Below are 43,580 nucleotides of genomic sequence, written 5' to 3'. Positions count from 1 at the left end.
GGGGTGGGAGATGGGGATAAGGGACAGGGGCGGGGGGGGGCGGGGCGGGTTGCCACAGGGCGGTGGGGCACCGGGGCTGGGGAAGGCTGGGGCGGGTGGGGGTGGGCTGGGTGCGCGGCTCCAGCGGTGCCGCCAGCGAGTCGCTGCGGGGGGCGGTTTCGGCGGCGCTGCGCGGCCGCTACCCGTGGCGGTTGGGCGTCAGTGGATGATCGCGCCGCGGAGGATTATGTGGCGTGGGTTGCGTAGGGCCGACAGGTTCTCGCGCGGGTCGGTGTCCAGGACCAGGAAGTCGGCGGGTGCGCCCTCGCTCAAGGCCGGGTGGCCGAGCCACTCCCGCGCGGCCCACGAACCCGCGGCCAGCGCCTGCTCCGCCGTCATCCCGGCGCGGTGCAGCGCCTCCAGCTCGTCCACCAGCCGGCCGTGCGCGATCATGCCGCCCGCGTCGCTGCCGGCGTAGACCGCCACGCCGGCGTCCAGCGCGTTGCCGACCAGCTCGCCGACCCGCGCGTACAGGGCCCGCATGTGGTCGGCGTACACCGGGTACTTGCCCGCCGAATCGGCGATGCCCGGGAAGTTCTCGATGTTGATCAGCGTCGGCACCAGGGCCGTGCCGCGGCGGGCCATCTCGGCCAGCAGCGACGGGTCCAAACCCGTGCCGTGCTCCAGGCAGTCGATGCCGGCGTTGATCAACCCGGGCAGGGCGGCCTCGCCGAAGACGTGCGCGGTCACCCTGGCCCCGGCCTCGTGGGCGACCTTGATCGCCTCCGCCAGCACGTGGTCCGGCCACAGCGGCGCGAGATCGCCCACCGAACGGTCGATCCAGTCGCCGACCAGCTTGACCCAGCCGTCGCCGTCGGCCGCCTGCTCGGCGACCGCGGCGGGCAGCTCGTCGGGGTGCGACAGGTCGATGCCCAGGCCCGGGATGTACCGCTTGGGCAGCGCGAGGTGCCGTCCGGACCGGATGATCCGCGGCAGGTCGGCGCGCTCCTGCAGCGGCCGGGTGTCGATCGGCTGGCCGCAGTCGCGGATCAGCAGCGTGCCCGCGTCCCGGTCGGCCAGCGCGTTGACCACCGCGCCGTCGAGGTCGGTCGGCCCGTCCGGCCCGATCGCCGGGTGGCAGTGGGCGTCGACCAGCCCGGGCACCAGGAAACCGTCCGTCACCAGGGTCCGCGCGCCCTCGACGGGCGTGTACGTGACCTTGCCGTCGCTGATCCAGACGTCGCGCTGCTCACCGTCGGGCAGCACCACTGCGCGCAGGTGCATCTACTTGTTCTTCGGCAGCTTGAACTTGGACGGGTCGAAACCGGGCACGTCGTTCAGGCCGCCGCCCAGCTGGGACAGGTCGGGCATCCCGCCGCCGGCGCCGCCGGGCGGGAGCATCGGCATGCCGCCGGGGAACCCGCCGCGCACCTTGGGCTGCGTCGGGCCCTTGCCCTTCTTCCCCTTCTTGCCCTTCTTGCGCTTGGTCGCGCTGCCGCCGCCGAACCCGAAGCGGCCGGCCATCTGCTGCATCATCTTGCGGGCTTCGAAGAACCGGTTGACCAGGTCGTTGACCTCGCGCACGGTCACGCCCGACCCCTGCGCGATGCGCTGGCGGCGCGACCCGTTGATCATCTTCGGGTCGGCCCGCTCGGCCGGGGTCATGCCGCGGATGATCGCCTGCAGGCGGTCCAGGTGCTTGTCGTCGACCTGCGCGAGCTGGTCCTTCATCTGCCCGGCGCCGGGCAGCATGCCGAGCAGGTTGCCGATCGGGCCCATCTTGCGGACCGCGAGCATCTGCTCCAGGAAGTCCTCCAGCGTGAGCTGGCCGGTGCCCAGCTTCGCCGCGGCCTTCTCGGCCTGCTCCTGGTCGAAGGCCTGCTCGGCCTGCTCGATCAGGGTGAGCAGGTCGCCCATGCCGAGGATCCGGCTGGCCATCCGGTCCGGGTGGAAGGTGTCGAAGTCCTCGAGCTTCTCACCGTTGGAGGCGAACAGGATCGGCTGGCCGGTGACCTGCCGGACGGACAGCGCCGCACCACCGCGGGCGTCACCGTCGAGCTTGGTCAGCACCACACCGGTGAAGCCGACGCCGTCGCGGAACGCCTCGGCCGTGGTGACCGCGTCCTGACCGATCATCGCGTCGACGACGAACAGGATCTCGTCGGGCTGGACCGCGTCGCGGATGTCCGCGGCCTGCTTCATCAGCTCCTCGTCGACACCCAGCCGCCCGGCGGTGTCGACGATCACGATGTCGTGCTGCGCGTGCTTGGCCTCGTCGATACCGCGCCGGGCCACGTCGACCGGGTCGCCGACGCCGTTGCCCGGCTCCGGCGCGAAGGTCTGGACCCCGGCGCGCTCACCGACGACCTGCAGCTGCGTGACCGCGTTGGGGCGCTGCAGGTCACACGCGACCAGCAGCGGCGCGTGCCCCTGCTTCTTGAGGAACAGCGCGAGCTTGCCGGCCAGCGTCGTCTTACCGGAACCCTGGAGACCGGCGAGCATGATCACGGTCGGCGGGTTCTTGGCCAGGCTCAGGCGGCGGGTCTCGCCACCGAGGATGCCGATGAGCTCCTCGTTGACGATCTTGATGACCTGCTGCGCCGGGTTGAGGGCCTCGGAGACCTCGGCGCCCTTCGCGCGTTCCTTGACGTGCGCGATGAACTCCCGGACGACGGGCAGCGCGACGTCGGCCTCCAGCAGCGCGATGCGGATCTCGCGCGCGGTGGCGTCGATGTCGGCGTCGGTCAGCTTCCCCTTGCCCCGCAGGTTCTGCAGGACCGAAGTGAGCCGGTCGGAGAGGGTGTCGAACACGGGTGTGCACGCTCCAGCTGGTCGTGGTTGTGCCGCCTGCGGCGTCCCACCAGGGTAGCCGCTGCGGACGGGTGGCCTGTCAGGCCTGTCGTTCGGCCAGCAGCCGCATCCCGCCGGGCTCCAGCAGCACCACGCACGGCACCAGCTCGGTCGTGTCGTACTCCGAGCCCAGCACCTGCTCGTGGATCGCCTCGGCCCAGCCCGAATCCGCACCGGCCACGAACAGCTCGTCGGGGCAGGGCAGGCCGACCACCAGCCGCTCCTCGCCCAGGTTGCGGGCCATCTGCGCGCCGAAGTCGTCCAGCGCCAGCGCCGATCCGGCGAGCCAGTCCTCCCGGGTCAGGTGCAGCAGGTCGCCGCGCTCGCCGCGGTGACCGGTGACACGCAGGCCGCGCTTGAGGTTCGCGCCCGCCTCGGCCAGCAACTCCGCGAACGGCGGTGAGCCCAGCTCCTGGTAGCCGTGCGTGGTGACGTGGTGCATGCCGAGCGTGCCGCGCGGGGTGGGGCCGACGTGGGCCAGCGCAACCGACAGGCGGCCGGGCACCAGCGGGTGGTGCGGGATCGAGCCGAGCACCTCGGCGCGCGGCGACGACGCGCTCCACAGCACCGGCAGCAGCTCCGGCGCGGGCGCGGCCTGCTCCGCCAGCACGCGCTCGGCCTCGGCGAACGCGGCGGCCCAGCCGTCCGGGCCGGGCCGGTCGAAGCTGTAGGTGTGCTGGGCGCCGGGGAACATCAGGGCGACGAACCCGAGGTCTTCGGCGGAGAGCTCCCACTCGCTGTAGACGGCGGTGACGTCCGCGGGCTGGACCTGCCGTTCGGCGCGCACCTGCGCCCACGCCTGCCGCAGCGCGTCGTCGGCCACGGTGGGGGCGCTCGCGACGACCGGTTCGTCCAGGCCGTGCACCCGGAAGGCGACGAGGTTCTGCGTCACGTCGGTGTTCACGCCGCGCTCACCAGTCCCGCCAGCGCCGGGTGGGCGCGGCCGACGTCGATCGTGGTGATGGAGTACTCGGCGACCCCGGCCCGCACGAACGGGTCCTCGGCGGTGATGGCCAGTGCCGCGGCCCGGTCGACGCCGCGGGCGAGGATCGCGCCGCCCTCGCCGGCCGGCACCGTCTGGCCGGAGGCGATGAACGTGCCGGCGGCGTGGTGCCGCTCGAGGTAGTCGACGTGGCCGGCGATGTGCGGCGCCACGTCCGCCTCGCCCCTCAGGTAGCGCAGGATCAGCAGATGCAGCATGGGCGACATCCAACCGCGCAAGGGAAAGTGCGGGTGGCCCGCCCCCTCGCCGGGCCACCCGCACACGCACGCCGCGGGCGCCGGTCCCCCGGTGCTCGCCGTACCCCCAGTACCAGCGAGTTCCTCCGGACATCCGTGGCGTGATGTCGGTAAGACTGCCGGTTCCGCGCGGGCCGGGGCAGCGTGAAGACCCCCAAGTAGCCCTAGGTAGATCTACTCAGGATGCGGGTGCGCGCAGGGGTGTGACCCGCTTCGCCCGGGGGCGTGACGCGGGTTTCGACGAATTGTTCAGCGCGGTGATTTGGGCGCGGACTTCGCCTTCGACGTGGCCTTGCGCGCGCGGGTCTTCGCGTCGGCGGCCTTCTTCGCGGCGGCCTTGGCCTTCGCCACGCCCTGGTCGGCGTCGGCGCGGTCCTGCGCGCTGCTCTGCAGGGCCTGCAGCAGCTCGGTCACGCCCTCGTCCTGGATCGCGGCCGTCGGGCGGACCACCTGGCGGCCCTCGACCTTCGCGTCGACCAGGTCCTGCAGCGCGGCCGCGTAGCCGTCGGTGTAGGCGGACGGTTCGAAGTCGCCGGAGAGGTTCTCGATCAGGTTCGCCGCGGCCCGCAGCTCGGGCATGCGCAGGTCGATGTCCTCGTGCAGGAAGGGGAAGTCGGGGCGGCGGACCTCGCTGGGCCAGTGCATCGTGTCGAGCACGATCAGCTGGTCGCGCACCCGCAGCGCGCCCAGGGTCTCCCGCTGCCGGATCGCCACCTTCACCAGCGCGACGCGGCCCGCGGTGAGCAGTGCCTCGGCCAGCAGCACGTACGGCTTGGTGGCGGGGACCTCGGGCTCCAGGTAGTAGCTCTTCATGAAGTACACCGGGTCGATCTGCGACGGCGGGACGAACCCGCACACCTGGATCGAGTGAGCGCTTTCCGGCGCGAGCGACGCCAGCTCCGCCTCCGACAGGACCACCACGTCCCCGCCCGGCAGCGCGTAGCCGCGGCCGACCTCCTCCGCCGGGATCTCCGCGCCGTCGACCTCGCAGACCCGCTTGAACCGCAGCCGCCCGCCGTCGGTCAGGTGGAGCTGGTGCAGGCCACTGCCGGGCTCCTCGGTGGCGCTGTACGCCTTCACCGGGATGGCGAAGCTGCCGACCCCGATCGTGCCCTTCCAGACTGTCCGCATCCCACCGACGTTAGTGACGCGGAAACGACGTTCAACAGCTACAAACGGGTGTTCTCACCGGCGTTCGCGGCGATGAACGCGGCCAGCGGCGCGCTTTCGCCGAGCGCGTCGGCCGAATAGCCGAACGCGGCGCCCGCCGCTTGGAGGATCTCCACGAGGGCGGCCATTTCCGCCGACGGCATCGCGGCCAGCGCACCGAACCGCGCTTCGCCGAGCCGCTCGGCGAGCCCGGTGAGCGCGCCGGACAGGTGGCGCTGCCCGGCGACGAGGTGCTTGAGGACGGCGACGATCTCCCCGAGATCGGTTTCCGGGGCCCGGTCCAGCTCCGCGGCGCAGGCCTCCAGGTGCGCGGCGGCGACCGTGAGCGGCAGGATCGTCGACTCTGGCACGAGCGACATCCTGCCACCCCCGATCAAGGAAACCGTGGCGACACCCCGGAGCGGATCAGCTCGCCGCGGTGAGCACCGCCTGCTCGACCCGCTGCCGCCACGCCGGGTCCAGCTTCCCGCCGCGCGGGGAGACGGCGAAGGAGTCCACGACCGCGGCGCCGAGCGTGGCGACCTTGGCCCACTTCACCTCCGCGCCGCACGACCGCAGCGCCCCGGCGACCCGGTACAGCAGGCCGATCCGGTCGGTGGCCCGCAGCTCCAGCACGACCGTGTTCGAGCCGCTGGTCTCGTCGTCGAACCACAGCACCTTGGGCTTGGCGGCCACCCGGGTCGGCTGGTAGTCGCGTTCCTTCGCCGCGATCTTCGCCTCCAGCGCGAGCCCGCCCGCGACGGCTCGCGCGAACTGCTCGCGCAGCAGCGCCGGGTCCGGCAGCGACCCGAACTTCGGGGACGCGGTGAAGATGCCGGCGCGCCCGCCGTCGTGGCCGCGCAGGACCGCGGTGTGCACCTCCAGCGAGTGCAGCGCGAGCACCCCGGCCGCCGGGGCCAGCAGGTCCGTGTGCGCGGGCGCGGCGACCACGACGGTCGCCATCCTGCCGTCGTGCGTGATCAGCACCTCGCTGCGGCCGGACGCCACCGCCGCCGAGACCAGCTCGCGGCGGCGCGCGTCGAGCGGCTCCGGCGGGCTGAACCCGTTGCCCTGCACGGCCTGGCGGCACCGGTTGACCAGGCTGGCGACCAGCCCGGCCTTCCAGTCGGTCCACATGCCGGGCCCGGTGGCCAGCGAATCGGCCTGGGTCAGCGCGTGCAGCAGCTCCAGCAGGACCACGTCGTTGCCGACGGTCTTGGTGACCCGCGCGATCGTGGCCGGTTCCTCGATGTCGCGGCGGGTCGCGGTGTGCGCGAGCAGCAGGTGGTGCCGCACCGCGGCCGAGACGAGCGCGGCGTCGGCGGCGGGCAGCCCGATGCGCTGAGCGACCTGCAGCGAGATCGCGGCGCCCAGCTCGGAGTGGTCGGCCTCGCGGCCCTTGCCGATGTCGTGCAGCAGCGCGGCCAGCAGCAGCAGGTCCGGCCGGGACACCGTGGTGGTGAGCTTGGCGGCCTCGACCGCGGTCTGCACGAGGTGCCGGTCGACGGTCCACGAGTGCACCGGTTCGCGTGGCGGCAGATCCCGCACCGCGCCCCACTCCGGGAACAGCCGCGCCCACAGCCCGGTCCGGTCCAGGGCTTCGACCGCGTCGATCAGGCCCTCGCCCGCGCCGAGGAGTTCGGTGAGCGAGTCCCGCGCGTCGGCCGGCCACGGCGTGCGCAGTTCCGGCGCCGAATCGGCGAGCGTGCGCAGGGTGCCGTGCGAGATGGGGGTGCGGGTGCGGGCAGACGCGGCCGCGACGCGCAGCAGCAGCGCCGGATCCTTGGCCGGGACGGCGTCCCGCGCCAGCGCGACCTCGTTGCCGTGCAACACCACGCCGTCGTCCAGCGGGGTCCGGCTGGGCCGCCGCGAAAACCGCCCGCGCGGCACCTCGGCGGTGGCGCGCAACGCGACGTCGACCGCGTAGCCGACCGCGCGCCCGGCGCCGGACAGCTTGCGCGCCAACGTGAACCGGTCGCCGAACCCGAGTTCGGCTGCCACCAGCTCGGCGTCCACACCGGACAGCACGTCCCGGTCGCGGCGCAGTTCGCGGCGCATCTCGGTGCGCACGTCCAGCAGCAGCTCCCGGGCCTGGCGCAGTTCCTCGCCGGGCCGGTCGGTGAGCTGGGCGGCGGCCAGCGCCTCCAGCACCCCGAGGTCCCGCAGCCCGCCCCGGCCGTACTTCAGATCGGGCTCGGCCGACTGGGCGATCTCCCCGCTGCGCTGCCAGCGCTTGCGGGTCGATTCGGCGAGTTCCGGCAAGCGCTTTCGCGCGGTGCGGCGCCACTGGTCGCGCGCCGCCGTGGCGAGCCTGCCGGTCAGCTCGGCGTCCCCGGCGATGTGCCGGGCGTCGAGCAGTCCCATCGCGGTCCGCAGGTCCTCCGAGGCGACCTGGAGGGCCTCCCCGGGGGTGCGGACCGAGTGGTCGAGGCCGATGCGCGCGTCCCACAGCGGGTACCACAGCGCATCGGCGATCTCGGCGATCCCCGGGTGCTGGTTGTGGACCAGGACCAGGTCCAGGTCCGAGAACGGCACGAGCTCACGGCGGCCGAGGCCGCCGACGGCGACCAGCGCGACACCGGGTTCGGCGGTGTCCACGCCGGCCGCCGCGGCGGCCTTGCTGAGCCAGAACTCGTACAGGTCCACCAGCGCGGCGCGCAGTGCCGAGGCACCGAGCCTGCCGTGCCGGCCTTCCAGCAACCGGTTCGCCGCCTTGGCGAGTTCCCCCCCGACGACCATCCGGTGCTTCCCTAGAGCGCGTCCGTACCGCGCTCGCCGGTACGGACGCGGACCACGGTCTCCACCGGGGTCACCCAGACCTTGCCGTCACCGATCTTGCCGGTGTGCGCGGCGTTCACGATGGCTTCGATGACCTTCTCGACGTTCGCGTCGTCGGTGAGGACCTCGACCCGCAGCTTGGCCACGAAGTCCACGGCGTACTCGGCGCCGCGGTAGACCTCGGTGTGGCCCTTCTGGCGGCCGTAGCCCTGCACCTCGCTGACGGTCATGCCGAGCGTGCCCAGCTGCTCCAGCGCGGCGCGGATGTCGTCCAGCGTGAACGGCTTGACGATCGCGGTGATCAGCTTCATGCCTTGCTTCCTTCCAGGGCCGCCCCGTCCTTCGACGGCAGCGAAGCGGGGGTCGATCCACTGTGGCCGCCGATGCTGCCACCCACGAAGTCGTACGCGCTCTCCGCGTGCTGCGCCTCGTCGATGCCGCCGACCTCGTCCTCCTTGCTGACCCGGAAACCGCCGGCGACCTTGATGATCCCGCCGAGGATGAGGGTGACGACGAACGAGTAGCCCAGGACCACGAAGGCCGCCGCGGCCTGCTTGCCGAGCTGGCTCCAGTCACCGCCGTAGAAGATGCCGTCCACGCCGAGGGAGTTGACGCTGGTGGTGCCGAAGAAGCCGATCAGCAGCGTGCCGACCAGGCCACCGACCAGGTGGACGCCGACCACGTCGAGCGAGTCGTCGAAGCCGAGCTTGTACTTCAGGCTCACCGCCAGCGCGCACACGGCGCCGGCGATGACACCGATCGCGATCGAGCCGAGCGGTGACACGAAGCCCGCGGCCGGGGTGATGGCGACCAGACCGGCGATCGCGCCGGAGGCCGCGCCCAGCGTGGTCGGCTTGCCGAAGCGCAGCTGCTCCACGATCAGCCAGCCGAGCACGGCGGCGCCGGTGGCGACGGTGGTGTTGGTGAAGGCGACACCGGCGAGGTCACCGGCGCTCAGCGCGGACCCGGCGTTGAAGCCGTACCAGCCGAACCACAGCAGGCCGGCGCCGAGCAGGACGAACGGCACGTTGTGCGGGCGGCCGGTGTCCCGCGGCCAGCCGCGGCGCTTGCCCAGGACCAGCGCCAGGGCCAGGCCCGCCGCACCGGCGTTGATGTGGACCGCGGTGCCACCGGCGAAGTCGAGCGCCTTGAGCTGGTTGGCGATCCAGCCGCCGGTCGCGTCGGCGCCCATGAAGCCGTCGAAGGCGAACACCCAGTGCGCCACCGGGAAGTAGACGATCGTCGACCACAGGACGACGAACAGGGCCCAGCCCCAGAACTTCGCGCGGTCGGCGATCGCACCGGAGATCAGCGCGGGCGTGATGATCGCGAACATCAGCTGGAACATGGCGAACACGAGCATCGGGATCGCGTTGCCGCCCGGCCACGGGATCTCCGGCGCGGTGTCGGTGGCGGCGGTGGCGTACCCCACCAGCTGCCCCCAGGTGTCCGACATACCCGCGAAGTCGAAGCCGCCCAGCAGACCGCCGAACGCGTCGTCACCGAAGGCCATGGTGAACCCGTAGAGGGTCCACAGCACGGCGACGATCGCCAGGCAGATGAAGTTCATCATGAGCATGTTCAGGACGCTCTTCACGCGGACCATGCCGCCGTAGAAGAACGCCAACCCTGGTGTCATGAGCATGACCAGCGCGGCGCTGGCCAACACCCACGCGGTGTCTCCTGCGTTCAGCACATCGTCCTCCCGTACCCGAGATATTGACGGGCAGTTTTCGATTCCCGTGTTTCACGACGGCACTTCGCGCGTTTCCCCCGGGTGAACTGTGGCGCCGCTCTTGTTACGAGCACGTTTCGCGCGACCAGGGCGGATATGTCCGGTCACGAAACGTCGGCGTCGAATACCGGCCGTCACCGGTGACCGTGGGTGAGCCCGGCGGTGTGATGAGATGAGGGCATGACCAGGCCCGCCACGCTGCCCAGCGCCGTCGTCGCGGCGTTGCGGTGCCCGCTGTGCGCGTCCCCGTTCACCCGCGACGGGCGATCGCTGCGCTGCCCGGCGCGGCACTCGTTCGACCTGGCGAAGCAGGGGTACGTGAACCTCCTGCACGCCGGTATCCCGGCGGGCACGGCGGACACCGCGGAGATGGTCGCGGCGCGGGTGGCGTTCCTGGGGGCCGGGCACTACGGCGGGCTGCGGGACCTGGTGGCCGAGGTCGCGGCGGGCACCGGCGGGGACGGGCTGGTCGTGGACGCCGGGGCCGGGACGGGCTACTACCTCGCCGGGGTGCTCGACCGGCTGCCGGAGGCGGCGGGGCTCGCGCTCGACGTTTCCGCGGTGGCGCTGCGCCGGGCCGCGAAGGCGCACGACCGGCTGGGGGCGGCGGTGTGGAACCTGTGGGAGCCGTGGCCGGTCGCGGCGGAGGCGGCCGCGGTGGTGCTGAACGTGTTCGCGCCACGCAACGCCGCGGAGTTCCGGCGGGTGCTGCGTCCGGGTGGCACGCTGCTCGTCGTGTCGCCCGAACGGGGGCACCTCGGCGAACTGGCGGCGGTGGCGCCGGTCCTGGAGGTCGACGCGCGGAAGGAAGAGCGTCTCGACGCGGCGTTGTCGGAGCATTTCGACCTGGTTTCCCGGCGGGCGCTGCGGGACCGGGTGACGCTGAAACCGGACGACGTCCGCGACGCCGTCCGGATGGGGCCGACCGGGCACCACCCGGACCGCCTGGCCGCGCTCGATGACGTGACCGAACCGGCCGAGGTGACGCTCGCGTTCTCGCTGTCGGAGTACCGGAGGACCCCATGACGGCCGTGCCCGCGACCGCGATCACCGACCGGGACTGGCTGTCCGGGCAGCTGCACCTGGCCGCCGGGCTGTACGGCGACGCGGGACCGGTCGTGCTGGGCACGATCTGGTGGTACTCGGTGTCGGCGGTGCTGGTGACCCCCGCGCTGGACCCGCTGGTCGCGACCGGGCGCGCGATGGACCCCGCGCTGGAGGCGGTGACGCTGGACGTGGTGCCCGACGGCCGGGTGCTGGACGCCCGCTCGTCCCGGCCGCTGGGCTCCGATGTGGACGAGATCGGCAAGGCGCTGGCCGGTTCGCTGGACGCGGGGATCGCCGCCGTGGCCGAGGTGAGCGGCGCCGGAACCCGCGCGTTGTGCGCGATCGCGACGGACTCGATCGCGAACGTCCTGCTGTGGGCCGGGAAGGCGGCCGGAGACGTGGCGCGAGGGGTGTCGCTGGCGGGTGCGGTGGTCGCGGCGGTGGGCGACCACCTGCCCCGGCCGCGGTTCGTGGAGGTCGGCGGCACCCCGGTGGTCCGGCGGGCGTCGTGCTGCCTGATCTACCGGACCGGCGGGGCGCCCAAGTGCGTCAGCTGCCCGCGCCAGACCCCGGCCGAGCGGGCCCAGCGGTTGCGGATGACGTTCGGCTGAGGCGGGTGCCGGCCGGGAGCAGCAGGCACACCGGCAGCAGCTGGAGGGCGAAGACCCCGAGCAGGGCGATTCCCGCCACCATCGCCCCGGCTGTCCACAGTGGCCAGCCCAGCTCGCGGCCCTGCACCAGCGGGTACAGCGCGGCGAGCAGCGCGGCGGCCAGGGCCACCACCACTGCGATCGGGACGTTGACGAGGAACACCGTCCGCCAGCCCCAGCCGAAGAGGCCGGCTTGGGTGAGGAGGCCGCCGAGGAGCGGTCCGGCCAGCCCGCCGATCGGGAACGTCATGCCGTAGAACCCCCTCGCCCGGCCCTGCTCGTCCGCGGGGAACGCGACCCGGATGAACGCCAGCACCTGCGGCACCATCAGCCCGGCGAACACACCCTGCGCGACGCGGGAGCCAGCAGCACCCCGGTTCCGGGTGCGCACCCGGCGAGCAGCGACGCGGCGCCGGCGACGAAGACCGGCCGGTGCCCGAACCGGTCGCCCAGCCTGCCGCCGGTGATCAGGGTGACCGCGAACGCCAGCGTGTAGGCGGTCGCGCTGGATGGCCGGCAGCGCGATCACGACGATCTGGTTGTCGGCCATGTCCATGAAGACGGCTGCCGGCAGCAGGGCGAGTGCCGCCCAGCGGGCGCCGGTAGCGGCGCTCGAGACCGCGCGGTTTCCCCCGGACGACGAGTTCGGCGAGCTGATCAAGAGCTACGTGCGACCAGCCTGGACCCGCAGCTGGGAACAACTCGCGCGGCTGTTCGGCAAGACGGACTGAGATCACCGGCCGTCCGCCGCGCGGGAACGCTCGCCCCACCCGCGTACGGGGAGGTAGCGTCGGCCGGGTGAGTGAGCGCAGCTGGGGCTTCCGCACCCGCGCCCTGCACGCCGGCGGGACTCCCGATCCGGTGACCGGGGCGCGGGCGGTGCCGATCTACCAGACCACGAGTTTCGTCTTCGAGGACGCGGCCGACGCGGCCAACCTGTTCGCGTTGCAGAAGTACGGCAACATCTACAGCCGGATCGGCAACCCGACCGTCGCGGCGTTCGAGGAGCGCCTCGCGAGCCTCGAAGGCGGCATCGGCGGCGTCGCGACCAGCAGCGGGCAGGCGGCGGAGTTCCTCACGTTCTCCGCGCTGGCCGAGGCGGGCGACCACATCGTCTCGGCGAGCGGGCTCTACGGCGGCACGGTCACGCAGCTGTCCGGGACGCTGGCCCGGTTCGGCGTGGAGACCAGCTTCGTGGCCGGGGACGACCTGGACGACTACGCGGCCGCGATCACCGACCGCACCCGGCTGATCTTCACCGAGGTCATCGGCAACCCGAGTGGCGGTATCGCGGACCTCGCCGCGCTCGCCGGCCTCGCGCACAGTCACGACATCCCGCTCGTGGTCGACGCGACGCTGGCGACGCCGTACCTGTGCCGCCCGATCGAGCACGGCGCGGACATCGTGCTGCACTCGGCGACGAAGTTCCTCGGCGGGCACGGCACCACGCTCGGCGGGATCGTCGTCGAATCGGGCCGGTTCGACTGGGGCAACGGGAAGTTCCCGCGGATGACCGAGGTCGTGCCCAGCTACGGCGGTCTCAAGTACTGGGAGAACTTCGGCGAGTACGCGTTCTGCACGCGGCTGCGCGCCGAGCAGCTGCGCGACATCGGCGCGGTGCTGTCGCCGCACTCGGCGTTCCTGCTGCTCCAGGGCGTGGAGACGCTGCCGCAGCGGATGGACGCGCACCTGGCGAACGCCCGCGCCGTCGCGGAGTTCCTGGACGCCGACGACCGCGTGGCGTGGGTCAGCTACGCCGGCCTGCCCGGGCACCGGCACCACGAGCTGGCGCGGAAGTACCTGCCGCTCGGGCCCGGCGCGGTGTTCTCGTTCGGGATCAAGGGCGGGCGCGCGGCCGGGGAGAAGTTCGTCGAGTCGGTCGAGCTGCTGTCGCACCTGGCCAACGTCGGCGACGCCCGCACGCTGGTCATCCACCCCGCCTCCACGACCCACCAGCAGCTCTCCGACGAGCAGCTGAAGGCCGGCGGCGTGGGCCCGGACCTGATCCGGCTGTCGGTCGGGCTGGAGGACGCCGAGGACATCCTGTGGGACATCGACCAGGCGCTGACCGCGGCGGTGAAGGCCGCATGAGCCTGGAGACGACCGTGCCGTCCGGGGCCGTCCGGTCGGAGTCGCCGCTGTCCTGGACCCCGCCGACCGCGCGGGAACGGCTCGCGCTGCTGTCGCGCACGAAGTCGGTGACGATCGTCGGCGCGTCGGACAACCCGGCGCGGCCGAGCTACTTCGTCGCGACCTACCTGCTGTCCGCCAGCCCCTACGAGGTGAACTTCGTCAACCCGCGGCTGTCGTCGCTGCTGGGGCGGCCGGTGTACCCGTCGCTGGCCGACGTGCCGGGTGAGCTGGACCTGGTCAGCGTGTTCCGCAAGCACTCCGACCTGCCGGAAGTGGCGGAAGAAGTGATCGAGGCGGGTGCGCGGACGCTGTGGCTGCAGCTGGGCCTGTGGCACGAGCCGGTGGCGCAGCGGGCGAGCGAAGCGGGCCTGGAAGTGGTGATGAACCGGTGCGTGAAGATCGAGCACGCGCGGTTCGCGGGCGGCTTGCACCTGGCCGGTTTCAACACCGGGGTGATCTCGTCGCGGCGGCGCCTGAAGCCCTGATCCCGCGGCGGGAAAAGCGATTCGCCGCGGCTCACCCTCCACTGAGGCTGGCCGATCGTGTCAGACTCGGTGGCGTGGCGGGAAGTTCCCCGGGTGGAGGTGGGTTGTGCTGGTCATGGCAGACGGTGTGAAGGTGACCTACGTCGGCGGTCCGACGGTGCTGCTGGAGCTGGGTGGCAAACGGTTCCTGACCGACCCGACGTTCAGCCCGGCCGGCGTGCACGAGACGACGCCGGGGCGGCCGCTGACCAAGACCGAGGACCCCGGCCTGTCCGCGGCGGAGGTCGGGCCGGTCGACGCGGTGCTGCTGTCGCACGACCAGCACGCCGACAACCTGGACCCGGACGGCCGGCGGTACGTCGGGGAGGCCCTGCTCACGCTGACCACGCCCAGCGGCGCGCGGCGGCTGGGCGGCACGGCGCAGGGGCTGGCGCCGTGGCACCAGCTGCACATCGGGCCGGTCGCGGTGACCGCCGTGCCGGCCCAGCACGGGCCGGCGGGCAGCGAGGAGCTGACCGGGGAGGTCATCGGGTTCGTGCTGACCGGGAAGGACCTGCCGACGGTGTACGTGAGCGGGGACAACGCCTCGCTCGACGTGGTGCGCGACATCTCCCGCCGGCTGCGGCGGCTGGACCTGGCGGTGCTCTTCGCCGGCGCGGCGCGCACGTCTCTGTTCGAGGGCGTCCCGCTGACCCTGACCAGCGAGGACGCCGCCGAGGCCGCCCACGCGCTGCGGGCGCGCAACATCGTGCCCGTGCACACCCGCGGGTGGGCCCACTTCAGCGAGGGCCCCGACGAGGTGCGGAAGGCGTTCGCCGGGGCGGGCCTGAGCGACCGGCTGCACGTCCTGGAACCGGGTGAAAGCACCGTGATCCGCTAACGTCGGGGGCGTGATCGAAACCGGATTGCGTGGCCGGACGGTGCTGGTGACCGGTGGCGCGGGTGGCATCGGCGCGGCGATCAGCCGGGCGTTCGCCGCCGAGGGGGCGCGCGTCGCGGTGCACCACCTGGCGGAGGACGCGCCGCCGCCGGAGGGTGGCGAGTGGGCGCACGTGACGCCCGCGGCCGAGGTGGCGGTTTCGCTGGCCCGGGAGCTGGGCGGGATCGCGGTCGCGGCGGACTTGGCCGACCCGGACGGTCCGCGGCGCCTGGTGGCCGAGGTGGCGGAGCGGCTCGGTCCGGTGCAGGTGCTGGTCAACAACGCGGCGCACTGCGAGACGCCGGACACGATCGACGCGTTGTCGGCGTCGTCGCTGGAGCGGCACTACCGGGTCAACGCGGTGGCGCCCGCGCTGCTGATCGCGGAGGTGGCCCGCCTGCGGGGCGCGGAACCGCCGTGCGTGGTGAACATCTCGACGGACAGCGCCCGGGCCTTCCCGGGGCAGATCGGATACGGCACGTCGAAGGCGGCGCTGGAGGCCCTGACGCGGGCGAGCGCGCTGGACCTGGGCGCGCAGGGGATCCGGGTGAACGCGGTCGCGCCGGGGCCGGTGCAGACGGGCTGGATGAGCGCCGCGCTCGAGGAGGAGGTGCGCGGCCTGGTGCCGCTCGGCCGGGTGGGTGAGCCGGAGGACATCGCCGACGCGGTGGTTTTCCTGGCGTCGCGGCAGGCGCGCTGGATCACGGGTCAGGTGCTCCAGGTGGCGGGCGGGCACGCGCTTTGAGGCTTGCCCACGCGGGCTGGTAGCCGGCAACCCAGCCCGCGGCGCCGCGCCGGCCGTGGGCGGGGCACCCGGACAACCGACCGGCGATCCTCAGCCCGCCGTATCCCGGAACCGTCGCTCGAACGTCTCGCGTCCCCGCTCCGTCAGTGCGCCCCACAGGCGCAGCCGGGCCATGCCGCCGTCCGGGTGGATGTCCAGGCGCACCTCGCTCAGTTCGCGCGGCTCCGGCACCAGGAAACGGTGCCTCGTGTCCGGTTGGAGGCGCGTGCGCGGCAACACCTCGAACCACGGGCCGTCCAGGCGGCCGCTCAGCGACGCCCACCCGGGCGCGTTGCCCTTGAAGTGCGTGGTGTCCAGCTCCGCCAGCCGCGGCACGCCCGCGCCCGCCAGCGCCACCGACACCCAGTCGTTGCCGTCGTCGCGGCGGCGGGCCGTTTCCCAGCCCTCCCCCATCACCGCGGCGAAACCGGGCGAGATCAGGTTCGACGGCGACGAGTAGAACATGTTCGAGCACCCCGTCACCCGCGCGCCGTTCTCCAGCGCGGCCAGGTCCAGCGCGGCCGGGTCGACCAGCCGCAGGTCGGCCACCGGCGCGCCGTGCACCCGGAACCGCGCGACTCCCCCGTCCGGGTGGATCGTCAGCCGCACGTGCGTCCAGCGCCGCCCCGAGGACACGGCGAAGAAGTTCTCCGAGTCACCCCGCACCTCCGATTTCGGCACCAGCGGCGTCCACTCCAGCTCCAGCAACTCGGCCGGGCTCGGATACCCGTCGACCGCCACCGCCTCCACCGACGCGAACGGCGGGTAGTTCCCGGTGAAGAACGCCGTGTCGACCACCACCCCGGCCACCACACCCGGCAACCCGAGACGCACGATCGCCTGGTCGACGCCCGGCTCCCGGCGCCGCCGCGTCTCCCACCCGTCGTAGATCTGCCCCTTGTGCCCGAAGTTCCACGGCCGGAACTCCGCCGGCCCCGGCTTGATCAGGTTCTCCCGCTCGGCGAAGGCCTCGTCGTTGGCCCACACCACGCTGCCACCGGCCCGGCGCGACGCCAGATCCGGCTCATGAGTCCACTCCGGACGCTCGGTCAACACTGCCCTCGATTCAGCAACTCGCCCCGGGGATCGTCCCCGGTGACTTCCTGGCCCCGCAACCACGTCTGCCGCACCACACCCCGCAACGGGCTGCCGTCGTAGGCGCTCACCGGGTTCCGGTGACGCAGCTTCGCGACGTCCACGACGAACTCCTCGTCCGGCGCGAACACGCAGAAGTCGGCGTCGTACCCGGGCGCGATCCGGCCCTTGCGCGTCATCCCGGCCAGCTCGGCCGGGCGCGTCGCCATCCAGCGCACCACGTCCGCCAGCCCGTGCCCACGCTGCGCGGCGCCGCTCCACACCGCGGGCAGCCCGACCTGCAACCCGGAAATCCCGCCCCAGGCCGCGCCGAAGTCGCCGCTGTCGAACCGCTTCAGCTCCGGCGTGCACGGCGAATGGTCGCTCACCACGCAGTCGATCACACCGTCGGCCAGCCCCTGCCACAGCAGCTCGCGGTTGCCCGCCTCGCGGATCGGCGGGCAGCACTTGAACTGCGTCGCGCCGTCGCGGATCTCCTCCGCCGCGAAACTCAGGTAGTGCGGGCACGTCTCGACCGTCAGCGCGACCCCCTCGGCCCGCGCCGCCGAGATCATCGGCAGCGCGTCCGACGAGGACAGGTGCAGGATGTGCGCCCGCGCCCCCGTGCGCCGCGCCAGCTCGATGACCCGCGCGATCGCCCGGTTCTCCGCCTCCCGCGGCCGCGACGCGAGAAATCCCGAGTACCGCGGGCCGTGCGGCCGGGGTGCGGCGTCGATCGTCGGGGCGTCCTCGGCGTGCACGATCATCAACGCGCCCAGTCCGGCGAGGATCCGCAGGTCCGCCTCCAGTTCGGCGTCGTCCAGCGGCGGGAACTCGTCGACGCCGGAGTGCAGCAGGAAGCACTTGAACCCGAACACCCCGGCCTCGTGCAGCGCCGCCAGGCGACCGCCGTTGCCGGGGATCGCGCCGCCCCAGAAGCCGACGTCCACGTGCACGCGTCCGGCCGCGGCCTTCCGCTTCACCTCCAGCGCGTCCGGGTCGACCGTCGGCGGCAGGCTGTTCAGCGGCATGTCCACGATCGTGGTCACCCCGCCCGCCGCGGCCGCCCGGGTGGCCGTCTCGAAGCCCTCCCACTCGCTGCGGCCGGGGTCGTTGACGTGCACGTGCGTGTCGACGAGCCCCGGCATCAGGACGACGTCGTCGCCCAGCTCGACCACCCGGTCGCCGGACAACGCCGCACCCGGTTCGACGGCCACGATCCGCCCACCCGAGACACCCACCGAGCACGGCCCGGTACCCGCGGCCGTGATCGCGCGCCGCGCCCGGAAGACCAGTTCCACCCGCACTCCTTTCGTCCGCTTCCAGTTTCCCCGCCCGGGCCGTTACCGTGCCGACGTGGAACTGGAAGCCGAGTTCACCACCGAACCGTTCCGCGGCGAAGGCGAGCCGCCCGAGCACGCCGTCCGGGCCCGGACCGCCGCCGAGCGGGCCGGGCTGTCCGTGGACTTCGGCCCGCTCGGCACCACCGCCCGCGGCGACGCGGACGCCCTGCTCGACGCGCTCCCGGCCATCGCCAGGGCCGCGCTGGCCGGCGGCGCGACCCGCCTGACCCTGCAGCTGTCCACGCCGGCCGCCGCCCGGGAACCGGCCGGCGCCCCGCCCACCACGCTGGAGCGGCTGATCACCGAGGTCGAGCGGGAGCTCGGCACCCGGCTGGCCGACCTGGACCGGCCCGGCAAGCAGCGTGCCGTGCGCCTGCTGGAGGAACGCGGCGCGTTCGCCCTGCGCAAGGCCGCGCCCACCGTCGCCGAAGCACTCGGCGTCACCCGGTTCACGGTCTACAACTATCTCAATCGCCAGCCCTGACTTCAACAAATTGTTGACGCTCGTCGAACACGACCGTAACGTCTTTTTCCCAGAATCGGCAGCACCGTGATCCGGAGGAACACTTGACTGTCACGCTCGCCGAGTTCAACACCGCACCCGCCGACGAAGCCAGGGACCTGCTCACCGCGTGCCTGGACGTCCCGCGCTGGGTCGACGCGGTGCTGGCCGGACGGCCCTACCCCGATCTCGCCGCGCTGACCGCCGCGGCCCGCCGCACCCTGACCGCGGACGAGACCAGGCGGGCCATCGCGGCGCATCCGCGGATCGGCGACCGATCCGCGGGCGGCTGGTCGCGCGCCGAACAGTCCGGTGTGGACGATGACGCGGCCGCGCAGTTCCGCGCCGCCAACGCCGAGTACGAGGAGCGGTTCGGGCACGTGTTCCTGGTCCGCGCGAGCGGGCGCAGCGGCGAGGAACTGCTGGCGAACCTGCGGGAGCGGATGCACCACGACCCGGACACCGAACTGGCGGTCGCCGGGCGGGAGCTGGTCGAGATCGCCGTGCTGCGGCTGGACAAGGCGGTGACCGCATGAGCCTGGTGACCACCCACGTCCTCGACACCGCCGCCGGCCGCCCGGCCGCGGGCGTCCCGGTCCGGCTGGAAACGGGCGACGGCACCCCCATCGCCCGGGGCCGCACCGACGACGACGGCCGCATCCGCGACCTCGGCCCGGACGAACTGGACCCCGGCGTCTACCGGCTGGTCTTCGACACCGGCGCCCACCTCGGCCCGGACGCGTTCTTCCCCGAGGTCACGGTGTCCTTCCGGATCTCCGACGGCACGCAGCACCACCACGTGCCGGTGCTGCTGAGCCCGTTCTCCTACTCCACCTACCGCGGGAGCTGACCATGGGGATCACGCTGGGCCCGAACCAGTACGGCAAGGCCGAGGTCCGCCTGGTCACGGTGACCCGCGCCGGGGACGTGCACCACCTCAAGGACCTCACCGTGTCCACCGCGCTGCGCGGTGACCTCGCGAAAACCCACCTGACCGGCGACAACTCCGACGTGGTCGCCACCGACACGCAGAAGAACACGATCTACGCCTTCGCCAAGGAGAGCCGGGTCGGCGAGATCGAGGACTTCGGGCTGCGGCTGGGACGGCACTTCGTCGGCGAGTTCGGCCAGATCACCGGCGCGCGCATCACGATCGACGAGCACGGCTGGGACCGCATCCCGGTCGGTGGCCGCCCGCACGACCACGCCTTCTCCCGCTCGGGCGAGGAAAAACGCACCACCGTGGTGACGATCGAGAACGACCGCGCGTGGGTCGTGTCCGGCCTGCGCGACCTGGTCGTGCTCAAGTCGACCGGCTCGGAGTTCCACGGCTTCCCGCGCGACAGGTACACGACGCTGGCCGAGACCGACGATCGCATCCTGGCCACCGCCGTCACCGCCCAGTGGCGCTACCAGGGCAGCGACCTCGACTGGCGCACGAGCTTCGCCGAGATCCGGCGGATCCTGCTGGAGACCTTCGCCACGAAACACAGCCTCTCGCTGCAGCAGACCCTGTACGCGATGGGCGAAGCGGTTCTGGAAGAACGCGGTGAGGTGGCCGAGATCCGGCTGTCGATGCCGAACAAGCACCACTTCGTGGTGGACCTCAGCCCGTTCGGGCTCACCAACGACAACGAGGTCTTCCACGCCGCGGACCGTCCGTACGGTCTGATCGAAGGAACCGTCCTGCGCGACGACGCGGAGGACCCGGGCCCCGCCTGGCGGTAGCGCCGGGCGAGTTGGGAGAACCCGCGTGACCACGACCGCCGCACCGGCAACGGAGATCCACCCGGTCGACCGCAAACCCCCGGCTCTGCAACTGGTCGTCGGCGGCGTGCAGCACGTCGCCGCGATGTACGCCGGCGTCGTCGCCCCGCCGCTGATCATCGGCAGCGCCGTCGGCCTGTCCGGCGGTCAGCTGAGCCTGCTGATCAGCGCGAGCCTGTTCACCGCGGGTCTGGCGACCCTGCTGCAGACCCTCGGCGTGTGGCGGTTCGGCGCCCGGTTGCCGCTGGTCAACGGCGTCACGTTCGCCAACGTGGCCCCGGTGCTGGCGATCGTGCAGCAGCACGGGCCGCAGAACGCGCTGGGCATCGTCTACGGTGCCACGCTCGTCGGCGCCGCCCTGATGGTGCTCGCCGCGCCGTTCTTCTCGCGGCTGACGCGGTTCTTCCCGCCGCTGGTGACCGGCACGGTCATCACGCTCATCGGGGTGTCGCTGCTGCCGGTGGCGGTCGACTGGATCTCCAGCCAGCAGGATTCCGCCGAACCGCACGGCATCCTGCTCGCCGCGATCACGCTGCTGGCGGTGCTGGCGTTCAACCGGTTCCTGCCCGGGTTCTGGAGCCGGATCGCGCTGCTGCTCGGCCTGGTCGTCGGCACGCTGATCGCGTGGCCGCTGGGCGAGGTCGACACGTCGACCTTCCGCGAGGCGCCGGCCTTCGGCGTGGCGAGCCCGTTCCACTTCGGCACCCCGGCGTTCGACATCGCGGCGATCGTCTCGATGGCGATCGTGATGATCGTGATCATGGCCGAGAGCACCGCGGACATGCTCGCGCTGGGCGAGGTGGTCGGCCGCCCGACCGGGCAGCGCACGCTCGCCGACGGCCTGCGCGCGGACGGGGTCGCGACCGCGGTGTCCACCGTGTTCGGCGGGTTCGCGTGCACGGCGTTCGCGCAGAACGTCGGGCTGGTCGCGCTGACCCGGATGTTCAGCCGGTTCGTCGTGGCCGCGTGCGGCGCGATCCTGGTGCTGCTGGGCCTGTTCCCGGTCGCGGGCGGAGTGGTCGCGCTGGTGCCGCAGCCGGTGCTCGGCGGCGCCGGGCTGGTGCTGTTCGGCAGCGTCGCGGTCAGCGGCGTCCGGACCCTGGCCACGGCCGCGTTCGACCGCCCGGCGAACGTGACGATCGTGGCGGCCGCGCTGGGCATCGGGATCATCCCGATCGCCGCGCCGGAGTTCTACGCGCACTTCCCGTCGGCCGTGCAGACCGTGCTCGACTCCGGCATCAGCGCGGGCTGCGTGGTGGCCGTGGTGCTCAACCTGATCTTCGGGACGCGACGGGAACGAACTCCCGCAGCAGGTTCGTGAGCAGTTCCGGCTGGTCCTCCGGCACGAGCGTGTAGCTGCCGGGCACCTCGACCAGCCGCGCGTCCGGGAACAGCCGCGCCAGCCGCGGCCCGTGCTCGCGGGGCATGAGCTTGTCCTCCGCCGCCCACACCACGAGCACGGGCCCGGTGAACTCCCCCAGCCGGTCCGACCACGCCAGCAGCGTCTCCTTCGGCGGCGTGTGCAGGCCGTACTTCAGCATGTCCCGCATGATCGCCGGGTTCTCGCGAGCCGGGCGGAACCAGCCGTCCACGACCTCGGGTGGCACCGGTGTCTTGCTCATCCACCCCCACGAGCCCGGCGCGCGCTGGACGAACCGGAACTTCAGCAGGTGCAGCATCGCCTTGAGACCGCCGGGGATCCGCGCGACGCGGACGAGCATGCGCCCGGAAAAGCCGGGCGGGTAGTTGTCGAACGCCTCACACGCCACCAGGACCAGGCGGGCGAGGCGGTCGGCGAGCCCCTCGGAGATCAGGAACTGCGCGCCGCCCCAGTCGTTGAGGACCAGGGTCACGTCCCGCAGGTCGAGCTTCTCCAGGAACTCGGCCAGCAGCCGCACGTGACCACGCAGCGACAGGTCGGCGTCCGGTTTCATCGGTTTCTTGTGCGCGCCCAGCGGCCAGTTCGGCAGCACGCACCGGTACTCCCCCAGGCCCGGCACGACCTTGCGCCACACGGTGTTGTCGATGGTCAGGCCGTGCAGGAAGACGATCACCGGCCCCCCACCGCCGGTGTCGTCGTACTCGATCGTCCCCGCGGACAGCTCCACCTCGGGCATCATCGCCCCCTCGGATTTGATAGATCGCTCTAGCGGGAGAGTAGCTAGGATCAGTGACGTGGGCAACACCAGAGAACGGATCCTGGCCGCGAGCGCCGAGCTGTTCCGGCGCAACGGCTACACCGGGACCGGCCTGAAGCAGATCGTCGGCGAGGCGAGCGCGCCGTTCGGCTCGATCTACCACTTCTTCCCGGGCGGCAAGGAACAGCTGGCCGAAGAGGTCATCCGGACGTCGGGGATGGAGTACGCGAAGCTGTTCGACCTGCTGATCGCCCCGGCGCCGGACCTGATCACCGGGCTGGAGCAAGCCTTCGCCGCCGCGGCGGTGACCCTGCGGGAGACCGGCTACGCCGACGCGTGCCCGATCGCCACCGTGGCGCTGGAGGTCGCCAGCACTAACGAGACCCTGCGCCGCGCGACGGCGGACGTGTTCACCGCGTGGATCGACACCGGAACGGGGGTGTTCACCCGGTTCGGCCTGTCCGCGGACGACGCCCGCCGGCTGACCGTCGCGGTGATCACCGGCCTGGAAGGCGCGTTCGTGCTCAGCCGTTCGCTGCGGAACGTCGAACCACTGGCGATCGCCGGTGAGGCCGCGGTGGCGATGGCCCGGGAAATGCTCACCCGTCCCGGCCGTGGGTAGTGTCGGGTTCATGAGCACTTCCATCGATCTGCACGGGCAACCGCACGTCGACCGCTACCTCGAGACCGACGGCGAGGACGGCTACTACTGGCGCAACGGGACGACGATCCTGATCCTGTTCACCAAGGGCCGCAAGTCCGGTCAGGAGCGCAAGCACGCCCTGATCTTCCGCGAGCACGAGGGCGCCTACCTGCTGGTGGCGTCCAATGGCGGCACCGACACGCCGCCCGCCTGGTTCGTCAACCTCCAGGCCGACCCGAACGTCGAGGTCCAGATCAAGGGCGAGCGCTTCCGGGCCGTCGCCCGGGTCGCCACCCCCGAGGAGAAGCCCGCGATGTGGGCGAAGATGACCGAGGCCTGGCCGGACTACGACGAGTACCAGAAGAAGACCACGCGGGAGATCCCCGTGGTCGTGCTGGAACGCGCCTGATCCCGGCCGCGGGTCCCGGTCAGCCGGCGATGTGCTCCGGCCGCACCGGGATCCGCGGCAGGTCCTTGCCCGTCGCGGCGCGGATGGCCGCCACGATCGCCGGGGTGGAGGAGATCGTGGGCGGCTCGCCGACGCCGCGCAGGCCGTAGGGCGCGTTCGGGTCGGCCAGTTCCAGCACGTCGATGTCCATCGGCGGCATGTCGAGCACCGTCGGAATCAGGTAGTCGGTGAACGACGGGTTGCGGATCTTCCCCTCGTGCGTCTGGATCTCCTCCATCACCGCCAGCCCGAGGCCCTGCGCCGAGCCGCCCTGGATCTGGCCCAGCACGGCCTGCGGGTTGAGCGCCCGCCCGACGTCCTGGGCGCAGTCCAGCGCGACCACCTTGACCAGGCCCAGTTCGGTGTCCACGTCCACCACCGCCCGGTGCGCGGCGAACCCGTACTGCACGTGCGCGTTGCCGGCGCCGGTCTCCGGATCGAGGACGTCGGTCGGCCGGTGCCGCCACTCCACGGTCTCGTCGTAGACGTCGTCGCCGAGCACGTCGGCCAGGTCCGCGACCACACCGTCCCGGGTGGACACCACCTTGCCGCCCACCAGCTCCGCGTCCGGCGCGCCGATCCGCTTGGTCAGCGCCGTGCGCACCGCCAGGCACGCGGCCCGCACCGCTCCCCCGGTCATGTACGTCTGGCGCGACGCCGAGGTCGATCCCGCGTTGCCGATCGAGGTGTCCATCGGCAGGATCGTCACCTGCTCCACGCCCAGCTCGGTCCGCACGATCTGCTGCAGCACCGTCACCAGGCCCTGCCCGACTTCGCACGCCGCGGTCTGCACGGTCGCGGCCGCTTCGCCACCGACGACCCGCAGCTGCACGCGCGCGGTCGAGTAGTCGTCGAAGCCCTCGGAGAAGCAGATGTTCTTGATCCCGACGGCGTACCCGACTCCACGGACCACGCCCTCCCCGTGGGTGGTGTTCGAGACCCCGCCGGGCAGCGTCCGCAGGTCCCGCTCACCGGACGGTTCGGGCGGCAGTGGTTTGGCGGCCACCCGCCGCACCAGCTCCGCGACCGGGGCGGCGGAGTCCACGATCTGCCCGGTCGGCATGCGCGACCCCTCGCTCATCGCGTTGCGGACCCGCACCTCGACCGGGTCCAGCCCACACGCCCGGGCCAGTTTGTCCATTTGCGACTCGTAGGCGAACGCGGCCTGCACCGCGCCGAAGCCGCGCATCGCGCCGCACGGCGGGTTGTTGGTGTACGCGCCCCAGCAGTCGACCTCGACGTTGTCCACGTTGTACGGCCCCACACCGAGGGTCGCGGCGTTGGCGACCACCGCGCTGGTGGACGAGGCGTACGCGCCGCCGTCGAGGAAGAGCTTCGCCTTGACGTAGACCAGCTTCCCGTCCCGGTCGGCGCCGTGCTCGTAGTACATCTTCGCCGGATGCCGGTGCACGTGGCCGTAGAACGATTCCTCGCGGTTGTAGACCATCTTCACCGGCTTGCCGGTGTGCAGCGCGAGCAGGCACGCGTGGATCTGGATGGACAGGTCCTCGCGCCCGCCGAACGCGCCGCCGACCCCGCCGAGCGTGAGCCGCACCTTGTCCTCGGGCAGCCCGAGCGCGGCGACGATCTGCCGCTGGTCGACGTGCAGCCACTGCGTCGCGACGTACAGGTCGACGCCGCCGTCCTCGGCCGGGACCGCGAGGCCGGACTCCGGCCCCAGGAACGCCTGGTCCTGCATGCCCACCTCGTAGACACCCGACACCACCACGTCGGCGGTCGGGGACTTCTCGCCGCGCCGGATCGGGACGTGCCGGACGACGTTGCCGTTCGGGTGCACCTTCGGCCCGTCGCCGCGCACGGCCCGCTCGGCGTCGGTGACCGGGTCCAGCACCTCGTAGTCCACGCGAATGCGCTTCATCGCGCGGCGCGCGGTCTCCGGGTGGTCGGCCGCCACGAGCGCGACCGGTTCGCCCTCATAACGCACCACGTCGACGGCCAGCACCGGCTGGTCCGGGTGCTCCAGGCCGTACCGGTTCACGCCCGGCACGTCCTCGTGCGTCAGCACCGCCTCGACGCCGGGCACCTTGAGCGCCTCGGTGATGTCGATGCCGGTGATGCGCGCGGACGGGTGCGGGCTGCGCAGGGTCACGCCCCACACCATGTCCTCGTGCCACAGGTCCGACGAGTAGGCGAACTCGCCGCGCACCTTCACGATCCCGTCCGGGCGGCGCGGGCTGCTGCCGATACCGTCCGTCGTGGTGGCCCGCTCGACCGACGTGGTCATCGCAACCTCCTGCTCGCGGCGGCCAGCTCGCCCGCGATCGCGGTTTCGTCGTCCGTGCGCAGCTCGCCGTCTTCGACCACCGTCCGGCCGCCGACGAGCAGCCGCTTCACCGGTGGGGTCGTGCCGAGGACGAGGGCGGCCACCGGGTCCTCGATGCCGGCGTAGCGCAGGCCGGTCAGGTCCCACACGGCCAGGTCGGCGAGCTTGCCGGGTTCGATCGAGCCCAGCTCGCCGTCCCGCCCGAGGCAGCGCGCGCCGCCCATCGTGCCCATCCACAGCGCCTCGCGGACGGTCAGCGCGGTGGGGCCGCCGCGTTGCCGTGCCTGCAGCAATGCCTGGTGCAGTTCCTCGCCGAGCCCGCCGGACTCGTTCGACGCCGCACCGTCGACTCCGAGACCGACCGGCGCGCCCGCGTCCAGCAGACCGCGCACCGGGGCGATCCCGGTGCCCAGGCGGCCGTTGGAGGTGGGGCAGTGCGCCGAGCCGGTGCGGGTCGCGCCGAGGCGGCGGATCGCGGCGTCCTCCAGGTGGACGGTGTGGGCGAGCCACACGTCGTCGCCGAGCCAGCCCAGCTTGTCGGCGTACTCGGCGGGGGTGCAGCCGTTCTCGGCCACGCACTGCTCTTCCTCGTCCAGCGTCTCGGCGAGGTGGGTGTGCAGCCGGACTCCCGTGCGCCGCGCGAGATCCGCCGCCTGACGCATCAGCTGCTCGCTGACGGTGAACGGCGAGCACGGCCCGGCCGCGATCCGGATGCGCGCGCCGGGCGCCGGGTCGTGGTGGGCGTGGATGGCCGCCTCGGTGCCGATGAGCGCGGCTTCGGTGGTCTCCACCAGGTTGTCCGGGGGCAGGCCGCCGTCGGACTCGCCGCGGTCCATCGACCCGCGCACGAGGTGCGCGCGCACGCCGATCCGGTTCGTCGCGGCGACGAGTGCCTCGATCTGGTCGCCGCTGTCGTGCGGGAAGACGTAGTGGTGGTCGGCGACCGTGGTGCACCCGGTCAGCGCGAGGCGCGCCATGCCGGCGGTCGCGGCGGCGTGGGTGATGCCGGCATCGAGCCGCTTCCAGATCGGGTACAGGTGGACCAGCCACTCGAACAGCGTGGCGTCGGCCGCGAGCCCGCGGGTGGCCCACTGGTAGAGGTGGTGGTGGGTGTTGACCAGGCCGGGTGTGATCAGGCAGCCGGTCAGATCGACCCGATCGCCCGCGACCCCAGCGCGCCCTGCGCCGACGGCGGTGATGGTGTCGCCGTCGATCACGACGTGCCCGCTGCGGTGCTCGGTGCCGTCCGCGTCGACCGTGGCGATGGCCGCGTTCTCCAGGATCAGGGTCATTTCGCCGCCGCCCGCACCGCGTCGAGGATCTTCTCGTAACCCGTGCAGCGGCACAGGTTCCCGGCCAGCGCCTCGCGGATCTCCTCGTCGCTCGGGTTCGGCACCCGGTTCAGCAGGTCGTGCGCGGCGACCACCAGACCGGGCGTGCAGAACCCGCACTGCACCGCACCCGCGTCCACAAAGGACTGCTGGACCGGGTCGAGCCGGTCGCCCTCGGCCAGCCCCTCGACCGTGCGCACCTCGCGGCCCTCGGCCTGACCGGCGGCGACCAGGCACGCGCACACCGGGGTGCCGTCCAGGTAGACCGTGCAGGACCCGCATTCGCCCTGCTCACACGCGTTCTTCGAACCGGGCAGGCCGAGCCGTTCGCGCAGCAGGTAGAGCAGGCTCTCGCCCTCCCACACGTCGTCGGCCTGCCGGGCCTCGCCGTTGACCGTCACGTTCACGCGCATGTCCGCTCACTTCCCAGGTAGTCCTGCCAGGCCCAGCCGAGGGTGCGGCGGGCCAGCACCGCCAGCGCGTGCCTGCGGTACTCCGCGGTGCCACGCACGTCGTCGATCGGCGCGGCGGCCGAAGCGACCAGCTCGCCGAAGCGCCGCTTGACCGAGTCGCGCAGCGGCGCGGGCGAGTCCCACGGCAGTTCGCCGGCCAGGAACTCCTCAGCCTCGGTGGCGCGGCGCGGTGTGGGCGCCGCGGAGCCGATCGCCGCGCCCGCGCGCCGGTGCTCCGGATCGAGCGCGACGGCGAACGAGCACACCGCGATGACCATCGCGTTGCGGGTGCCGACCTTCGAGAACTGCTGCGGCGCGGTCGCGACCGGCAGGTGCACCGCCACGATCAGCTCGTCGGCCGCCAGGCTGTGCTTCTTCACGCCGACGTAGAAGTCGTCGGCGTCGATGAACCGGGTGCCGCGGGTGGAGGCGACCTCGACCCGCGCGCCCGTCGCCAGCAGCACCGGGTGCGTGTCCCCGGCGGGCGAGGCCGCGCCGAGGTTGCCACCGACCGTGCCGCGGTTGCGGATCTGCGGTGAGCCGACCGTGCGGGACGCCATCGCCAGCGCGGGCAGTTTTTCACCCAGCTCAGCGATCAGCCGCGTGTAGGACACACCCGCGCCCAGCCGGACCACGCCGTCCTCGACGGTCCACTCGGCGAGTTCCGCGACCCGGGTCAGGTCGAGCAGCGCGTCCGGACGGCGGTGGTCGAAGTTCAGCTCGACCATGACGTCCGTGCCGCCCGCCAGTGGCACGGCGTCCGGGCGCTCCGCCTTCGCGGCGAGCGCCTCGGCCAGGTTCGCCGGTCGCAGGAAGTCCATGGATAGCAGTAGACGCCTGTGACGGGGGCACCGGCAACGGCAGCGCAGTACGAACCGACAGCAGCGTGCGGGCCCGCGTTTGTGCTTTCCTACAACCCTGATGACGACGGTGAAAACACTGCTGGAGATCCCGGAACTGCGGCTGCGGCTGCGCACCGGCGCCGGGCTGCTCGGGCGCGAAGTCAGCCGGATCTACGTGACCGAGCTGCCCGATCCGAGCCGGTACGTCTCGGCGGGCGAGGTCGTCCTGAGCGGGCTGCTGTGGTGGCGGCAGCCGGGGGACGCACGGCCGTTCGTCGCCGCGCTCGCCCGGGCCGCGGTGGTCGCGCTCGCCGCGTCCGGCGCGGACACCGGCGGGATTCCGCCGGACGTGGTGCAGGCGTGCGCGCAGCACCGGATCCCGCTGCTGGAGGTGCCCGCCGACCTGTCGTTCGCGGTGATCACCGAGCGCGTGGTGCTGGAGCTGGCCGCGGCGCGGGGCCGGGAGCCGGGCGGTGCCCGCAAACGCTTGCTGGCCGCGGCGACCGAGGACATCTCGCTGCCCGCGCTGCTGCGGCAGGGCGCGGTCGAACTGGGCGCGCCGTGCTGGGTGCTGTCCGGGACGGGCCGGGTGGTCGCGGGCACGGCCGAACCGCCACCGGCGGACCTGGTCGCGCACGTCGTGCCCGGCCGGGACGTGACGGTCCACGACGGGTACGCGCTGCTCCCGGTCGGCGGGAGCTTCGCGGTGCCGTGGCTGCTGGCGGTCGGGCACCCCGAGCCGGGTGAGCTGGCCGGAGAGCTGGCCGAGCTGGTGCGGCTGGCGCGGGCACGGGCGGACCAGGTGCGGCGCATGGCGGGCCGCGCCGCCGAACCGCTGCTCCAGGCGCTCGCCGACGGGAGCCCGGTCACGGGCGCCGGCGCCGCGTCCGGCCTGCCCTCGGACGCCGAGATCCGGGTGCTGCTCGCGCGGGCGCCGGACGACGACCCGGACCTGGCGGCGGAGGTGCTGGCCGAACTCCTCGCCGGCGCGCGACCGGTGGTCGGCGTCGTCGGCGAGGACGCCTACGCGCTGGTGGCCGGGCCGGGGAACTGGATGCGCGCGGCCGGTGAGGCGCTGGCGCGGCTGGACCGGCTGATGTCGTTGTCGCGGTTCCGCCTGGGGTCCGGCGGGCCGGCGTCGGTCGAGGGCCTGCACGGCGCGACGCAGGAGGCCCGCCACGCGGTCGAGCTGGCGGCCCGGCGCGGCGGGCGGATCGAGCTGGTCGCGGGCGAGGACATCGCGGTGCACCAGCTGCTGGCCGCCGGCGCGCCGGACGAGCTGCGCCGCTCGGTGCGGGCGCGGGTGCTCGGGCCGCTGCTCGCCTACGACGCGGCACAGGGCACGGACCTCGTGCACACCGTGCGGGTCTACCTGGAGTGCTCCAGCTCGCCGACAGCGGCGGCGCGGGCGCTGCACGTCCACGTCAACACGCTGCGGTACCGGATCGCGCGGGCCTCGGAGCTGCTCGGCGTGGACCTCAACGACTTCGTCGCCCAGGTGGACGTGTACCTCGCGCTTCTGGTTACCGTCTAGTCCGGCTAGCTGGTAACGTCCCGGGCATGGAGCGATTCGAGACATCGGGCGGGACCGTGCGCTGGGCTTCCTCGGGTTCGGGCCCGCCGGTCGTGTTGCTGCACGGGACGCCGTTTTCGTCGTACGTGTGGCGGGACATCGCGGCCGCGCTGAGCGAGCGGCACGAGGTGTTCGTGTGGGACATGCTGGGGTACGGGCAGTCCGAGAAACGGGCCGGTCAGGACGTGTCGCTGGGGACGCAGGCTTCGGTGTTCGCGGCGTTGCTGGAGCACTGGGGGCTGGAGTCGCCGTCGGTGGTGGCGCACGACTTCGGCGGGGTGGTCGCGCTGCGGGCGCACCTGCTGCACGGCGCGCGGTACCAGCGGCTGGCGCTGGTGGACGCCGTGGCGATCGCGCCGTGGGGGACGTCGTTCTTCCGCCTGGTGCGCGACAACCCGGCGGTGTTCGAGCGGCTGCCGTCGCACCTGCACGAGGCGATCGTGCGCACCCAGACGGCGACCGCTTCCGCCCCGGGCCTGCGCGGCGGGGGGCTCGACGACCTGGTCGCGCCGTGGCTCGGCGCGGAGGGGCAGGCCGCGTACTACCGCCAGATCGCGCAGGCGGACCAGCGGTTCACCGACGAGATCGAGCCGCTGCTGGGCTCCCTGGACCTGCCGGTGCTGGTCGGCTGGGGCGAGGCGGACGAGTGGATCCCCGCCGAGCAGGGCAAGGACCTGGCATCCCGGATCCCCGGCGCGCGGCTGAAGCTGTTCCCCGGCGCCGGACACCTGGTGCAGGAGGACGCACCGGCCGCACTGACCGCGACCCTGCTGGACTTCCTGACCTGAACGCAGAACTCACCCGCACGAACGCAGAACTCACCGCCAGGAGCGTGGGACTCGCACCCACCGCGCGAGTCCCACGCTCCGGCGCGCGAGTCCCACGTTCCGGCGCGCGAGTCCCACATTCCGGCGCGCGAGTCCCACGTTCCGGCGCGCGAGTTCCACGTTCCGGCGCGCGAGTCCCACGCTCCGGCGCGCGAGTTCTGCGGTCAGCCGCGGGGGGTCGCGTAGCTCTCCAGGTGGTCGCGGGTCAGGCCGGTCAGGTTTTCGACTTCGGCGGTGTCGGTGGCGCCGCAATCCAGGCCGCGCAACAGGAAACCAGCCAGCGCCCGGGCGGTGGCCGGCTCGTCGAGGACGCCGCTGTCCACCTGCGACGCGTAGTCCCGCAGCCGGGCCGCCGCCGCGGGCAGGCCCTCGCGGAAGAAGGCGTACGTCGCGGCGAAGCGGGTCGGCAGCTGGTGCGGGTGCAGGTCCCAGCCTTGGTAGAAGCCGCGCTCCAGAGACCGCCGCACGAGGCGCAGGTGCTCGCGCCACGCGGGCAGCAACGCCTCCCCCACCGGGAGCCTGTTCGTGGATCCGTCGGAGAGCCGAACCCCGGTCCCCGCGGCGCTGACCTGCATGAACGCCTTCGCGAAGTCGGCCACGGGGTGATCCATGCTCTGGTGCTCCGCGGCGATGCCCAGCCCGGCGCTGTAGTCGTAGGTGCCGTAGTGCAGCCCGCTGCACCGGCCCTCGGCGGCCTGCACGATCCGGGCCACCGCGACCCGCCCCTCACTGTCCACGATGGACTGCGCGGTCTCGATCTGCACTTCGAACCGCAGCGCGCCGTCCGGGAGCCCGTAGGCCGCCTCCAGGTGACCGAGCACCTCGGCGGCGGCGCCGACCTGCTCGACCGCCGTCACCTTCGGCAGCGTCACCACGAACCCGGCCGGCAGCTTGCCGTGCTCCAGCAGCCCGGACAGGAACACGTCCAGCGTCCGGATGCCACGACGGCGGGTCGCGCGCTCGAAGCTCTTGAACCGGATGCCGCAGAACGGCGTGGCCGGGTTCTCCGCGATCACGCGGCCGGCCGTGAGAGCCGCTTCGTCCTCGGTGTCGTCGCCGGGGCGGCCGTAGCCGTCCTCGAAGTCGATCCGCAGGTCTTCGATCGGCTCGGTGACCAGCTTGCGTCGCACCCGCTCGGCCACGGCCGGGTCCAGCCCGAGCGCGTCGCCGTCGGAGTCGAACACCGCCCGCGCCTGCTCGCCCCAGCGGGCGGCCAGGTCGGGGGTGTACCGGTGCGCCGGCACGTAGACCGTGTGCACCGGCTGCCGCCCGGACGGCTCACCGGGGTACCGCGCCACGACCCGCGCGTCCACTTCGGACAAGCGCGCGTCGATGCCCGCGTACACGTCCCCGGTGAGCCGTCCGGCCACGGTTACTTGATCCGCTCGTAGGCGGGCAGGGTCAGGAAGTCGACGAACTCGTCGGCGAGCGCGACCTCCTCGAAGATCTCGACCGCCGGGGTGAGCAGGTCGGCGGCGATCTGGCCGTCGAGCTCCTTGCGCACGTCGTCGAGCACCGACTTCACCAGCTCGCGGGTGACCTTTTGGCCGTTGTCGAGCTGAGTGCCGTTCTGCACCCACTGCCAGATCTGCGACCGCGAGATCTCCGCGGTCGCGGCGTCCTCCATCAGGTTGTGGATGCCGGCCGCGCCGTTGCCGCCCAGCCAGGAAGCGATGTAGCGGACACCGACGTCGACCGCGCCACGCAGGCCGGCCTCGGTGGCGCCGCCCTCGGTGCTGGCCACGTCGAGCAGCTGGTCGGCGGTCACCGACACGTCCTCACGCAGCCGGTCGAGCTGGTTCGGCTTGTCGCCGAGGACCTTGTCGAACTCCTCCTTGCACAGCTCGACCATGCCCGGGTGCGCGACCCAGGAGCCGTCGAAGCCGTCGTTGGCCTCGCGCGCCTTGTCGGCGTGGACCTTCTTCGAGGCGTTCTCGTTGACCTCGGGGTCCTTGCTCGGGATGAACGCGGCCATGCCGCCGATCGCGAACGCGCCGCGCTTGTGGCAGGTGCGGACCAGCAGCTCGGTGTAGGCACGCATGAACGGCGCGGTCATGGTGACGCTGTTGCGGTCCGGCAGCACGAACTTCTCGCCCGCGTCGCGGAAGTACTTGATGACGCTGAACAGGTAGTCCCAGCGGCCGGCGTTGAGGCCGGAGGCGTGCTCGCGCAGCTCGTAGAGGATCTCCTCCATCTCGAACGCGGCCGGGATGGTCTCGATCAGGACGGTCGCGCGGACGGTGCCGTGCTCGATGCCCAGCGTCTTCTCGGCGTGGGTGAACACGTCGTTCCACAGGCGGGCCTCGAGGTGGCTCTCCATTTTCGGCAGGTAGAAGTACGGGCCCTTGCCGCGCTCCAGCAGCTCCTTCGCGTTGTGGAAGAAGTACAGGCCGAAGTCGACCAGCGCGCCGACGCCCTTGCGGCCGCCGAAGGTCAGGTTGTGCTCGTCGAGGTGCCAGCCGCGGGGGCGCACCACGATCGTCGCCAGGTCGATGTCCTTGCGCAGCTCGTAGTGCTTGCCGTTCGAGTCCAGCTCGATGGTGCCGCGGATCGCGTCGTACAGGTTGACCTGGCCGCCGACGACGTTGTGCCAGTGCGGGGTGTTGGCGTCCTCGAAGTCGGCCAGCCACACCTTGGCGCCCGAGTTGAGGGCGTTGATCGTCATCTTGCGGTCGGTCGGGCCGGTGATCTCCACGCGGCGGTCGCGCAGGGCCAGCGGCGCCTCGGCGACGCGCCAGTCGCCCTCGCGGATCTCCTTGGTCTCGGGGAGGAAGTCCAGGCGCCCGGTGCGCTTGGCCTCCTCGCGCCGCTTGGCACGGGCGGCGAGCAGCTCGTCACGGCGAGCCGCGAAGTTCTCGTGCAGCCCGGCCAGGAAGTCCAGCGCTTCCCGGGTCAGGATCTCGTCGCCTCGCTCGACGGAGCCACCGAGCACCTCGACGTCAGCCATGCGGAACACTCCCAAGAAGACTTGCGGTTCGGTTTTTACATCCCGGACTATAGTTTCTACATAGCGGAAGCTCAATGTGAGGGAGTCGCGGTGGCCGAGGAGAAGGCGGGACGAGACGGCGGGGTCCAGTCGCTGCGCCGCGCGTTCGAGCTGCTCGAGCGGCTGGCCGACACCGGCGGCGAGGCCAGCCTGTCCGAGCTGGCGGCCACGTCGGGCCTGCCGATGCCGACGATCCACCGCCTGATCCGCACGCTGGTGCAGCTCGGTTACGTGCGGCAGAACACGAACCGGAAGTACGCGCTGGGGGCGCGGTTGATCCGCCTGGGCGAGCACGCGAGCATGCAGTTCGGCACGTGGGCGCGCCCCCTGCTGGCGGAGCTGGTCGAGGCGACCGGCGAGACGGCGAACCTGGCGGTCCTGGAGCGCGACGAGGTGGTGTACGTGTCGCAGGTGCCGTCGAAGCACTCGATGCGGATGTTCACCGAGGTCGGCCGCCGGGTCCTGCCGCACGGGACGGGCGTCGGGAAGGCGATCCTGTCGCAGCTGCCGCCGGAGGACGTGCGGGCGCTGCTGGACCGCACGGGGATGCCCGCGTACACCGAGCACACGTTCACCGACCCGGACGAGCTGCTGGCGCACCTGACCCAGGTGGCGGCGCAGGGCTACGCGGTGGACGAGAGCGAGCAGGAGCTGGGGGTGCGCTGCGTGGCGGTCCCGCTGACCGGCACACCGGCCCCCGCGGCGGTCTCGGTGTCCGGCCCCTCGGGACGGCTGACGAGGGAGGCGGTGGCGCGAATAGCCCCCCTGGTCCAGGCGACGGCGGCCACGCTGTCGACCCATCTGGCGGAAAGCGCCTGATCAGCCGAACCAGCCGCTTGCGAGGGGCCGGTCGTCCATCTGGATGTGGTGATCGGCACCACCGTTCGCGACACCGGTGGCCGTGGCAGTGACGCCGTAGCGCTTGCCCTTGTCGGTGAGCACGCAGCGGGCGCTCGCGCCGGGCTTAGACGGCCACGAGGCCGGGCATCGGAACTCCTAGGCCCAGGCAGCGGCGGGGATGCGGTCGAGGATGTCGCAGCGGAGGTCGAGCGCGGGGACCAGCTCAGCCGGGTCCCGGTGGTCGCGAATCCGGTCGAAGGCGTCGAGGCGGTCGGCGAACAGCGTGAAGCCGCGGAACTTGCGCTGGTCGGTGAGCAGGAACTCGGCCAGCGCCGGGGTGATCGCGTAGGCGAGGAACCGCTCGTCCGGGCCGTTGGCATCGAACCGGTCGTCGAAAGCCGGGTTGCCGGTGCGGAAGTCGCCCTGCCCCACGGCCGCGTTGATCCTGCTGACGACTCCCACGGTCTGCCGCACGTACACCGGCGGACGCGGCGCGGGTGTCCGCACCCAGATGCAGAGTTCCGTGAGGACGTGATGCCGGTAGAAGACCTCGAGCGTCGCCGCGACGAACGGTCGGCCGCGGTGGGTACCGGTGATGACGTCGTGAGCGCTCCTCGCCCGCGGCGGCCGGATGAAGTGCTGCTCCAGCGGGTCCGGCGCGGTGGGCTGGAAACCGGACCGCGATTCGGGCTGGTTCGGTCGCCAGAACTGGCTCTGCTCCGGGCTCCAGAACTGCTCGACCTGCCGGTTGTACGCCTCGGCCAGCGAATCGTCGCGCTCGACGTACGTCCACCCCCGCCGTGGCAACTCCGCCCGCAGCTTCCCGATGGCGACCGCCGCGGCACCGGCTTCCCTGCGGCGCAACCGCATCATCAGCCACCCGAACGCAGCCATGAACAGCACCGATCCGCCGACCGCGATCGCGACGACCACTCCCGCGCTCACCGGCCGGAACCATCCGCGAACAGGTCGGTCTCCTCGAACGGCTCGTCGTCCGGCGCGGGCGGGCGCCGGTGTGCGGCGGGCGGACGTGGTGGCGCGGGCGCAGGAGGCGGCGGCGGAACAGCCGGAGCCGGGCGCTCGTCGAACAGCGCGGCGGCGCTCTCGAACGGTTCCTCGGGCGGCGGGACGAACACGGGAGGCGGCCCGGGGTGCAGCGGCCGCTGGTCGCCGAACGTCTTCTCGTCCGCGTCGAGCACCTTGTCCAGGAGTTCGGTGTCACCGAGTCCCCGGCGGACGACTTCGGCCTGCCGCCTCGCCGCGGCCGCCCTCGCCGCCGCGAGGGTGTGCATCACGGCCGCGGACAGCGCGGCGGGCGGCAGGTCACGGACGCGTTCGCCGAACGTGACCGCCTTGACCTCGCCACCCGCGCCCGCGACGACGCGGACGGCACCGTCAGGCGAGACGACCTCCGCCGTGACGTCCGTCAACTCCGCGGCCATCTGCTCGTAAGCCTCCGCGCGGCGGCGGTTGCCGGCCGCCGCGGTGTCGATCGCTTCGATGCGGCGCAACAGCTGCCGGGCGAATTCGCTCATCGCGTCCCCTCCGGACGGATCGTCGACAGGAACTTCTGGAAGTCGCCGACGACCTGGTCGAACTGCTCGGCGAGCGAGCTGAGCACGATCTGCAGGACGGCGTACCGGCTCGGATCGCTGGTGTCGCGGATCCCGAGGAACACCTGCAACTGCACCACCTGCTCGGGCTTGCCGTTCAGCAACAGGGACAGGCGGACGGCCTGGGTCAGGCCGGGGCCACCGGCCGATCCCGCCTCCTTGCGCCGGCCGAGCTGGGCGTCGGGCGCTCCGCGTCGCAGACGGTCGAGCGCCGCGTCGGCGAGCTCGGTCAGCGACACGTCGCGCGGGTGCAGCTCGCCGCTCATCGTGATGTTCGGCGTGAAACCCTTGAGCGCGGGCGGCCGCAGAGCCACGAACGCGGCCTCGTCGGCCTTGACCTCGCCCGGCGGCACCGACTGCCAGCCCTCGGGCAGCGAGAACTGGATCGGCACCGGAATGGTGGTTGCCACGATGTCTCCGTCTCCGTCCTAGAACAGGAAGTCCGCGACCGCGTCCGCGGCGTTCGCCAACCCGTGCCCGACGTCGGTCGCGATGTCGGCGACGTCGTCCGCCACGTCCGTCACAGTGTCCACGACCTCCTGCGGATCGATCGCGATGTCGAAGCCCACGTCCCCGCCGACGCCGACGGTCAGGCCGAGCGAGGCACCGAGGTGGAACTTGCCGTCGTCGCCCATCCCGAACTGACCACTCGCGTGCGCTCCGAACCCGGCCGAGAGCCCGCCGTGGACGCCCGCGCTGAGACCCGCGACCTCCGCACTCGCCGCCGCATCGACCCGCGCACCGGCGAAACCGCCGATGCTGCCCCGGACACCGGTCACCCCGGCACTTCCCTCGGCCTCCGCCCGCACGCCCACGGAGCCTTCCGCATGTCCCGTCGCACCGGCGTGCTCGCCAAGCTTGACCTGTCCCTCGGCCGACCCCTTGGCCAGCCACGCCTCGGCGTTCGCCGCGGCCGTCAGGCCGAGCGCGTTGACGCTTCCGGAGACACCGGCACTGGCTCCGAGGAGCGAACCGTCGAGCTTCCCCGCCCCCGACAACGCACCGCTACCGAACGAACCGTCCAGGCTGCCGCCCAGCAGGTCGGCGCTGGCGGCCGCGCTGAACGTCTCGTCCGAGAGGTCGAATCCGAGGGCTTCGAGGGTGTCGTCGATGCGGTCGCCGAGCATCCCCTCGGACTGGGAGCCCCACTCGAACCCCTTCCGCCGTCCGGGGTCACGCTCCCTGTCGCCGAACTCCTTGCGGTAACCACCTTCGCCGTCAGGCTCGAACCCGAAGGCCTCCGCGACGGAATCACCGATCTCCGCGACATGGGCGCGCGCCTGGTCGAGCACCGACTGGGCTTCCCGGGCCAGCGCTTCCCCCGGGTCCTGGAACGGGGCGAGGATCTGACCGACGGCCTGGGCCTGCACGGCCTGGGCGTGGTACTGCGCCGCCGCCGCGCGGGAGGCCGCCTGCGCCTGGGTGTACATCTCGATGGCGCGCTGCGCCTCGGCCTGCGCCCAGGTCAGTGCATCGCCGAAGTCCGCGAGCGACTGCCCGCCCCGACCGAGGAGAGCGGCGGTCTCGATCCACTTGGGCGGCTCGGCACCGAACGCCTCACGGAAGGCGTCGGCCGCCGCGCCGGTCCACTGCGCGGGGGCGATCCCGTTGAGCCCCTCACCGGTGGTGGCGATCTGCTCGATGCCGGCGACCAGGTCACGGAGGTCGTTGGCGATCAGCTCCGGTTCGCCCGGGACGAGTTCCCTGGGGCTGGTCGTCTGCCCGAGTTCGGCAGCCATCAGGAGGTCCGCTCATCAGGGTCGATCCGGCTCGAGATGCTGCCCGTCCCGCGAGCACCGGCGAAGCCGCCACCGACCACGCCGCCGAGCGGATCACCGGTCTCGCCGATCAGTTCGCCGATGCCGGTCAGCGACCGGCCGGCATCACCATCGGACTCCCGGTACACACCGGCCGCGACACGCAGGCTCTCCCCGTGCTCCTCCGCCTTGGCGCGCAGCTTCTCGACCTGAGCTTCCATCTCGCGGAGGAACTCGGTCCAGCCCGCTTGCACCCCGGCGTGCCCGTAGTCACCGGCCGGCGCGCGGAAGGCCACCCCCGCCACACCCGAGACGACGTCACCGATGGTGCCCGCGGTCTGCCGCAGCTCGTCCGGCGCGGCGCCGAAGCCCGTCATCACCCACCCCCAGTCCAGGAAAAGGCGCGCCGCCTCCCCTGCGGCGCGCCCTCACAGACTGGCGAAGTTCGACCGGGCTTGTACAGTGTTTTCGACCTTCTCCCCCGCCTGGGGGAGAAGGTCATCCGAGCAGGGCGTCCACGAAGGCGGCCGGCTCGAAGGGCGCCAGGTCGTCCGGGCCTTCGCCCAGTCCGACGAGCTTCACGGGCACCCCGAGCTCCCGCTGGACCTGGAACACGATGCCACCCTTGGCGGTGCCGTCGAGCTTGGTCAGCACGATCCCGGTGACGTTCACGACCTCGCGGAACACCCGGGCCTGCATGAGCCCGTTCTGGCCGGTCGTGGCGTCCAGGACCAGCAGCACCTCGTCCACCTTGGCCTGCTTTTCCACCACCCGCTTGACCTTGCCGAGCTCGTCCATCAGGCCGGTCTTGGTGTGCAGCCGGCCCGCCGTGTCGATGAGCACCGCGTCGACCCCGGCGTCCACGCCCCGCTTGACCGCGTCGAACGCCACGGACGCCGGGTCGGCGCCCTCCTTGCCGCGCACGACCTCGGCCCCCACGCGCTCCGACCACGTCTGCAACTGGTCGGCCGCCGCGGCGCGGAAGGTGTCCGCGGCGCCCAGCAGCACCTCGCTGCCCTGCGCCACCAGCACCCGCGCGAGCTTGCCGGTCGTCGTGGTCTTTCCGGTGCCGTTCACGCCCGCGACCAGCACGACCGCCGGCTGCTTGGCCCCGTCCACGGTGTGCGCGAGCGCCCGCACCGAGCGATCCCAGTCCGGGTGCAGCGCGTCGGTCAGCACGGTCTTGAGCACCGTGCGCGCCTCCGCCGACGTCCGCACCGCCCGCGCGGTCAGCTCGGTGCGCAGGGTCTCCACGATCTCCGTCGTCGTGGCCGCGCCCAGGTCCGCCATCAGCAGCGTGTCCTCGACGTCCTGCCACGAGTCCTCGTCCAGGTCACCGGCGCCGAGCAGGCCGAGCAGGCTCTGCCCGAACATCGACCGGGACTTCGACAGCCGCCCGCGCAGCCGCTCGATCCGCCCGGAGACCGGCTCCGGCTCCTCGACCGCGACCGCCGCCTTCTCCGGCTCCCGCGCGGCAGGCACCTCCGGAGCGGGAGCGGGCGCCGCCGGGACCTCGGTCTCCGGCGCGGGCGCCTCGGCCTCCGGCAGGCCCACGTCGACGATGCCGCGCCGCGGCGAGTCGCGGGGCACGGAGGCGTCGTCGCCGACGCCGGGCTGGCCGTCCACCTCGGTGCGCTCGCCCGCCGGGTGCTCAGGCGGTTCGACCGTCTCCGTCTTCTGCCCACCAGGCGCCAGGGCGATGCCGCCACCCGCCTGGTAGTTCCCGCCTCTCGGGGGCTTGGTCTCCCGCTCCGGCTCCGCCTCGGTCAGGCTGATCCGCCGGCGACGGGCGAAGACCAGGCCGGTGATGAGGAGGATCGCCAGTAGGACGACGACCACCAGGATGATCCAGAACCAGAGGTTTTCCGCCACGGAGCCATCCTCGCATCTGCCGGTTGACCGGGCAGGACACCCCTCGCGGACAAAAACTCACCGGATGCCTTGCGCTCCGGTCAGAAAAGGACTAGACCACTCGGTCATGCGCGTCGTCGGGCTCATCTCCGGCACGTCGGTCGACGGGATCGACGTGGCACTGGCCGAGTTGGCCGCGTCCGGCGACGAGGTCGTGCTCGTCCCGCTCGGGCACTCCTCGCTCCCCTACCCCGATGACCTGCGGCGGGAGCTGCTCGCCGCGCTCCCGCCGTCCGAAACGACCGTCGAGCAGGTCACGCGCCTGGACACCCGGGTCGGCCAGGCGTTCGCCGAAGCCGCGAGCACCCTGTCCGGCACCGCGGACCTGGTCGCCTCCCTCGGCCAGACGGTCTTCCACTGGGTCGAGAACGGCCGCGCCCGCGGCACCCTGCAGCTGGGCCAGCCGGCCTGGATCGCCGAGCGGACCGGGTTGCCGGTGGTCGCCGATCTGCGGGTCCGCGACATCGCCGCGGGCGGGCACGGCGCTCCCCTGGCCAGCACCCTGGACGCGCTGTGGCTGCGGGACCTGGCCCCGGCCGTCGCGCTGAACATCGGCGGCATCGCCAACGTCACCGTCGTCCGGCCGGATGGCGTGGCGGCCTTCGACACCGGCCCGGGCAACGCCCTGCTCGACCTCGCGGCGCACCAGGTCACCCGCGGTGCCCAGAACAGCGACCTCGACGGCGCCATCGCCGCCCGCGGCCGCATCCACCAGGAACTGCTCGACCGCCTGCTCGCCGAGCCCTACTACGCCGCCCCGCCGCCGAAGTCGACCGGCAAGGAACTGTTCCACGCCGGCTACCTGCGTGCGGCGACCGACGGCCTCGACGTCCGGGACGAGGACCTGCTCGCCACCCTCACCGAGCTGACCGCGGTCACGATCGCCCGCGCCTGCGCCGGCGCGACCACCGTGATCGTCTCCGGCGGCGGCGCCGACAACCAGTCGCTGATGCGCGCGCTCGCCCGGAACCTGCCCGGGACCCGGCTGGCGACGAGCGACGAGTTCGGCCTGCCGCGCGAAGCCAAGGAGGCGTACCTGACCGCGCTGCTCGGCTGGCTCACCTGGCACGGCGTCCCGGCGAACCTGCCGGACGCGACCGGCGCGCGCGGACCACGGCTGCTCGGCAGCATCACCCCGGGCGCGCACCCGCTGTCGATGCCCGCTCCACATCCGGTGACCGTCACCCGTCTGCGGGTAGCGGCCGCCCCGGACCAACCGATAGGAGTGCCTGATGCACCCAGTTGACCTGGCGATCATCGTGGTCTACCTGGCCGCGATGCCCGCGATCGGCGTGCTCGTGGGGCGGCGCCAGCGCTCGGCGGCGGACTACTTCATCGGCGAACGCAGCCTGCCGTGGTGGGCGGTGTGCTTCTCGATCGTCGCCACCGAGACCTCGACGCTCACCGTGATCAGCACGCCGGGCCTGATCTGGGCGGCGTCGGGCAACTACAACGGGCTGACCTACCTGCAGCTGCCGTTCGGCTACATCATCGGCCGCACGCTGGTGTCGTTCGTGCTGCTGCCGCGCTACTTCAAAGGCCAGCAGACCACCGCGTACGCCTTCCTCGGGCAGCGGTTCGGCTCGGCCATGCAGGGCGTGTCGTCGGTGGCGTTCATCGTGACGCGGCTGCTGGCCGAGGGCGTGCGGCTGTTCGCCGGCGCGATCCCGATCCAGGTGATCCTCAAGCACTTCGGGCTGCACACCTCGTACTGGCAGATCGTCGTGGTGCTGACCGCGCTGACCGTCATCTACGCGCTGGTCGGCGGCATCAAGGCGGTCGTGTGGGTGGACGTGATCCAGCTGTCGGTCTACATCGGCGGCGCGATCATCGCGATGATCGTGCTGGCCGGGAAGCTGCCGGACGGGTGGACCTCGCGCGCCGCGGACGCCGGGATCTTCCGGCTGTTCGACTTCAACTTCGACGTCCTGCACCTGCTGACCAGCCAGTACGCGTTCGTCACGGCCGTGGTCGGCGGCGCGATCTTCACGATGGCCTCGCACGGCAGCGACCAGCTCATCGTGCAGCGGTTCCTGGCCTGCCGCAGCGTCACCGACGGGCGGAAGGCGCTGATCGGCAGCGGCGTCGCGGTGACCATCCAGTTCGCGTTGTTCCTGTTCGTCGGCGCGATGCTGTGGGCGCACAACGGGTTCCGCACGCTGCCCGAGCTGGGGGTGAAGGGTGACGACGTGTTCACGAACTTCATCACCAGCGAGCTGCCGGTGGGCGTGGCCGGGCTGCTGATCGCCGCGATCCTGGCCTCCACGATGGGCGCGCTGGCCTCGGCGCTGAACGCGCTGTCCAACTCCACGGTCGCCGACCTCTACCAGCGGTTCACCAAGCGCGCGCCGGAGGATTCCAAGCTGCTGCGGCACGGCCGGATCTGGACGCTGGTGTGGGCGGTGGTGTTCGCGGTGTTCGGTTCGCTGTTCAGCAACCGCAACAACCCGGTGATCGAGCAGGGCCTGTCCATCACGGGATACACCTACGGCGCGATGCTGGGCGCGTTCTTCCTCGGCATGTGGGTCAAGCGGGCGCGGCAGCTGGACGCGATCATCGCGTTCGTCGTGACCGTCGCGGTGATGGCGGTCGTGGTGCTCGCGGTGAAGATCCCGCCCGCGCCCGGCGCGAAGCCGGTCGTGCTGGCGTTCCCGTGGTATACGCTGCTCGGCGTACTGATCACGCTCGTCGTGGGCGGCGCGCTGTCCCTGCGGCACCGCACTGCGGACACCACGGCCCCGAAGGAACCGGAGCCGGTTTAGATGGACGCCAACGTCCTGCTGACCACCGCGGAGACCTGCACGGAGTTCCTGTCCGGGCAGCTGGAACGCGACTGGTCCGTCCCGGTGCCGGAGATGGACCTGACGGTCGCCGGGGTGGTCGCGCACATCAGCGACTGCCTGCACTGGTACGCCTACGACCTGACCGCCGGGCCGGTCGAGCTGTCGACGATGGAGTCCCACGTGCGGGCCGGATCGCCGCCGGCCGAGCTGCTGGTCACGCTCGGCACGACGGCGAAGGTGCTGGCCGCGGTGGTGGCGACGAGCGGCCCGGAAGCGCGCGGTTTCCACCCGTGGGGCATCGCCGACCCGGCCGGGTTCGCCGCGATGGCCTGCGACGAGCTGCTGGTGCACACCCACGACGCGGCGCGCAGGCTGGGCGTGGAGTTCGCGGCGCCGGCCCGCCTGGCGGCCGCCGCGCTGTACCGGCTGTTCCCGTGGACGCCGATGGACACCGACCCGTGGCCCACGTTGCTGTGGGCCAACGGGCGGACGTCGTTGCCGGGCCACCCGCGGCTGTCGAAGTGGCGGTGGCACTGCGCACCACTGTCCGAATGGGACGGCAGCGCACCGATCGCCTAGTGTCCTGAGTTATTAATTCGCGTGCAGTAGCGTGCGATGGAGTCAAGGATCTGGTCGGCGGTCTTGGTCCAGACGTAGGGCCGTGGTTCGTTGTTCCAGGTCTCGATCCATGCGCGGATGTCGCGATTGAGCGCGTGGA

General features: G+C 72.4%; 46 protein-coding genes and 1 pseudogene. 20 read left to right on the top strand and 27 right to left on the bottom strand.

All coding sequences use genetic code 11. The annotated features are described in order from the left end of the window. Positions 1–198: 198 nt before the first annotated feature. The 9 genes from D0D15_RS22060 to D0D15_RS22020 form a co-directional block, all read right to left on the bottom strand. The gene (locus tag D0D15_RS22060) at positions 199–1,263 is read right to left on the bottom strand and encodes an amidohydrolase family protein (protein ID WP_094007853.1); all 1,065 of its coding nucleotides are present in this window, start codon (positions 1,261–1,263) and stop codon (positions 199–201) included. Continuing rightward, the gene (gene ffh / locus D0D15_RS22055) at positions 1,264–2,790 is read right to left on the bottom strand and encodes a signal recognition particle protein (protein WP_094007852.1); all 1,527 of its coding nucleotides are present in this window, start codon (positions 2,788–2,790) and stop codon (positions 1,264–1,266) included. A gap of 79 nt (positions 2,791–2,869) precedes the next feature. Continuing rightward, positions 2,870–3,733: a hypothetical protein gene (locus D0D15_RS22050; protein WP_094007851.1), complete on the bottom strand. Its 864-nt coding sequence runs from the start codon at positions 3,731–3,733 to the stop codon at positions 2,870–2,872. Further along, positions 3,730–4,029 (bottom strand): YciI family protein, encoded by a 300-nt coding sequence (locus tag D0D15_RS22045; protein ID WP_198958343.1) that lies wholly within the window; start codon positions 4,027–4,029, stop codon positions 3,730–3,732. Before D0D15_RS22045 ends, D0D15_RS22050 begins: the two co-directional genes overlap by 4 nt. A 288-nt stretch (positions 4,030–4,317) precedes the next feature. Continuing rightward, positions 4,318–5,199 carry a non-homologous end joining protein Ku gene (ku, locus tag D0D15_RS22040; protein ID WP_094007849.1) on the bottom strand — a complete coding sequence of 294 codons (882 nt, stop codon included), beginning with the start codon at positions 5,197–5,199 and terminating at the stop codon, positions 4,318–4,320. A gap of 38 nt (positions 5,200–5,237) precedes the next feature. Beyond that, positions 5,238–5,597, bottom strand: coding sequence for a hypothetical protein (locus D0D15_RS22035; protein ID WP_094007848.1), 360 nt, complete (start codon positions 5,595–5,597; stop codon positions 5,238–5,240). 46 nt (positions 5,598–5,643) lie between these two features. Then, complete coding sequence (locus D0D15_RS22030; protein ID WP_094007847.1) at positions 5,644–7,956, bottom strand: [protein-PII] uridylyltransferase; 2,313 nt, start codon at positions 7,954–7,956, stop codon at positions 5,644–5,646. An 11-nt stretch (positions 7,957–7,967) separates the two neighbouring features. Then, the gene (locus tag D0D15_RS22025; RefSeq protein WP_017987570.1) at positions 7,968–8,306 is read right to left on the bottom strand and encodes a P-II family nitrogen regulator; all 339 of its coding nucleotides are present in this window, start codon (positions 8,304–8,306) and stop codon (positions 7,968–7,970) included. Beyond that, positions 8,303–9,691, bottom strand: a complete 1,389-nt coding sequence (locus D0D15_RS22020; RefSeq protein WP_167481532.1) for an ammonium transporter — start codon at positions 9,689–9,691, stop codon at positions 8,303–8,305. Before D0D15_RS22020 ends, D0D15_RS22025 begins: the two co-directional genes overlap by 4 nt. Positions 9,692–9,910: 219 nt before the next feature. On the opposite strand from D0D15_RS22020, the gene D0D15_RS22015 reads away from it, so the two are divergent. Together D0D15_RS22015 and D0D15_RS22010 are read left to right on the top strand one after the other, a co-directional pair. Next, positions 9,911–10,756: a putative RNA methyltransferase gene (locus D0D15_RS22015; protein ID WP_094007846.1), complete on the top strand. Its 846-nt coding sequence runs from the start codon at positions 9,911–9,913 to the stop codon at positions 10,754–10,756. After that, positions 10,753–11,388, top strand: coding sequence for a (2Fe-2S)-binding protein (locus D0D15_RS22010; RefSeq protein ID WP_094007845.1), 636 nt, complete (start codon positions 10,753–10,755; stop codon positions 11,386–11,388). The genes D0D15_RS22015 and D0D15_RS22010 overlap by 4 nt, the downstream gene beginning before the upstream one ends. Here D0D15_RS22010 and D0D15_RS22005 read toward each other — a convergent pair. Then, complete coding sequence (locus D0D15_RS22005; RefSeq protein WP_158224473.1) at positions 11,327–11,818, bottom strand: MFS transporter; 492 nt, start codon at positions 11,816–11,818, stop codon at positions 11,327–11,329. The two genes, D0D15_RS22010 and D0D15_RS22005, sit on opposite strands and share 62 nt — an antisense overlap. A gap of 157 nt (positions 11,819–11,975) precedes the next feature. On the opposite strand from D0D15_RS22005, the gene D0D15_RS36030 reads away from it, so the two are divergent. The 5 genes from D0D15_RS36030 (at position 11,976) to D0D15_RS21985 (ending at position 15,709) form a co-directional block, all read left to right on the top strand. Next, complete coding sequence (locus D0D15_RS36030) at positions 11,976–12,158, top strand: hypothetical protein (protein ID WP_143266234.1); 183 nt, start codon at positions 11,976–11,978, stop codon at positions 12,156–12,158. A gap of 67 nt (positions 12,159–12,225) precedes the next feature. Further along, positions 12,226–13,518, top strand: coding sequence for an O-acetylhomoserine aminocarboxypropyltransferase/cysteine synthase family protein (locus D0D15_RS22000; RefSeq protein ID WP_094007843.1), 1,293 nt, complete (start codon positions 12,226–12,228; stop codon positions 13,516–13,518). Next, positions 13,515–14,045: a CoA-binding protein gene (locus D0D15_RS21995; protein ID WP_162830634.1), complete on the top strand. Its 531-nt coding sequence runs from the start codon at positions 13,515–13,517 to the stop codon at positions 14,043–14,045. The genes D0D15_RS22000 and D0D15_RS21995 overlap by 4 nt, the downstream gene beginning before the upstream one ends. A gap of 106 nt (positions 14,046–14,151) precedes the next feature. Then, positions 14,152–14,925, top strand: coding sequence for an MBL fold metallo-hydrolase (locus D0D15_RS21990; RefSeq protein ID WP_198958342.1), 774 nt, complete (start codon positions 14,152–14,154; stop codon positions 14,923–14,925). 10 nt (positions 14,926–14,935) lie between these two features. Next, positions 14,936–15,709, top strand: coding sequence for an SDR family NAD(P)-dependent oxidoreductase (locus D0D15_RS21985; RefSeq protein ID WP_094007842.1), 774 nt, complete (start codon positions 14,936–14,938; stop codon positions 15,707–15,709). A gap of 90 nt (positions 15,710–15,799) precedes the next feature. Here the strand turns inward: D0D15_RS21985 and alc are convergent, their stop codons facing one another. Beyond that, a complete protein-coding gene (alc, locus tag D0D15_RS21980) occupies positions 15,800–16,804 on the bottom strand; it encodes an allantoicase (RefSeq protein ID WP_094007841.1) in 1,005 nt (334 codons plus the stop codon). After that, complete coding sequence (gene allB, locus D0D15_RS21975; protein ID WP_094007840.1) at positions 16,798–18,123, bottom strand: allantoinase AllB; 1,326 nt, start codon at positions 18,121–18,123, stop codon at positions 16,798–16,800. The genes alc and allB overlap by 7 nt, the downstream gene beginning before the upstream one ends. 55 nt (positions 18,124–18,178) lie before the next feature. On the opposite strand from allB, the gene D0D15_RS21970 reads away from it, so the two are divergent. From D0D15_RS21970 to D0D15_RS21950, 5 genes are all read left to right on the top strand, one after another. Further along, positions 18,179–18,649 carry a helix-turn-helix domain-containing protein gene (locus D0D15_RS21970; protein WP_094007839.1) on the top strand — a complete coding sequence of 157 codons (471 nt, stop codon included), beginning with the start codon at positions 18,179–18,181 and terminating at the stop codon, positions 18,647–18,649. An 83-nt stretch (positions 18,650–18,732) separates the two neighbouring features. Next, positions 18,733–19,203 carry a 2-oxo-4-hydroxy-4-carboxy-5-ureidoimidazoline decarboxylase gene (uraD, locus tag D0D15_RS21965; RefSeq protein ID WP_094007838.1) on the top strand — a complete coding sequence of 157 codons (471 nt, stop codon included), beginning with the start codon at positions 18,733–18,735 and terminating at the stop codon, positions 19,201–19,203. Next, positions 19,200–19,517 (top strand): hydroxyisourate hydrolase, encoded by a 318-nt coding sequence (gene uraH / locus D0D15_RS21960; RefSeq protein WP_094007837.1) that lies wholly within the window; start codon positions 19,200–19,202, stop codon positions 19,515–19,517. Before uraD ends, uraH begins: the two co-directional genes overlap by 4 nt. Positions 19,518–19,519: 2 nt before the next feature. Next, entirely contained in the window at positions 19,520–20,395 is an 876-nt protein-coding gene (gene pucL / locus D0D15_RS21955) for a factor-independent urate hydroxylase (protein ID WP_094007836.1), read from the top strand. 25 nt (positions 20,396–20,420) lie between these two features. Next, positions 20,421–21,755, top strand: a complete 1,335-nt coding sequence (locus D0D15_RS21950) for a nucleobase:cation symporter-2 family protein (RefSeq protein WP_094007835.1) — start codon at positions 20,421–20,423, stop codon at positions 21,753–21,755. Here the strand turns inward: D0D15_RS21950 and D0D15_RS21945 are convergent. Continuing rightward, positions 21,703–22,554 (bottom strand): alpha/beta fold hydrolase, encoded by an 852-nt coding sequence (locus D0D15_RS21945; protein ID WP_338024686.1) that lies wholly within the window; start codon positions 22,552–22,554, stop codon positions 21,703–21,705. The two genes, D0D15_RS21950 and D0D15_RS21945, sit on opposite strands and share 53 nt — an antisense overlap. A gap of 55 nt (positions 22,555–22,609) precedes the next feature. On the opposite strand from D0D15_RS21945, the gene D0D15_RS21940 reads away from it, so the two are divergent. Both D0D15_RS21940 and D0D15_RS21935 read left to right on the top strand, forming a co-directional pair. Further along, the gene (locus D0D15_RS21940) at positions 22,610–23,194 is read left to right on the top strand and encodes a TetR/AcrR family transcriptional regulator (RefSeq protein WP_094007834.1); all 585 of its coding nucleotides are present in this window, start codon (positions 22,610–22,612) and stop codon (positions 23,192–23,194) included. 10 nt (positions 23,195–23,204) lie between these two features. Beyond that, positions 23,205–23,624 carry a nitroreductase family deazaflavin-dependent oxidoreductase gene (locus D0D15_RS21935; protein WP_094007833.1) on the top strand — a complete coding sequence of 140 codons (420 nt, stop codon included), beginning with the start codon at positions 23,205–23,207 and terminating at the stop codon, positions 23,622–23,624. Positions 23,625–23,643: 19 nt separating this feature from the next. Here D0D15_RS21935 and pucD read toward each other — a convergent pair whose 3' ends face one another. The 4 genes from pucD to D0D15_RS21915 are packed head-to-tail and all read right to left on the bottom strand — an operon-like array spanning position 23,644 to position 28,551. Next, complete coding sequence (pucD, locus tag D0D15_RS21930) at positions 23,644–25,908, bottom strand: xanthine dehydrogenase subunit D (RefSeq protein WP_094007832.1); 2,265 nt, start codon at positions 25,906–25,908, stop codon at positions 23,644–23,646. Beyond that, on the bottom strand, positions 25,905–27,239 hold the full coding sequence (locus D0D15_RS21925; RefSeq protein WP_094007831.1) for an 8-oxoguanine deaminase: 1,335 nt from the start codon (positions 27,237–27,239) through the stop codon (positions 25,905–25,907). Before D0D15_RS21925 ends, pucD begins: the two co-directional genes overlap by 4 nt. Then, positions 27,236–27,691, bottom strand: a complete 456-nt coding sequence (locus D0D15_RS21920) for a (2Fe-2S)-binding protein (protein WP_094007830.1) — start codon at positions 27,689–27,691, stop codon at positions 27,236–27,238. Before D0D15_RS21920 ends, D0D15_RS21925 begins: the two co-directional genes overlap by 4 nt. Then, positions 27,682–28,551 (bottom strand): FAD binding domain-containing protein, encoded by an 870-nt coding sequence (locus tag D0D15_RS21915; RefSeq protein ID WP_094007829.1) that lies wholly within the window; start codon positions 28,549–28,551, stop codon positions 27,682–27,684. The genes D0D15_RS21920 and D0D15_RS21915 overlap by 10 nt, the downstream gene beginning before the upstream one ends. Positions 28,552–28,651: 100 nt before the next feature. Between D0D15_RS21915 and D0D15_RS21910 the strand changes: the two genes are divergently transcribed. Both D0D15_RS21910 and D0D15_RS21905 read left to right on the top strand, forming a co-directional pair. Next, entirely contained in the window at positions 28,652–30,106 is a 1,455-nt protein-coding gene (locus D0D15_RS21910) for a PucR family transcriptional regulator (RefSeq protein ID WP_115944697.1), read from the top strand. Between the two features lie 26 nt (positions 30,107–30,132). Further along, positions 30,133–30,933: an alpha/beta fold hydrolase gene (locus D0D15_RS21905; RefSeq protein WP_115944696.1), complete on the top strand. Its 801-nt coding sequence runs from the start codon at positions 30,133–30,135 to the stop codon at positions 30,931–30,933. 203 nt (positions 30,934–31,136) lie between these two features. Here the strand turns inward: D0D15_RS21905 and D0D15_RS21895 are convergent, their stop codons facing one another. Both D0D15_RS21895 and aceB read right to left on the bottom strand, forming a co-directional pair. Continuing rightward, entirely contained in the window at positions 31,137–32,342 is a 1,206-nt protein-coding gene (locus tag D0D15_RS21895) for a DUF6986 family protein (RefSeq protein WP_115944695.1), read from the bottom strand. Between the two features lie 2 nt (positions 32,343–32,344). Continuing rightward, positions 32,345–33,919 (bottom strand): malate synthase A, encoded by a 1,575-nt coding sequence (gene aceB, locus D0D15_RS21890; protein WP_094007867.1) that lies wholly within the window; start codon positions 33,917–33,919, stop codon positions 32,345–32,347. Between the two features lie 90 nt (positions 33,920–34,009). On the opposite strand from aceB, the gene D0D15_RS21885 reads away from it, so the two are divergent. After that, on the top strand, positions 34,010–34,777 hold the full coding sequence (locus tag D0D15_RS21885) for an IclR family transcriptional regulator (RefSeq protein WP_094007825.1): 768 nt from the start codon (positions 34,010–34,012) through the stop codon (positions 34,775–34,777). Here D0D15_RS21885 and D0D15_RS37605 read toward each other — a convergent pair whose 3' ends face one another. The 7 genes from D0D15_RS37605 to ftsY all read right to left on the bottom strand — a co-directional run bounded on the left by D0D15_RS37605 (position 34,778) and on the right by ftsY (position 40,040). After that, on the bottom strand, positions 34,778–34,900 hold the full coding sequence (locus D0D15_RS37605) for a hypothetical protein (protein ID WP_115944694.1): 123 nt from the start codon (positions 34,898–34,900) through the stop codon (positions 34,778–34,780). It abuts the gene before it with no gap. A gap of 54 nt (positions 34,901–34,954) precedes the next feature. After that, entirely contained in the window at positions 34,955–35,743 is a 789-nt protein-coding gene (locus D0D15_RS21875) for a hypothetical protein (protein WP_094007824.1), read from the bottom strand. After that, complete coding sequence (locus D0D15_RS37600; RefSeq protein ID WP_094007823.1) at positions 35,740–36,333, bottom strand: YbaB/EbfC family nucleoid-associated protein; 594 nt, start codon at positions 36,331–36,333, stop codon at positions 35,740–35,742. The genes D0D15_RS21875 and D0D15_RS37600 overlap by 4 nt, the downstream gene beginning before the upstream one ends. Continuing rightward, positions 36,330–36,821 (bottom strand): DcrB/PsbP domain-containing protein, encoded by a 492-nt coding sequence (locus tag D0D15_RS21865; protein WP_094007822.1) that lies wholly within the window; start codon positions 36,819–36,821, stop codon positions 36,330–36,332. Before D0D15_RS21865 ends, D0D15_RS37600 begins: the two co-directional genes overlap by 4 nt. Before the next feature lie 18 nt (positions 36,822–36,839). Then, a complete protein-coding gene (locus D0D15_RS21860) occupies positions 36,840–38,150 on the bottom strand; it encodes a putative T7SS-secreted protein (protein ID WP_094007821.1) in 1,311 nt (436 codons plus the stop codon). Beyond that, on the bottom strand, positions 38,150–38,545 hold the full coding sequence (locus tag D0D15_RS21855) for a type VII secretion target (protein WP_094007820.1): 396 nt from the start codon (positions 38,543–38,545) through the stop codon (positions 38,150–38,152). Before D0D15_RS21855 ends, D0D15_RS21860 begins: the two co-directional genes overlap by 1 nt. 121 nt (positions 38,546–38,666) lie before the next feature. Further along, on the bottom strand, positions 38,667–40,040 hold the full coding sequence (gene ftsY / locus D0D15_RS21850; protein ID WP_094007819.1) for a signal recognition particle-docking protein FtsY: 1,374 nt from the start codon (positions 40,038–40,040) through the stop codon (positions 38,667–38,669). Between the two features lie 106 nt (positions 40,041–40,146). Here ftsY and D0D15_RS21845 point away from each other — a divergent pair, with 106 nt between their 5' ends. Genes D0D15_RS21845 through D0D15_RS21835 form a run of 3 tightly spaced genes read left to right on the top strand, consistent with a single transcriptional unit; the run spans position 40,147 to position 43,441 of the window. After that, the gene (locus D0D15_RS21845; RefSeq protein WP_094007818.1) at positions 40,147–41,325 is read left to right on the top strand and encodes an anhydro-N-acetylmuramic acid kinase; all 1,179 of its coding nucleotides are present in this window, start codon (positions 40,147–40,149) and stop codon (positions 41,323–41,325) included. Next, positions 41,312–42,841 carry a sodium:solute symporter gene (locus tag D0D15_RS21840; RefSeq protein WP_094007817.1) on the top strand — a complete coding sequence of 510 codons (1,530 nt, stop codon included), beginning with the start codon at positions 41,312–41,314 and terminating at the stop codon, positions 42,839–42,841. Before D0D15_RS21845 ends, D0D15_RS21840 begins: the two co-directional genes overlap by 14 nt. Then, positions 42,842–43,441 carry a maleylpyruvate isomerase N-terminal domain-containing protein gene (locus tag D0D15_RS21835; RefSeq protein WP_115944693.1) on the top strand — a complete coding sequence of 200 codons (600 nt, stop codon included), beginning with the start codon at positions 42,842–42,844 and terminating at the stop codon, positions 43,439–43,441. Here D0D15_RS21835 and D0D15_RS21830 read toward each other — a convergent pair. Beyond that, a pseudogene (locus D0D15_RS21830) lies at positions 43,438–43,580 on the bottom strand (IS630 family transposase); the annotation flags it as partial. The gene D0D15_RS21835 and the pseudogene D0D15_RS21830 sit on opposite strands and share 4 nt — an antisense overlap.

This window comes from Amycolatopsis thermalba (assembly GCF_003385215.1).
Lineage (GTDB): Bacteria > Actinomycetota > Actinomycetes > Mycobacteriales > Pseudonocardiaceae > Amycolatopsis_E > Amycolatopsis_E thermalba.
Note: the sequence above shows the minus strand (reverse complement) of the source record. Positions and strands in the feature narration are given on the sequence as shown.

Excerpts from the sequence above, each read along its gene's own strand:
- D0D15_RS21915 (WP_094007829.1), bottom strand. The coding sequence starts at position 28,551 with ATGGACTTCCTGCGACCGGCGAACCTGGCCGAGGCGCTCGCCGCGAAG.
- D0D15_RS22015 (WP_094007846.1), top strand. The coding sequence starts at position 9,911 with ATGACCAGGCCCGCCACGCTGCCCAGCGCCGTCGTCGCGGCGTTGCGG.
- aceB (WP_094007867.1), bottom strand. The coding sequence starts at position 33,919 with ATGGCTGACGTCGAGGTGCTCGGTGGCTCCGTCGAGCGAGGCGACGAG.
- D0D15_RS22035 (WP_094007848.1), bottom strand. The coding sequence starts at position 5,597 with ATGTCGCTCGTGCCAGAGTCGACGATCCTGCCGCTCACGGTCGCCGCC.
- D0D15_RS21995 (WP_162830634.1), top strand. The coding sequence starts at position 13,515 with ATGAGCCTGGAGACGACCGTGCCGTCCGGGGCCGTCCGGTCGGAGTCG.
- D0D15_RS21840 (WP_094007817.1), top strand. The coding sequence starts at position 41,312 with ATGCACCCAGTTGACCTGGCGATCATCGTGGTCTACCTGGCCGCGATG.
- D0D15_RS22030 (WP_094007847.1), bottom strand. The coding sequence starts at position 7,956 with ATGGTCGTCGGGGGGGAACTCGCCAAGGCGGCGAACCGGTTGCTGGAA.
- D0D15_RS22010 (WP_094007845.1), top strand. The coding sequence starts at position 10,753 with ATGACGGCCGTGCCCGCGACCGCGATCACCGACCGGGACTGGCTGTCC.
- D0D15_RS21925 (WP_094007831.1), bottom strand. The coding sequence starts at position 27,239 with ATGACCCTGATCCTGGAGAACGCGGCCATCGCCACGGTCGACGCGGAC.
- pucL (WP_094007836.1), top strand. The coding sequence starts at position 19,520 with ATGGGGATCACGCTGGGCCCGAACCAGTACGGCAAGGCCGAGGTCCGC.
- D0D15_RS21935 (WP_094007833.1), top strand. The coding sequence starts at position 23,205 with ATGAGCACTTCCATCGATCTGCACGGGCAACCGCACGTCGACCGCTAC.
- D0D15_RS22060 (WP_094007853.1), bottom strand. The coding sequence starts at position 1,263 with ATGCACCTGCGCGCAGTGGTGCTGCCCGACGGTGAGCAGCGCGACGTC.
- D0D15_RS22045 (WP_198958343.1), bottom strand. The coding sequence starts at position 4,029 with ATGCTGCATCTGCTGATCCTGCGCTACCTGAGGGGCGAGGCGGACGTG.
- D0D15_RS21845 (WP_094007818.1), top strand. The coding sequence starts at position 40,147 with ATGCGCGTCGTCGGGCTCATCTCCGGCACGTCGGTCGACGGGATCGAC.
- D0D15_RS22025 (WP_017987570.1), bottom strand. The coding sequence starts at position 8,306 with ATGAAGCTGATCACCGCGATCGTCAAGCCGTTCACGCTGGACGACATC.
- D0D15_RS21920 (WP_094007830.1), bottom strand. The coding sequence starts at position 27,691 with ATGCGCGTGAACGTGACGGTCAACGGCGAGGCCCGGCAGGCCGACGAC.
- D0D15_RS21905 (WP_115944696.1), top strand. The coding sequence starts at position 30,133 with ATGGAGCGATTCGAGACATCGGGCGGGACCGTGCGCTGGGCTTCCTCG.
- D0D15_RS21860 (WP_094007821.1), bottom strand. The coding sequence starts at position 38,150 with ATGGCTGCCGAACTCGGGCAGACGACCAGCCCCAGGGAACTCGTCCCG.
- D0D15_RS21910 (WP_115944697.1), top strand. The coding sequence starts at position 28,652 with ATGACGACGGTGAAAACACTGCTGGAGATCCCGGAACTGCGGCTGCGG.
- ku (WP_094007849.1), bottom strand. The coding sequence starts at position 5,199 with ATGCGGACAGTCTGGAAGGGCACGATCGGGGTCGGCAGCTTCGCCATC.
- D0D15_RS36030 (WP_143266234.1), top strand. The coding sequence starts at position 11,976 with ATGTCCATGAAGACGGCTGCCGGCAGCAGGGCGAGTGCCGCCCAGCGG.
- D0D15_RS21855 (WP_094007820.1), bottom strand. The coding sequence starts at position 38,545 with ATGACGGGCTTCGGCGCCGCGCCGGACGAGCTGCGGCAGACCGCGGGC.
- pucD (WP_094007832.1), bottom strand. The coding sequence starts at position 25,908 with ATGACCACGTCGGTCGAGCGGGCCACCACGACGGACGGTATCGGCAGC.
- D0D15_RS21835 (WP_115944693.1), top strand. The coding sequence starts at position 42,842 with ATGGACGCCAACGTCCTGCTGACCACCGCGGAGACCTGCACGGAGTTC.
- uraH (WP_094007837.1), top strand. The coding sequence starts at position 19,200 with ATGAGCCTGGTGACCACCCACGTCCTCGACACCGCCGCCGGCCGCCCG.
- D0D15_RS37600 (WP_094007823.1), bottom strand. The coding sequence starts at position 36,333 with ATGAGCGAATTCGCCCGGCAGCTGTTGCGCCGCATCGAAGCGATCGAC.
- D0D15_RS21945 (WP_338024686.1), bottom strand. The coding sequence starts at position 22,554 with ATGATGCCCGAGGTGGAGCTGTCCGCGGGGACGATCGAGTACGACGAC.